57 protein-coding genes and 1 tRNA gene (1 of these 58 cut by a window edge) are annotated in these 56,107 nt (G+C 61.9%); 16 read left to right on the plus strand and 42 right to left on the minus strand.

The window, feature by feature from the left end:
* The first annotated feature begins 79 nt into the window (after nt 1-79).
* A protein-coding gene (locus DM806_RS03270; protein WP_179041815.1) for an IS630 family transposase occupies nt 80-1,037 on the plus strand; the annotation gives its coding sequence in 2 pieces (ribosomal slippage) (nt 80-402 and nt 401-1,037; 960 coding nt in all).
* Between the two features lie 12 nt (nt 1,038-1,049).
* Here the strand turns inward: DM806_RS03270 and DM806_RS03275 are convergent.
* Complete coding sequence (locus DM806_RS03275; RefSeq protein ID WP_256869080.1) at nt 1,050-1,280, minus strand: hypothetical protein; 231 nt, start codon at nt 1,278-1,280, stop codon at nt 1,050-1,052.
* A complete protein-coding gene (locus DM806_RS03280; protein WP_179041816.1) occupies nt 1,277-1,912 on the minus strand; it encodes a hypothetical protein in 636 nt (211 codons plus the stop codon). The genes DM806_RS03275 and DM806_RS03280 overlap by 4 nt, the downstream gene beginning before the upstream one ends.
* Before the next feature lie 134 nt (nt 1,913-2,046).
* On the opposite strand from DM806_RS03280, the gene DM806_RS03285 reads away from it, so the two are divergent.
* Nucleotides 2,047-2,235, plus strand: a complete 189-nt coding sequence (locus DM806_RS03285) for a hypothetical protein (RefSeq protein WP_179041814.1) — start codon at nt 2,047-2,049, stop codon at nt 2,233-2,235.
* Between the two features lie 44 nt (nt 2,236-2,279).
* On the opposite strand, the gene DM806_RS03290 is transcribed toward DM806_RS03285, so the two are convergent.
* The 11 genes from DM806_RS03290 to DM806_RS03340 form a co-directional block, all read right to left on the minus strand.
* Nucleotides 2,280-3,206, minus strand: coding sequence for a restriction endonuclease (locus tag DM806_RS03290; protein WP_179041817.1), 927 nt, complete (start codon nt 3,204-3,206; stop codon nt 2,280-2,282).
* Nucleotides 3,207-3,436: 230 nt separating this feature from the next.
* A complete protein-coding gene (locus DM806_RS03295) occupies nt 3,437-5,971 on the minus strand; it encodes a DEAD/DEAH box helicase family protein (RefSeq protein WP_179041818.1) in 2,535 nt (844 codons plus the stop codon).
* Complete coding sequence (locus tag DM806_RS03300) at nt 5,964-7,640, minus strand: Eco57I restriction-modification methylase domain-containing protein (RefSeq protein ID WP_179041819.1); 1,677 nt, start codon at nt 7,638-7,640, stop codon at nt 5,964-5,966. The genes DM806_RS03295 and DM806_RS03300 overlap by 8 nt, the downstream gene beginning before the upstream one ends.
* Nucleotides 7,637-8,290, minus strand: a complete 654-nt coding sequence (locus tag DM806_RS03305; RefSeq protein WP_179041820.1) for an N-6 DNA methylase — start codon at nt 8,288-8,290, stop codon at nt 7,637-7,639. Before DM806_RS03305 ends, DM806_RS03300 begins: the two co-directional genes overlap by 4 nt.
* A gap of 6 nt (nt 8,291-8,296) precedes the next feature.
* Nucleotides 8,297-8,626: a HigA family addiction module antitoxin gene (locus DM806_RS03310; protein WP_179041821.1), complete on the minus strand. Its 330-nt coding sequence runs from the start codon at nt 8,624-8,626 to the stop codon at nt 8,297-8,299.
* A 9-nt stretch (nt 8,627-8,635) separates the two neighbouring features.
* Nucleotides 8,636-8,926, minus strand: coding sequence for a type II toxin-antitoxin system RelE/ParE family toxin (locus DM806_RS03315; protein WP_179041822.1), 291 nt, complete (start codon nt 8,924-8,926; stop codon nt 8,636-8,638).
* A gap of 145 nt (nt 8,927-9,071) precedes the next feature.
* Complete coding sequence (locus tag DM806_RS03320) at nt 9,072-9,569, minus strand: protein-tyrosine phosphatase family protein (RefSeq protein WP_179041823.1); 498 nt, start codon at nt 9,567-9,569, stop codon at nt 9,072-9,074.
* Nucleotides 9,570-9,607: 38 nt separating this feature from the next.
* Entirely contained in the window at nt 9,608-9,913 is a 306-nt protein-coding gene (locus DM806_RS03325; protein WP_179041824.1) for a 4-fold beta flower protein, read from the minus strand.
* Nucleotides 9,914-9,934: 21 nt separating this feature from the next.
* Nucleotides 9,935-10,207: a DUF3892 domain-containing protein gene (locus DM806_RS03330; protein WP_179041825.1), complete on the minus strand. Its 273-nt coding sequence runs from the start codon at nt 10,205-10,207 to the stop codon at nt 9,935-9,937.
* Between the two features lie 32 nt (nt 10,208-10,239).
* Complete coding sequence (locus DM806_RS03335) at nt 10,240-10,428, minus strand: hypothetical protein (RefSeq protein ID WP_179041826.1); 189 nt, start codon at nt 10,426-10,428, stop codon at nt 10,240-10,242.
* A gap of 16 nt (nt 10,429-10,444) precedes the next feature.
* On the minus strand, nt 10,445-10,735 hold the full coding sequence (locus DM806_RS03340) for a hypothetical protein (RefSeq protein WP_218647341.1): 291 nt from the start codon (nt 10,733-10,735) through the stop codon (nt 10,445-10,447).
* A 129-nt stretch (nt 10,736-10,864) separates the two neighbouring features.
* Between DM806_RS03340 and DM806_RS03345 the strand changes: the two genes are divergently transcribed.
* Genes DM806_RS03345 through DM806_RS03355 form a run of 3 tightly spaced genes read left to right on the plus strand, consistent with a single transcriptional unit; the run spans nt 10,865 to nt 13,139 of the window.
* Nucleotides 10,865-11,221 carry a helix-turn-helix transcriptional regulator gene (locus tag DM806_RS03345; RefSeq protein ID WP_179041827.1) on the plus strand — a complete coding sequence of 119 codons (357 nt, stop codon included), beginning with the start codon at nt 10,865-10,867 and terminating at the stop codon, nt 11,219-11,221.
* Nucleotides 11,218-11,739 carry an ImmA/IrrE family metallo-endopeptidase gene (locus DM806_RS03350; RefSeq protein ID WP_179041828.1) on the plus strand — a complete coding sequence of 174 codons (522 nt, stop codon included), beginning with the start codon at nt 11,218-11,220 and terminating at the stop codon, nt 11,737-11,739. The genes DM806_RS03345 and DM806_RS03350 overlap by 4 nt, the downstream gene beginning before the upstream one ends.
* Nucleotides 11,740-11,756: 17 nt before the next feature.
* Complete coding sequence (locus DM806_RS03355) at nt 11,757-13,139, plus strand: exonuclease domain-containing protein (protein WP_179041829.1); 1,383 nt, start codon at nt 11,757-11,759, stop codon at nt 13,137-13,139.
* Between the two features lie 121 nt (nt 13,140-13,260).
* On the opposite strand, the gene mobF is transcribed toward DM806_RS03355, so the two are convergent.
* The 8 genes from mobF to DM806_RS03395 all read right to left on the minus strand — a co-directional run bounded on the left by mobF (nt 13,261) and on the right by DM806_RS03395 (nt 22,819).
* Nucleotides 13,261-16,023 carry a MobF family relaxase gene (gene mobF, locus DM806_RS03360; RefSeq protein WP_179041830.1) on the minus strand — a complete coding sequence of 921 codons (2,763 nt, stop codon included), beginning with the start codon at nt 16,021-16,023 and terminating at the stop codon, nt 13,261-13,263.
* Nucleotides 16,023-17,858, minus strand: a complete 1,836-nt coding sequence (locus DM806_RS03365; RefSeq protein ID WP_179041831.1) for a type IV secretion system DNA-binding domain-containing protein — start codon at nt 17,856-17,858, stop codon at nt 16,023-16,025. Before DM806_RS03365 ends, mobF begins: the two co-directional genes overlap by 1 nt.
* Nucleotides 17,855-18,226 carry a hypothetical protein gene (locus DM806_RS03370; protein ID WP_179041832.1) on the minus strand — a complete coding sequence of 124 codons (372 nt, stop codon included), beginning with the start codon at nt 18,224-18,226 and terminating at the stop codon, nt 17,855-17,857. Before DM806_RS03370 ends, DM806_RS03365 begins: the two co-directional genes overlap by 4 nt.
* 207 nt (nt 18,227-18,433) lie before the next feature.
* Entirely contained in the window at nt 18,434-18,988 is a 555-nt protein-coding gene (locus tag DM806_RS03375) for a hypothetical protein (RefSeq protein WP_218647342.1), read from the minus strand.
* Between the two features lie 112 nt (nt 18,989-19,100).
* A complete protein-coding gene (locus tag DM806_RS03380; RefSeq protein ID WP_169576081.1) occupies nt 19,101-19,274 on the minus strand; it encodes a helix-turn-helix domain-containing protein in 174 nt (57 codons plus the stop codon).
* A 187-nt stretch (nt 19,275-19,461) separates the two neighbouring features.
* The gene (locus tag DM806_RS03385; RefSeq protein ID WP_179041833.1) at nt 19,462-20,355 is read right to left on the minus strand and encodes a plasmid partitioning protein RepB C-terminal domain-containing protein; all 894 of its coding nucleotides are present in this window, start codon (nt 20,353-20,355) and stop codon (nt 19,462-19,464) included.
* Complete coding sequence (locus DM806_RS03390) at nt 20,352-21,245, minus strand: plasmid partitioning protein RepB C-terminal domain-containing protein (protein ID WP_372859237.1); 894 nt, start codon at nt 21,243-21,245, stop codon at nt 20,352-20,354. The genes DM806_RS03385 and DM806_RS03390 overlap by 4 nt, the downstream gene beginning before the upstream one ends.
* Before the next feature lie 2 nt (nt 21,246-21,247).
* Entirely contained in the window at nt 21,248-22,819 is a 1,572-nt protein-coding gene (locus DM806_RS03395) for a recombinase family protein (RefSeq protein ID WP_179041834.1), read from the minus strand.
* 76 nt (nt 22,820-22,895) lie between these two features.
* Here DM806_RS03395 and DM806_RS03400 point away from each other — a divergent pair, with 76 nt between their 5' ends.
* A complete protein-coding gene (locus DM806_RS03400; RefSeq protein WP_179041835.1) occupies nt 22,896-23,246 on the plus strand; it encodes a hypothetical protein in 351 nt (116 codons plus the stop codon).
* 252 nt (nt 23,247-23,498) lie between these two features.
* Here DM806_RS03400 and DM806_RS03405 read toward each other — a convergent pair whose 3' ends face one another.
* The 3 genes from DM806_RS03405 to DM806_RS03415 all read right to left on the minus strand — a co-directional run bounded on the left by DM806_RS03405 (nt 23,499) and on the right by DM806_RS03415 (nt 25,835).
* On the minus strand, nt 23,499-24,380 hold the full coding sequence (locus DM806_RS03405) for a hypothetical protein (protein WP_179041836.1): 882 nt from the start codon (nt 24,378-24,380) through the stop codon (nt 23,499-23,501).
* A 7-nt stretch (nt 24,381-24,387) separates the two neighbouring features.
* Nucleotides 24,388-25,596 (minus strand): tyrosine-type recombinase/integrase, encoded by a 1,209-nt coding sequence (locus tag DM806_RS03410; protein WP_179041837.1) that lies wholly within the window; start codon nt 25,594-25,596, stop codon nt 24,388-24,390.
* Between the two features lie 165 nt (nt 25,597-25,761).
* Nucleotides 25,762-25,835: transfer RNA gene (locus DM806_RS03415), tRNA-Cys, on the minus strand.
* A gap of 188 nt (nt 25,836-26,023) precedes the next feature.
* Between DM806_RS03415 and DM806_RS03420 the strand changes: the two genes are divergently transcribed.
* From DM806_RS03420 to DM806_RS03455, 8 genes are all read left to right on the plus strand, one after another.
* Entirely contained in the window at nt 26,024-26,656 is a 633-nt protein-coding gene (locus tag DM806_RS03420) for a protein-L-isoaspartate O-methyltransferase family protein (protein ID WP_179041838.1), read from the plus strand.
* A gap of 19 nt (nt 26,657-26,675) precedes the next feature.
* The gene (locus DM806_RS03425) at nt 26,676-28,169 is read left to right on the plus strand and encodes a TolC family outer membrane protein (RefSeq protein ID WP_179041839.1); all 1,494 of its coding nucleotides are present in this window, start codon (nt 26,676-26,678) and stop codon (nt 28,167-28,169) included.
* Between the two features lie 71 nt (nt 28,170-28,240).
* Complete coding sequence (locus DM806_RS03430) at nt 28,241-28,705, plus strand: DUF2497 domain-containing protein (RefSeq protein WP_179041840.1); 465 nt, start codon at nt 28,241-28,243, stop codon at nt 28,703-28,705.
* Nucleotides 28,706-28,807: 102 nt separating this feature from the next.
* Nucleotides 28,808-30,847, plus strand: coding sequence for an alpha/beta hydrolase family protein (locus DM806_RS03435; protein WP_179041841.1), 2,040 nt, complete (start codon nt 28,808-28,810; stop codon nt 30,845-30,847).
* 38 nt (nt 30,848-30,885) lie between these two features.
* Nucleotides 30,886-31,101 carry a hypothetical protein gene (locus DM806_RS03440; protein WP_179041842.1) on the plus strand — a complete coding sequence of 72 codons (216 nt, stop codon included), beginning with the start codon at nt 30,886-30,888 and terminating at the stop codon, nt 31,099-31,101.
* On the plus strand, nt 31,098-31,694 hold the full coding sequence (locus tag DM806_RS03445; RefSeq protein WP_179041843.1) for an AAA family ATPase: 597 nt from the start codon (nt 31,098-31,100) through the stop codon (nt 31,692-31,694). Before DM806_RS03440 ends, DM806_RS03445 begins: the two co-directional genes overlap by 4 nt.
* A gap of 47 nt (nt 31,695-31,741) precedes the next feature.
* A complete protein-coding gene (locus tag DM806_RS03450) occupies nt 31,742-34,441 on the plus strand; it encodes a valine--tRNA ligase (protein ID WP_179041844.1) in 2,700 nt (899 codons plus the stop codon).
* Between the two features lie 140 nt (nt 34,442-34,581).
* Nucleotides 34,582-36,033, plus strand: coding sequence for an MATE family efflux transporter (locus DM806_RS03455; protein WP_179041845.1), 1,452 nt, complete (start codon nt 34,582-34,584; stop codon nt 36,031-36,033).
* Nucleotides 36,034-36,038: 5 nt separating this feature from the next.
* Here the strand turns inward: DM806_RS03455 and DM806_RS03460 are convergent, their stop codons facing one another.
* A complete protein-coding gene (locus DM806_RS03460) occupies nt 36,039-37,685 on the minus strand; it encodes an ATP-binding protein (RefSeq protein ID WP_372859218.1) in 1,647 nt (548 codons plus the stop codon).
* 225 nt (nt 37,686-37,910) lie between these two features.
* Between DM806_RS03460 and DM806_RS03465 the strand changes: the two genes are divergently transcribed.
* Complete coding sequence (locus DM806_RS03465; protein ID WP_256869082.1) at nt 37,911-38,993, plus strand: acyltransferase family protein; 1,083 nt, start codon at nt 37,911-37,913, stop codon at nt 38,991-38,993.
* Here DM806_RS03465 and DM806_RS03470 read toward each other — a convergent pair.
* The 11 genes from DM806_RS03470 to DM806_RS03520 form a co-directional block, all read right to left on the minus strand.
* Nucleotides 38,980-39,996 (minus strand): LLM class flavin-dependent oxidoreductase, encoded by a 1,017-nt coding sequence (locus DM806_RS03470; RefSeq protein ID WP_179041848.1) that lies wholly within the window; start codon nt 39,994-39,996, stop codon nt 38,980-38,982. The two genes, DM806_RS03465 and DM806_RS03470, sit on opposite strands and share 14 nt — an antisense overlap.
* A 45-nt stretch (nt 39,997-40,041) precedes the next feature.
* Nucleotides 40,042-40,482, minus strand: a complete 441-nt coding sequence (locus DM806_RS03475; RefSeq protein WP_179041849.1) for an Hpt domain-containing protein — start codon at nt 40,480-40,482, stop codon at nt 40,042-40,044.
* 53 nt (nt 40,483-40,535) lie between these two features.
* Nucleotides 40,536-40,760 (minus strand): sulfurtransferase TusA family protein, encoded by a 225-nt coding sequence (locus DM806_RS03480; RefSeq protein ID WP_179041850.1) that lies wholly within the window; start codon nt 40,758-40,760, stop codon nt 40,536-40,538.
* Nucleotides 40,761-40,764: 4 nt separating this feature from the next.
* Complete coding sequence (der, locus tag DM806_RS03485; RefSeq protein ID WP_179041851.1) at nt 40,765-42,132, minus strand: ribosome biogenesis GTPase Der; 1,368 nt, start codon at nt 42,130-42,132, stop codon at nt 40,765-40,767.
* A gap of 141 nt (nt 42,133-42,273) precedes the next feature.
* Entirely contained in the window at nt 42,274-43,623 is a 1,350-nt protein-coding gene (locus tag DM806_RS03490) for an outer membrane protein assembly factor BamB family protein (protein WP_179041852.1), read from the minus strand.
* Nucleotides 43,624-43,631: 8 nt separating this feature from the next.
* On the minus strand, nt 43,632-44,330 hold the full coding sequence (locus DM806_RS03495) for a tetratricopeptide repeat protein (protein ID WP_179041853.1): 699 nt from the start codon (nt 44,328-44,330) through the stop codon (nt 43,632-43,634).
* A 74-nt stretch (nt 44,331-44,404) separates the two neighbouring features.
* Nucleotides 44,405-45,277 carry a 3-methyl-2-oxobutanoate hydroxymethyltransferase gene (panB, locus tag DM806_RS03500; protein WP_179041854.1) on the minus strand — a complete coding sequence of 291 codons (873 nt, stop codon included), beginning with the start codon at nt 45,275-45,277 and terminating at the stop codon, nt 44,405-44,407.
* A gap of 197 nt (nt 45,278-45,474) precedes the next feature.
* A complete protein-coding gene (locus tag DM806_RS03505; protein ID WP_179041855.1) occupies nt 45,475-47,934 on the minus strand; it encodes a TonB-dependent receptor in 2,460 nt (819 codons plus the stop codon).
* 165 nt (nt 47,935-48,099) lie between these two features.
* On the minus strand, nt 48,100-48,288 hold the full coding sequence (locus DM806_RS03510; RefSeq protein ID WP_179041856.1) for a YezD family protein: 189 nt from the start codon (nt 48,286-48,288) through the stop codon (nt 48,100-48,102).
* A 95-nt stretch (nt 48,289-48,383) separates the two neighbouring features.
* Nucleotides 48,384-49,052, minus strand: coding sequence for an RBBP9/YdeN family alpha/beta hydrolase (locus tag DM806_RS03515; protein ID WP_179041857.1), 669 nt, complete (start codon nt 49,050-49,052; stop codon nt 48,384-48,386).
* Between the two features lie 176 nt (nt 49,053-49,228).
* On the minus strand, nt 49,229-49,594 hold the full coding sequence (locus DM806_RS03520; protein WP_179041858.1) for a PRC-barrel domain-containing protein: 366 nt from the start codon (nt 49,592-49,594) through the stop codon (nt 49,229-49,231).
* Between the two features lie 87 nt (nt 49,595-49,681).
* Between DM806_RS03520 and DM806_RS03525 the strand changes: the two genes are divergently transcribed.
* Entirely contained in the window at nt 49,682-50,110 is a 429-nt protein-coding gene (locus DM806_RS03525) for an OsmC family protein (protein WP_179041859.1), read from the plus strand.
* A 74-nt stretch (nt 50,111-50,184) separates the two neighbouring features.
* On the opposite strand, the gene DM806_RS03530 is transcribed toward DM806_RS03525, so the two are convergent.
* The 6 genes from DM806_RS03530 to DM806_RS03555 form a co-directional block, all read right to left on the minus strand.
* Nucleotides 50,185-51,063, minus strand: coding sequence for a DMT family transporter (locus tag DM806_RS03530; RefSeq protein ID WP_372859238.1), 879 nt, complete (start codon nt 51,061-51,063; stop codon nt 50,185-50,187).
* A gap of 83 nt (nt 51,064-51,146) precedes the next feature.
* Nucleotides 51,147-51,944, minus strand: a complete 798-nt coding sequence (locus DM806_RS03535; protein WP_179041861.1) for a class I SAM-dependent methyltransferase — start codon at nt 51,942-51,944, stop codon at nt 51,147-51,149.
* 173 nt (nt 51,945-52,117) lie between these two features.
* Nucleotides 52,118-52,849 (minus strand): hypothetical protein, encoded by a 732-nt coding sequence (locus tag DM806_RS03540; protein ID WP_372859221.1) that lies wholly within the window; start codon nt 52,847-52,849, stop codon nt 52,118-52,120.
* Between the two features lie 61 nt (nt 52,850-52,910).
* Nucleotides 52,911-54,443, minus strand: coding sequence for a CpaF family protein (locus DM806_RS03545; RefSeq protein ID WP_179041862.1), 1,533 nt, complete (start codon nt 54,441-54,443; stop codon nt 52,911-52,913).
* Between the two features lie 94 nt (nt 54,444-54,537).
* Nucleotides 54,538-55,110, minus strand: coding sequence for a hypothetical protein (locus DM806_RS03550; RefSeq protein ID WP_179041863.1), 573 nt, complete (start codon nt 55,108-55,110; stop codon nt 54,538-54,540).
* Nucleotides 55,107-56,107 carry the 3' portion of a hypothetical protein gene (locus DM806_RS03555; RefSeq protein WP_179041864.1) on the minus strand. 979 nt of this gene lie beyond the right edge of the window, so the window shows 1,001 of its 1,980 coding nt (coding positions 980-1,980); the start codon falls outside the window, past its right edge; its stop codon occupies nt 55,107-55,109. The genes DM806_RS03550 and DM806_RS03555 overlap by 4 nt, the downstream gene beginning before the upstream one ends.

Raw genomic sequence — 56,107 nt, forward strand, 5'->3', positions numbered from 1 at the left:
TAGAGCATCGTGCCTGAAATAGGAATCTGGGGATTTTCAGAGGAGCGAGAATATGATTCACCGTTGATGGAGGTGGATCATGGGGAAAGCCTATTCAGCCGATCTTCGGGACCGGATTGCCGATCACATTGCAGCCGGGCAATCGCGTCGGTCAGCATCGCGTCATTTTGGGGTGAGCCCCAGTTGCGCTGTGAAGCTGGCGCAGCGGGTGGGGAGGACGGGATCATCGGCACCTGCCCGGCAAGGGCGTCCACCCGGTGATGGCAAGCTGGCACCGCATATGGCGGCCTTGATGACATGGGTCGATGCCGAGCCGGACATCACCATGCCCGAACTGTCGGCCAGACTTGTCGCGGCAACCGGCGTTCGGGCCCATCCTGCCTCATTGTCGCGTGCGCTGCTCAAGGCCGGCTACAGCTTCAAAAAAAACGCTGCTGGCCTCGGAGTGCGGACGCGATGATGTTGCCCAGGCGCGCAGGAACTGGCGCGTTTATCGGCAGTCCAGCTTGCGCAAGGCGCCGCATCGGCTGGTCTTCATCGACGAAACGGCAACCACGACGAAGATGACACGGCTGCGAGGACGGGCCCGCCGTGACCAGCGCCTCAAGGCGCGAGCGCCCTTTGGCCACTGGAAAACCCAGACCTTCATCGCGGCGCTGCGCTGTGATGGACTGACCGCGCCATGGGTCATCGACTGCCCCATGAACCGCACAACCTTCGAAACCTATGTCGAAACCCAACTCGCCCCGACCCTCAAGCCGGGCGATGTCGTCATCCTCGACAATCTCTCCAGCCACAAAAGTGAAAAAGCCAAGGCCATATTGAAGGCCCGGGGCGCATGGTTCCTCTTCACTCCACCATACAGCCCCGACCTCAACCCGATCGAAATGGCTTTCTCCAAACTCAAAGCCCATCTGCGCCGCACCGGCGCAAGGACCATCCATGCCCTATGGCAGGCCATCGGCAATATCTGCGACCTCTACACGCCTGACGAATGCTGGAACTTCCTCAAAGCCGCTGGATATGCGTCCGATTAAAGGCTCGATGCTCTAGTTGACGATTGCCAGCAGGCAGAACGCTTCTCCCGGCGCGACCTGTCCCCAATCCTTCTCGGCATGGGGGCCATGCAGGATCAGGGTCAGAATCCGACCTGCCCGATACTGCTGCGACAGCCTGCCTTTGGCTGTTTCCTCGAATGCCTCGAACAGGATAGTTGCGATGCGAAGAAGCTCCGCCCGGATCGGCACGGGCAGATGGTCGGCATCAGTGCGCAACATCATGACAGCGCCTCCCGCTGATGGCCCTTAATACCCTGCGGGCGCGGGTGGCCGGTTACGTCTGCCACGCGGTTCAGCAAGGCGCGCACAAGCGGACGGACCCGATCAGGTGTGAAGCCGCCGTCATCTATCGGCGGGTCGCCGATCAGATGCGGATAGCCCCATTTCCAATAGGGCGAGAGAATGACCGCGAGCCGCGCCATGTCGGGGCAATCATGGCCAAACCCGGTAGCGTTGGCGTAGGCCAGCGCCTTCGTAATGTCCTGCCGGATATGCGCCGCGTTCCAGTCGTCAGGAAAACCGATGTCCAGAAGATGCGCGCAAAGCACCAGCTTGGCGACGGCCCCCGCCTGATGTAGCGTCACGCGAACGTCTCGCGCAAAGAAACCCGCCTCGATTGGAGCGAAGGCGATTTCTGCGCTATCATAGCGGTCGCGGCTGCGTGCACGGCCTGTCTTGGTCCGAACAAGGGTGGCTGGTTCGTCCTCATAATGCCGGTGAAGCGATGCCAACACCTTTGCCCAGGGCGAGGCAATCGTCGATACGGTGACAGGCGCGACGATCAAGCCATGCAGCAATCCGCGTCTGGAAGAGACGATTTTCGAATCGCGCGGTGGGAAGTTGCATAAGTTCATCAGCCTTCCTTCCTTCAGCCATCCGGCACGCATCAGCCGCGCCGGAAAGTGTAACCGGCACCGCTTATAGCGCGAAAGGGAAGAAATATGCAATAAGCGGCACCGCTTATTATGCTTCAGGTTGAACGGGTGTCATGCGCGGCTACGACAAACATATGGGAAGACCGCCGCTCAACTTAAAATCGACCAATGTTCGTTTACCCGAAGGGTTAGGCGAACGAATTGACAAGCTAGTCGGGCGTCAGCGGCGTGCGGCTTTCATCAGAGACGTACTAGAACGCGAAGTCGAGCGGCTGGAAAGCGACAAAGGCAAGACAGGATAGAATGGCTGCCGAGTCGGCGCGGAGCTGTCAATGCGGTCGCTGTCTTACTCGTCGATGAAAAAGTCCTCGTCCAATCGCTTGACAGCGACAGTACGGCTAACGCGCACGCCGACGCCGTGCTCGACCATCAGTTCGGCCAATCGCTCTCCATCTATCAAGATCACCCGTTGTGGAAGATGGCGCGCATATTCAACCGCTGGCGAACTGAAGGTGGAGGTTGTGACGAATACCCCTTTGTTCGCACCAAGGCCGACAAGGCTGCCAACAAATCCTTGGATTTCTGGCCTTCCCACGCCGACGTGGGCCGCGTAGCGCTTCGCTTGGATGTAAATGCGATCCAATCCGAGACGGTCCTCGTCAATCACTCCGTCCACGCCGCCGTCGCCACTCTTGCCGAGTTGAAGCGCTGCCTGATCATGGCTGCCGCCGTACCCCATGGAAACTAATAGGTCGACGATAACGCGCTCGAAAAAGGCGGGGCTTTGGGCAAGGGTACGTTGCAAGAGATCAGCCTTGAGCGCGGCGTGAAGCACGCCGTAGGCTGCGTCAATCTGCTCCTCTGGCGTGATGTCGGACGCTGCGGCGGCCTTCGTTGCGGGCGCTTCGTCTGGGTTTGTACCGCTATTGCCGCTCTTGCTATAGAAGTCGAGAAATGCCGGATATGTTTTGAGTGTCTCAACGTTTATTTTGACAGGTTTATTTGAGAGGAGCGCCAATCCGGCTTCACTGGCCACGAATTTTCCACGGGTTGGGCTGTCAATCAGTCCGGCTTTGCTCAAGTAGAATTTAGCCCAGTGAATGCGGTTGTGAAAAATACGCTGCCGACCGCTAGGAAGAAGTTCTTCGCGTTCTGTGTCAGTAAGATGAAGTGCGTCCGCCAACTTGTCCGCAGCATGAGGTACGCGTGTTTCACCTTCTGCGGCGAGGCGGAGCACCGGTAGCATAAGCGTCTGGTAGTCAGGTATAGGCAAGTCGCGTTCCTCTTATTTTAGACAAGTACATCTAGCGTCTTGACCTACAACTGTACCCATGAACTGAGAGGGTTTGTCATCATATCGAATATCAAAAAGCGAACGATGGCGGACGGAGGAGCCGACTGCGACTGACGGAATCAGCTCTTCGCCCGCATAAGGTCCTATGGTTGAGATAAAACAGTAGAGCCTCTTTGGTCCTCGAAACAGGGAAAGGTCGCACCGCTGTTTCAATCTCTCGCTACGACCGTATCGTAAAGACCGTAGTGGGTTAGCCCCTCGTGGCTTTCAATTCCGGTGTAGCGAAGGGAAGCATCCTCATAGCGGCGGAACGCGAACACGGCCTCGTTCATCTTTTCGGTGTTGAACACTCTTAAGCTCACCAAGAGGTGGAAGTCCGCTACCGTCAAGCCGGTGACTGAAAGAAACAGGTCTGGCTCCAGCTTGGTTATGACATCCTGCAACTTATTTTCGCGAAAGTCCGTCAAATACATGAACGCTGGAATGCGCGTGGCGAACTTAATAAGCTTTTCTTGAACGAGTTTGCGTTTGGATTTGTATTCCTTTTCCTCGTCAGTTAGCTCTTTCTTCTCCTGCTCCGTAAGATCGCCGCCCTTGGCCTTATTCTTGAGGTCTTTTACTTTAGCACTCTTGTTTATAATGGTTTCTATAATGTTGTCGCCCAGCGCGCGCCAGCCCTCGATGCGTTCGACGGCGGCCATCGCTTCGGGATTGTCGAGAATGCGGCGCAATGTGTCGTTGTCCACATTGACCAGCATCGCGGATTCCCATTTGCGCGCCAGCAGCGTCGCCGAGGTTCCGGCCATCGCGATGTCGAGGATGCCGCCCGCGTCGATCTGGGTCATGTTGGCGCCATCATAGGCCAGCACCGGCAAGAAGGAGACAAGCTCACGCACCGCATTTTCCGGGTTCGCCTCGCCGGGCGAAAGGCCGATGCCATATTCGGACAACTGGCGCAGCGCGCGGGTTGGCGCGAAATCGAACACGAAGCAGACGGGTTTGAGAATTTCTTCCTCGTTCGGATTATCGCCGTTGGGATTCTTGATCGACCAAGGCGACTGCACCCGGAACGCGGCCTGAAAGTAAGTTTCCGGGGATTTGAGGTTACGAAGCATCAGGATCGACGACCATTGTGGCACTGTGACGCCGGTTGTCAGTTTGCCGCATGACAGCGTGATAGTCTTGCTATCGAAACCGCTGCCGACAGCCAGCCGAACGGGCGGCAAGGCATCTAGGCCGATCCCCGCCGATGTGCCCGCCGCCACGATCACCCTGTAATCGTGCCAGAACACATTGTGCTTCTCGGCTAGCAGGTTCGCCATCGCGTGACATGCGGCGACGTTGGGCAGGAACCAGAACGAATGTTGCAGATAGGGCAGCAGCCGCACATCAGAATAAGGAAATGGCGGTCGAGTGCCGGTTTTCAGGCTTTCAACGGCCTGCGGCGCATAGCCACCCCTAATAATGTCCAGCCATTTCTGCACATCGGTTTTGTGCTTGAACTCTGTCGCGTCACCTATGCCGGTGGCGGCGAAGAAGCCGTTGAGGTCAAATTCGTCAAACTCTCCGGCGCTGGCAATCGCCAGCAGTTCGTCGGGCATCTGATAGGTCAGGAGACGCATTTGGGGCAGTGCGCCGTAGGGATTGCGCTTATCGGAATTCTGCGCTGCAAACTCGGCCTTGGCTCGCTGTTCGTCGGTGTAGGTCCAGTTGAAAATCTGCTCCTCGATGAACTCGCCGGTAGCCAGCGCCTTGAAGGGGGTGCCCGACAAATAGAGATAGGCTCGTGTGGTGATCGGTAGAAACTCGACCTCGCTTACTGAAAGCACCTCCAAATCTTCGTTTACGGCATCAAGATCAGCTTCGAGTTTGGTGGCTGCCTTGACGACCGCCGGATCCTCGCCCTCGAAAAGCTCCTTCGCCGTCTCGCGCCATGCGCCGAAATGGTACTCGTCGAAAACCACTAGATCCCAGTTGATCGTGTGGAGCCATTCGTTCTGGGCTTTTATGTTACCTGCCTTGTCGCGCCCCAATAGGTCTTGAAACGAGCCGAAATAGACCACCGGCTTGTCGTCGTCGATCTGGCTGGGATCGCGCCCGGAATTGCGTGAGAGATATTGCCAGCCGTTGAAATCGACGTGTGATTCAAGATCGGTCTGCCAAGCATCCTCGACGGCGGGCTTGAAGGTCAGCACCAGCACCCGCTTGGCCCTGAGTTTCTTGGCGAGTTGGTAACTGGTGAACGTTTTGCCAAAACGCATCTTCGCGTTCCATAGGAAGCGCGGGACGGCATTAGCGTCCTGTTGCCAGCGGGAATGATAATAGGCGTAGGTTTGTTCCACCGCCTCGGCCTGCTCCTTGCGCGGCGGGAAATCCTCATGGTGCGTACCTGTGAATTGCTGGCCCGTGCGCAACTCGGCCAGCACGGTTTTTACGTCCGCAACCGTGCATTGCATCCATTCGAGTTGCGGGTTGGCAAAGCCCTTGTGTTTCAAGGCATCGCGGACGGCATGATCGGTAATGATGCCGCCATCGTCTCGTTGGGCACTTTCGTCTAACTCGATGGTGTAGTTGGTGATGGCGGCGGTTTTGAGCTGTTCAGCCACACGCTGCTTCACGTCGCGGGTCGTCTGCCCGACTTTGAGAAGGCCATTATGCGTATTGGCGGCGATGGCATAGGCATAGATGCGCGGACGCGCTTCGGGTTTCGGGGTGAGGATTTCCTCGATAGTGGGCTTATTCATCGATGGCGTTGTCCGGGGCCAGTTCGTCAACCCACGCATCTTGATGCACAGCGACTTGAGCCTCGATGAAGGCGATTTCTTCTGCTGTTAGCCCATACCTCTGATAGAGATTTTCGTCCGACCAGGGCTGATCGAGCGGCAAATCCGGTACAAAGGCGTAAACATCGCGCGTGGCGTGTTGCGTTACCTTGCGAAGGGATACCAGGAAGCGCACGAAGCGCGTTCGCAGATAGCCCGCGTAATTTCTTGCCGCCGCCTCGTTGTCGAAATGGCCCGCAACCAGATAGGTTTCCGTACAAGCGGTGCCTGGCTCGGCGATAATAGGCTTGCTGAGGAACTTGGTTTCGACGGCAGCGCTGGTTCCTTGCACGGCGGTCATCAGAACTTTCCATTCGTCAATCCACTGCGGATTGGTGGCGATTTGGGAGCGTTCAATCCAGCTAACTTTCTGTGAGCCGAACAGCTTTACCGCATCCTTGAGACCTGCCGCGCTGGGTTTGCCATGGAAAAAGGTACGAAAACCAAATGGCTTACCGCTGGATACGCGAGAATCGAGAGTCGGTTCACCCGCCGCCTTCACCTTTTCGAGAATAGGCACGGCTTCATTCCGCCGTACCAGAACATCGTAAGCGTTTAGGTGTCGAGCAACCGCTGGCCCAGTTGGCTGCCCATCCCAAATCGTCTGAAACTGGCATGGACCCTGATAGTCCCCATCCCACAGGAAATAGGAAATACCTCCCCGAATTTTTACACCCGGAAAAGCTTCATAGAGTTTGGGGTAATCTACGATGACCCGCAGGTGTTTGTCGGCCAGCATCTGTTCGCGGAACTTGTCTAAACCCTTGCCGCCAGTCATCCATCGCGATGGGGTGACAAAAATCGCATACTTCGGTTCCAGCGCCAGCGCCTGTTCCACGAACATCTGATAGATCGGCGCGGCGCTTGTACCGAAACCGCCGTCATCCAACTGATAGGGCGGATTGCCTATGATTACGTCGAACTGCATGTCGGCTCCAAACAACTCGCTGATGCGAGCCTTAACGTTGTTGGTATGGATGAACGCATAGGCATGAGTTTCAAAGCCCTCACCACGATCAAGCGCGTGTTGGCTAGCCCCGCAGAATTCGCACTTGCCGTCCTTGGCATCGCCACGTTTCTTTAACGTGTTGCCTGCCTCGTCTGTCACCTCGATCCATTTTCCGCCGCCCACCCAATTATGTTCGGTGCGCTGGAACCAGATGTTGCCGTCATCTCCCGCAAAGCCCTCTGCCACCGAATGTTCGCCATTGGCATGTTTCGAGCAATAGAGGCTCCGCCGCGCCAGTAAGCTGGTCAGCGTGGTGATGCCGATTCCAAACACCTGCCGGGTCAGAACGTGATTTACCCGCGTTTGTAGGACGGGGATTTCCGCTGCCAGTCCGGCGATCAGCCGCTTGGCGATCTCCCGGAGGAAAACGCCGGATTTGGCACAAGGATCAAGGAATGTGACCGTGCTATCGGCCCAGATGTTCGCGCCGCCGTTGCGCGCGGCCCAAGCCTCCGCCAGGGTGTCCAACATCCTGTTGGCAAACTCTGGCGGCGTGAACACCTCATCGTTAGAGAGATTGGCGATGCAGGTCAGAACATCGGGATTGCGCCCCCGTAACGTAAACCCCGCCTGTCCGTTCATACGGCTCCCCCCGTTTCGCCGGTGGCAAAGCCCGCCAAATCGCTCACCGTCATCGGCGGATGTGATGAGGTAGGCTTAAAAATTTCATGAACCTTTTGACCCGCGAAAAGCAGGCCTTCAGCAGTGAGGTCTGCCATGCCGGTTAGCACGTCCAGCCGGAAATCGCGGCGCTGGAACTTGCCCTTACCCAAATAGCCCCATTCCACCACGTTGATCGGTGCGCCCGCCGTGTCACGCATCGTCATCGCGTCCCCATGCACGAGATTAAGGGTCAAGACATAAGAAGCGGCGCGGTAAATCTCATCCGTCTCGGCCAGACCGAGATATTCGGCAAAAACCTCAAGCATATTCGCCCGGCATTCGGCGATGTTATCGGCCAGCAGTTCAATCCCGTAAGCACACATCACCGCCAGCAGGGCATAATGCCGCTTCTCGAAATCGGACTTACCGAATTTCAGCTCCACGGCGGCGAGCTTGCGTTGCAGGATCGGCACAAGGAAGTTACCGCTTCCGCAAGCGGGTTCGAGAAAACGTGCGTCAATTCGCTCCGTCTCGCCCTTTACGAGATCGAGCATTTTTTCCACGAGCCAGGGCGGAGTGAATACCTCCCCATGATCGGCGACGCGCTTTTTTGATTTGATGAGATTCATGTCTGGTCAGGCCGCAGCGTGCGGCTCGACTGGCTTGCCCTTGAACGGCGCAACCTTGATCTCCCCCTCGCGCTTGCGGGTCTGTGCGATGTCGTAGCTATTCTGCATACGCATGAGTGTGTCCATCGATACACCGAACGCCTTTTCGACGCGCAGCGCCATTTCCGGCGACAGGTGTGCGCGTTCGTTGAGCAAGGTCGATAGCGTCGCGCGCGTCACGCCCAACACGTCGGCCGCCGCAGTGACCGATAGGCCCAGCGGCTCAATGACCTCATACTTGATGAAGCCGCCGGGATGGGCCGGGTTCTTCAACCGGATGCCTGCAATCGCGGCCATAGACACCTCCTAGTGGTAATCCTCATAATCGAGGTCGATAATCTCGATCTCCTCGCGGTCGATCCGAAACGTCATCCGCCAGTTTTTGGTGACGAACAGACTCCACGTTCCCTTGCGGTCTCCGGTCAGCATGTGGGCCTTCCAGTTCGGGACGGTGCGAAGCTCGTCCGCCCGCTCCATGTCTTGAAGGAAAGAGACCATGCGCCGGACCTTGGCGGCAACGGCGGGTTGAATGCCGCTTTCATCGTCATCCTCAATGAATTGCCGCAATCCCTTGTGGACCACGTTCCTGATCTTCATGGTTTCTTCTACCCCGACAGACGTTCGGTGTCAAGTTACGCAATACGGGTGTGGGCAAAAACGGGCATGCGCACGTTGATGTAAGCCGTGTGCGCTCATTCAACTGTGTTCGGTTTGATGAAAGGAGCGAGGCTGCGTGCCTACTTCAGACTCGATTAGCGGGACGATAACGCTGCCAGTTGTTCCGCGTATAGTCGGCCATGCCTCGCGCTGGATTATAATGGGGATAGATTGACCGGAACGCATCAATTGCTGCGTCCATGTCCAAGCCGCTCAGCCGGTCGGTGAATTTAAGCAGATAGAGCAGGCCAATCGTCGGTGATCGGGATTGCCCCTGATTGCAGTGGAGCAGGATTCGATGACCGCCGATATTCTCATGAATTGCAGCCAGCGCTGCGTCGACGATGTCGGCAGGAATGTAATTGACGTCGGCAGCATCCACCAGATTCAGGATTAAGCGCCCCTCGCGTCGAGCCACCAGATATTCGGGATGATCCTTGGAGGCGGCTCGTCCAGCATAGCCCAATGCCTGCCGGTGATAGGGTTCCTTGCAGGCATGAATGAAAAACCAACCCGGTTGGCCGCGCACCTGTTGCTCATCGAATTCGCCGCCGACGAACAAATTTCCTTCAATTTCAATCATGCTCTTCGATCCATCGCTCGCGCACGCCTGCTTTCGATCTAACGGAAGGCCTCCGGCGCGGGGAAGTCCTCATATCCAGCGTACATTGCGTAGCCCGCATAGCTGGCATAGCACGCATAAGAACCCCGACGCCCGGAAACGCCAAAACCCGGCTTTCTCCATCCCGACTTCGAGCGATGCGTTATCAACCGGTTCTGGTTTCTCAGCTCGCCAAGGTAGCGGCCATCGCGGCCAAAGATCTCATTGCCATGAAAGCGACCGACATGGCACCCGTCATAGGTCCAAAGGTCGTCGCCATCGCGATAGCCAAAACAGGCGCCGCTCCAGGTCCATAGCCAGTCCATGCCACCTCCCGCCTCAGCGAACTACCCGTTCGAACATTCCGGGAGCGCCAAGAGATTGTCGTTCCACTTTCCATCCGCATAGGTGCGCAGGTACTTGCCATTCGCGCCGTTCACGACGCCGATCTCCGCGCGATTTCCGCCAACGAGCGTGAAGAACGTGTTGGTCTTGGCTTCGATGGAATTGATCACAGCCTGGCGCGTCCAGTGCCAGGTCGCGCCGCCCAGATGGGTGATGCCCTCGTGCGTATTGTTGCGCGGCTGCTTGTTGATGCAGGTAACCCTTACGTCTGCCATTCGAAAATCCCTTCGAAATGAAATGATGGAGATCAGGAATTCGGGCCATCCCGGCCATCGGGCTCTTTCGCCACGCCCTTGAAGGGCCTGCCGTCGTCCTTCACCGTCATGAAATGCCCCGTGCGCTCGTCGCGCTTCTGGTAATTGCCGTCGGGGCGCTGGAATTGGGTACGGCCAGTCACCGCCCCGCGACGAAAATTGTTGCCCGTATTCTTGGCCATAAAATCTCCTATCGGATCAGTTGAAGGTGTAGCGCTTCCACGGGATGGCGTGCTGCGGCACCCCGACGAGAAACTTCGAGATGTCGGGCCGACCGAAATAGGTGGCCTGCCCGCTGGCATCCTGGGACATCAGGACAATCGGCATCCCCGGGAAGTAGCGCCCAAAGCCTTGAATCGCTCGCGAGGCTTCGCCGCGATTGCTGGTCACGTGGCGCTTCACCACGACGACCGCAAAGGTCACGCCCTGTTCCCGGATCACTGCACCTTCCAACTGCATTTCCAATCCTTTCGCCTGCGACTCGATCAACCGCGTGCCGTGGCACCCATATCCCGAATCCTTTCGCGCATGTCAACCATGCCAACTTTGTGTTGTGCTTATCACAAACAATTGTTTGTGACGTTGACGAGCGAAGGATAGCCTGTCACACCGCTTCCCATGGAAGACATGGCAATCTACGCGCAGCTCGGGCGGGCAATGGCGGCCCGGCGCACGTCGCTCGGCCTTACTCAACAGGACATTGCCGACCGGATTGGCGTGTCCCGCGCGTCAATCGCCAACGTCGAGCGTGGCCGCCAGAAAGTGCTGTTGCACCAAGTCTACGCGATCGCGCGGGTGCTCGCCCTCAAATCGATCACGGACCTAGTGCCGGCCACGCTGCCGAAACCCGACACTCCGTCGTCGGTTTCCATGCTGAACATCGATCCGGATGGCTTTTCCGAAGTGCAATTGTCGGATTTGGAGAGATTGGTCCGCAGCGCCCTGGGCCCTGAAAAGGTCGAAGCGCCGCGATGACGACCTTCAAGCAACACGCCCGCGAAGAAGCACGCCGTATCCTGGCCGAATATGGTGACGTATCGATTCCCGTTCCCGTGGAAAAGATCATCAAGAAACGCGGGATACGGGTTCAATTTTCGCCGCTTGACCAGGAACTGTCCGGCATGGCGCTGATCAAGGACGGCGTCGGCATAGTGGGCGTCAATGCGCTGCATCATCCCAACCGGCAGAGGTTCACGATGGCGCACGAGCTTGGCCATCATGTCCTTCACCAGCATGAAATTGACGGCACCGCCCATGTCGACAAGGGCTTCGCCATCCTGCTCCGCGATACAGAAGCATCGCAGGGAACAAATCGAATGGAAATCGAAGCAAATACCTTCGCCTCGGAACTGCTGATGCCAACGAAGTTGCTCGCTCCCCTGATCGACACAAAAGGGTTCGATTTGGATGATGTTGAACAGTTGCAGACGATCGCCAAGCGCTTCAAGGTGAGCATGTCTGCGCTGCAATTCAGGTTGCTGGCCTTGAGCTGAGCGAGTGGGGGGCTCCTGTGGCATTCATCTTCTATGATACCGAGACCACCGGGACGGACACGCGCTTCGATCAGATTCTGCAATTCGCCGCGATAAAGACCGACGAAAATCTCGAAGAGATTGACCGGTTCGAGATCCGCTGCCGGTTGTTGCCGCATGTGATCATGTCGCCGGGGGCGATGCTCGTAACCGGCGTTTCTATCGAGCAGGCAACCGATCCAAGCCTGCCGACCCATTATGCGATGGTCAGGGCCATTCGCGCAAAAATGCTCGAATGGGCGCCCGCGATTTTTGTCGGCTACAACAGCCTGGCATTTGACGAGGAATTGCTGCGGCAGGCGCAGTATCAGACCCTGCACAACCCCTATCTGACGCAGCGCGAGGGGAATGCGCGCGCGGACGCGATGATGCTCGTCAAGGCGGTCGCCCAGTTCGAGCCCGAGTGCCTGGTCATTCCATCGAAGGCCAACGGTAGGCCGAACTTTAAGCTCGACCAACTCGCGCCGGCCAACGGTTTTGACCACAGCAATGCCCACGATGCGATGGCCGACGTCGAGGCCGTCATCCACATGTGCCGGATTATCGCCGACGGCGCGTCGGCCGAATGGTCGAACTTCATTCGCTTCTCGCAAAAGGCGGCGACCGAAGCCTTTCTCTTGGACGGTGATCCCGTCCTGCTCAGTGAATTCTACAGCTTTGGTGGGCAGAAACACTTTCCCATAATCTGCGTCGGCGTCGATCGCGAGCAATCCACAAAGCACCTGTGCTTCGACTTGAGCCATGATCCGGCGGCATTCGCGGCGATGCCCGATCATGCCTTGATGGCTTGCATCACCGATAGGCCCAAGCCTCTTCGCAAGGTCAAGATCAACGCGGCGCCAACGTTGCGGTCGATCGACGACGCACCGGCCTGGTCGCTTGGTGGCCTGTCGGAAGCGGAAATCGCGCATCGAGCGGCTGCCGTGCTTGCCGACGCCTCCTTCGTCGCCCGCCTCCTCGAGGCCTACGAAAGCTCGAAGATTCAGTATGACGAGCCGGAGCATGTCGAGCAGATGATCTATGGCGCTTTTGCCTCGACGCCTGACGAACGGCTCATGGACCGGTTTCATGCCGCGCCCTGGCCGGATCGACATCTCTTGCTTTCACAATTCACCGAAAGCCGCTTCGCGCTGCTTGGCGCGCGGATCATCTACGCCGAAAGCCCGGCCCTGCTGCCGCCCGAACTGCAAGAATCCGTCCGCGCCCATGTTCGCGAACGCCTTCTATTTGAAGGCGACTGCAAATGGGGGACCATCGCGAAGGCGTTGGCCGAATGCGACGAGCACGAACTGAACGCGACACCAAATCAGGCCGAAATGCTGAGCCAATACCGGTCACTGCTGCAAACGCTGGCTATATAGAAGGGGGATTGCGAGCTTCCCAGTGCGCCTCTGAGGTCCGCTTACGTTTAATTGCGCTCGTTCCGGTCAATTTCGGTGACGACACATCGGTGGCTGCGCGAGCGGCAGCGCCCATCCATCCTCAGCTTAGTCCCGCCCCCACAGCTTTTCCGGCTGCTGGCGTCGATATGGCTACTTGCGCGGTGGCGGTCTGAACCTGACCGGCACGCTCATTGATCGCGGATACCAGCTTGCCGCGATTATTGGTGAAAATCGCAACGGATTCCTTCGCTCGGGAAATCCCGACATAGAATGACTTTTGGTTGATAAGGTTGGTGGCGCGACTGTCGGCATGGATCATGACATGATCGGCGGTGCGGCCTTGGGCGGCAAAAGCGGTTTCGACATAAGAATGGGCAATATGTCGGTCGCGGGCAGCGTCGAGGTTCAGCGTTTCGGTCCTGCCATGTGTGGTCTGGATCGTGGCGGTGCGGTTAAGTTCGTCCACGGCGACCACTTCGCCCCGCCCGCCGTTGATCCGGCCTGCTTGCCGATCATTGCGGGTGAATCGAATACTGTCGCCGGTTTTCAGGTCCAGCGGTTGCGGCGTGAACGTCTGCACCTTGCCTGCCCCCCATTGCCGCAACCGCCAATCCACCTCGCGCCCATCCTCCGATTTGAGCGCAATGGCGGCTTTGGCCGGGTCGATGCTCTCCACCCTGTAGGCTGCGCCGCGCGTCACGCCCTTGTCGGCATAGTCGCGCGTGAAGCGGACCACATCGCCCTTGTCGTAGCTCAGGGGATCGCGCGCTTCGGCACGGGTCAGCCCTTTGTTGGCGAGACTCTGCACGGTGACGGCGGGGCCGGTCAGTGCCCCCGATCTGGAAAGCGCGGCGCGAATGTCGGCGGTCAGCGCGTCGCGACCTTCGCGCGACGGCTCGATAACAAGGGTGCGGGCACGGCTGGCCTTATCCAGCGCCGCATACCGCTCGGCAATGGCGACGAAGCGTTCGGCGCGGTCGGCATCCTCGACAATCTGGCCGCCGCCATTATCCAGTGCGGCGAGAGCCTTCTTCGCATCGCCCTCGATGGACGCCAGCACGGCCTCCTTGGTGGATTCATTGGCCTGCCGCACGATCTCGGCCAGCTTGGCGGTTTCCATGCCCGCGCCCTGCAACTGCGCGAACGCCGCGCCCGCCTCGACCGCTCCCAACTGCTTCACATCGCCGACAAGGATGACGCGGGCATCATGCTTGTCGGCCAGGTCGAACAGCCGGGCGGTATCGCGGGCGGATAATAAAGAAGCCTCGTCCACGATCCACGCGGCGGGCTGGCCGGGTTGGGACCGCTCCGGTGACAACAGATGCCGTGCGACGGTATCGCCGCGCGTGCCCAGTGCCTCGCCCAACACCATCGCCGCCGATGCGGTGGGAGCCAATGCCGTCAACGCCACTCCGCGCGCCTCGGCTTCATGGGCAAAGGTCGCCAAGACGGTCGTGGTCTTGGCGGTGCCCGCGTAACCCTGCAAAGCGGTAATCCGGTTGCGGCTGGTCAATAGCTGCTCGGTGGCGGCGCGCTGATCCGCGTTCCAACCGAAACCTGCCCGTTCCGCCTGTGCCGATGCGGCAGCGATGGCCTTGGCGGCAGCAAGCTCTGACGCGATGGGCACGAACACGCCGCGCCCTTCCGCCTCGATCCGCAGCATCTTGGATTCGGTTTCGACATTCTGGCGGGTGGTGAACCCCGCAAACTCCGCGCCGCGCCGATCCTGAAAGCTCCGGTCGATCAACTCGCCCTGTTTCGTCGCCGCCTCTATAGCGGTCCCGATTTGCGCATAACCGATCTTGCCCAGCCCGATCCGTCCAGCTTCCTCCTGCAAGGCGGCGGCGGAAAACACCGATTGCCGTTCGCCCAGCTTGTCGGCGGCTTGGGCAACGGCGCGAGCGGCGGCTCCGTCGCCCTGCATTTCTATATCGGCGCGACGGGAAGGGTCGGCGGCTTTGCCCTCGGCCTGTTCGATCATCGCCAGACGCGCCTCTGGTTCAAACCCGGCCTTGCTCGCCGTCTCGCGCCAGTCTGCCACAAGGGAGGCATGATCGGTCGCGACCTTGGCTTGCCGGGTGTCGAGCGTGGCGACCTGTTTCTCAACGGCGCTGGCCGTATCGCGGGACGCGCCGCGTTCCGCCAATGCCGTCTCGATCTCGGCGCTGCGGGTGCTGAACGCGGTCATCACCTCGGCGGAAACGCCTTTTATCTCGAACAGCGAGTCCTTGCCCGTTTCGATCTCATAGCCCAGTTCGCGCACCTTCAAGGCCAGTTCCTGCCGGTAGATCGCACCGATCTGCTTTTGGAGCTGGTAGATGGCGCGCGGCTCAAGGCTGCGCCAAACGCTATCCTCGTCCCGCGTCGCGTTCATGATGACATTGTGCGTATGAAGCTGCGGGTCTTGGGCGCGGCTGGTGCCGTGTTGGAAACTGGCGATCACAAGATTGTTGGTAGCCTCGCGGGTGACGGTGCCGCCGTCTCGGACGCGAGTGGCGGCCATATGTTTCTCGACATGGGCCATTGCGGTTCTGACTGCTTCGCCATGCGCGGCGATCAACCGCCGATCGCCCGCCACCTCGGCCATGATGGAAATTGACTTGGGCGCGCTCAATGTCACGTCCCAGCCGGGGCGATGCTCAAGCTGGCCGTTGCGAAAGGTGCCAAGCTGTTGCTCGCTGATCCTGCCATCCAGCAAGGCGCGGAACTGGTCGCGGTCCACCTCGCCGGACAGGCCCAACGCCTCCGCGCCCGCGCCGTGCCATTCGGAGGGCGAAAGCCCGCCTTCCGAATAATAATCGTCGGCCTCATAATAGCTGCTGGCCTGCGCCGAACTGGTCAGCGCCGATACTGACGCCACCATCACACCGGCCCTTCGCTGGCGGGTGATAGCGGGGGCGGCGGCGGCGCGGGCGCGACGGCTTCCGGCCGCTTCCAGAGCGTGGTGTCGGGATCGCCCGCAATGAATCCAGGTTGGCGGGGTTCGCCGCGCCGCGCGACATGATCGGCGGTGAGCCTGATCCGTGCCACCGGCAAGCCATCCGGGAATAGTAGGAAGCCCTCGAACTTGGGCAGGCGCAATTCGCTTTCCAGCACGGCGGGCCGCATCTTGCGCATCCGTCCCAAGGTGGTGCGGGCTTCGTCATCGCCCTCGGCCAGCGCGTCGGTCATGGTCTGGATTTCGACCTCGCACTCGCCGATGGTCTGGCTCGCCCATTGCCGGGTTTCGCTATCGATGGTTTGCAGGAACAGCTTGGTATTGCAGCATCCCAGCATGGATTCGGCGATCTGCGGCCCATAGCGATGCCGCATTTGGCCCAGCGCCTGAAAGGTCAGCACCACGGCGGCCCCGAATTTGCGTCCTTCGGGCAGGAGCCGCGCCAGATTATCGACGCGGGGCAGGTCGGCCAGCTCGTCCAGCACGAACCAGATGCGCCGGTCGGGGGAGGGGGGAAGCCCCAGCACGGCGCTGGCCGCGCATTCCAGCCAGCAGGCGAGCAAAGGTTTCGACGCCTCGAAATAATCCTCCTTGCGGGGGACGAAAATCCACGGGCGCGCCCCGGTGCGCTTATCCAGCCCGTGAATGAAGTCCCGGAAGGCGAAAGGTTCGTCGCCGCTGCCATCCGCGCGGAGGAACTGGATCAGGTTCGCGGCCTTGGCGAGCATGAACAACACGCTGCCCGTTGCCCGGTCGGCATCCTCGGCGAAGGTCCGCGCTGACGAACTGCCCGCCAGCCAGATTTTGAGGTCGTCTTTCGTCCGGTCCTGAAGCGCGTCCAACAGGTCCGGCAAGGTGCCTTTGCCTTCCCGCCACAAGGCGCGGATCATATTGGCGACAAGGATGCGGCTGGTTTCCAGCCACACGTCGCGGTCACTCTGACCCGTCTCGGTGATAAGCTGATGCGCGATGCGGTCGGCGTCGGCGGGATGGGCGATCTCGGCGAAGGGCGACCAGAAGGCGCATCGGGCGTCGAAGGGGTTGAGGATCACGTCGCCGCGTTCGGGACGGTAGTAATGCGCAATGAACTCGCCGCTGGTGTCGTAAACCAAGGCAGCTTCGCCGCGTGCCTCGATCCCGTCGAGCAACTGACGCAGCGCGGTGGTCTTGCCGCTGCCGGTCGTGCCAATCATCGACAAGTGCCGGGTTTCCAGCCTCGACGGGATCGGCACCGTGCCGATGGCGAGCGCGCGGGAATCTGCTTCGGCGCCGGTCATCTTGGCAAGCTGCTTCTCGGTCGTGACCAAGGTTCCGGCGATGACGCGATCCCGCAAGGCGCGTTCATGCCGCCGTCGGACGGCTCCGCGAAACAGAAACAGGCAGGACAGCCAAGCGACGAAGCCGAGTCCGCCGCCGCGCTTGGCATCAGCATAGGCCATCTCAACCGACTGTCGGCAATAGGGATGCGCGATCACGGCGCGGGCGGACCGACCGGGATAGGTCTGTCCGCCAATGCGGACGCTTACCTCGGCATCGGCGAACGTGCCCGAAGCTAGCCACAGCTTTGCCCTCGCCACGGACCAGGCGGAAAGGGCATCCAGCCTGTCCTGATCCAGCGTCGCATAAGGCGCGGCGACCGCGCCCAGGGCAACTGATGATAGCATGATACCGGCCTGCCGCTTGAAGCGGGACCATTGGTTGCCGCGATATTGCCGCCGCAAGGCGTCTGCGTGGATACGGCGATCATGGGGTTGTGTCATGGCCGCTTCTCCTGCGAGAGTCGGCGCTGGCGGTCATAGGCGGCGTTGATCTCGGCGGTGATGACCTCATCGCTCTTGCGCGCACCTGTCGCCGCGCTGCGGGCGTAGCAATAGGCGGCGCAGGCGGTGAACAGGGCCCGGTCCAGCATCCGCTCGACATCGACCATACGGGTGCTGACTGATGCCAGTTCGGCGACCATTTCACTATTGCCAGTGTCGCGGGTTGGCGGGCTTATCTGTGTCGCTATCCCGGCTTTGACGCTACGCTGGAGCATCGCATAGGCGCTGATGCCCTGCCGTTCGGCTAGCGTCCGAAGGGTCTTGTCGAGCGCCACGGGCAGGCGGAGGGTGTGACGGACCAGCTTCATAGCCCGCCTCCAACGCGACAGCGATCCGCTGTCTCGGAAAGTGGCGGAAATCCGCGCTTTGCAGACCGACGAGAAACGGCGCTGTCGGATCGCTGTCCCGAAAAATGGCGAAAAAGCTGGATGCACCCGTGCGTGAGGTGTGTATCTGAATTGCTGGCTCGATGCGTAGCATCGTAGCCCAACAAAATTGCCTCATGGGCGACCGGCTCAGACATGGTCCGGCCCTTTCCGGCTATAGGATGGCTGCACCGGTTCCGACTCTCCGAACTGTTCCGTCACCCATAGGGCGATTACCTCGCGGGCCGCCCGGTCAGCGTTGCGCCGGTCGATCTCCCGGTGGGGGCGGGGCTGGTCGTAAAGGCCATGCTCGACGATCCAGTCACGAATGGCCCGCTCGACAGCTTCCTGCACCCGTCTGTCGAGCCGGTCGGCTTCGACGGGATCGAGATGCGCGGTCACGCCGGGAGACTCGATCAATCCGCCAAGCGGAAGATAGCTCGTGCCCGCCTTCTGCAACGGGCCGTCGATACGCACGGTCGAAACCTCGCCCCGGTGGGCATAGAGCGACGGACGCTCGTTCAAATGCCAATGTGCGATGGAGCAACGATAGGTCTCGCCGTCCTCGCCTTCGGCAAGCAGCTTCTTGATGAGCGGCAAGGCGATGCAGGCGGTGCGATAGTCGGCGGTGAAGCGCAGAGTGACCTTGCGGCCCGTCCAGAGGGAATCGGCAAGCCGATCCAAGGTGCGATGGAAAATGAGCATGGGATATCCTTTCGTGAAATCACGATGGCGGGTGTTCATTGGGGTTGAGGGGAAGCGCAGGCGCGAAGCGGCACGCCCACCAATCAGGCTGGACTTGTCGAGCGGCAGTAAATCAGGCGACGGGTCGTGATTGCGCCAAGCGCCTGATGGACTCGGTCGTCAGCAAGGTTCGCCTGCCGATCTTGATGGCGTCCAGGCCACCAGATTTGATCAGGACGTAAACCGATGACCGCCCGACGCCGAGCGCCTTGCAGGTGTCATTGATGGAAATGGCGAGAGGTTCCATGTGCGTCTCCGTGTTTGCCGATTCGCGGCGAGAGACGGTTCAGTTTGCACACGTTCGCCTGTGCGTCGTCCAGCAATGGGAAAGCCGTGGAAAACTGCCGATGACGCGCGCTTACGAAAATGGATGTCGTCGTCCGAAAATCTTTAGGCCGTAGCCAAAAATTGGACGTCTTGCTTAGTTGAACCGGTTATGCAGCATCGCGCATCTGGACGATCCGCTGAAACTCCGACAGCAGTTCGGGGTGGTGACGGGCAAGATGGTGGACAACGCGCACATTGTCGATCAGGCGACAGAGATACCCGGTAGCCAGAACAAGGTCGAGATGATCGCTGCCGTAGCTCTGTTCGATCATACGGAACTCGCGGTCGATGTTGGTCGCCTCGCGCTCCATGTGGTCCAGCTGCTCGTCACTTAAGCCACGAACGGCTTTGCGCTTCTCGCTGACAAGCTGGTGCTGCGGCGTCGCCGCCACGAGAGATTTGGCATAGGGCCATGAATAGCGATTCATTGCGATCATGGCCTCGGCGGCCTCGATCTGGCGCATGGGGCGCAGCTTTTTGAGTTCACTGAACGTATTGATTGGCACCATACGATCTTGAAGTAGCTTCACCACCTCCTCGCAAATGCCCTCGAGCAAGCGACGCTTGTTGCGGATGCTGGATATGTTGACGTTAAGCGCACGCGCCAACCGCTCCTCTGACACACCCTTTTCGAGCGCCTTCAGGATCATCTTGTGTTCCTGAACGATCGCCATCCGGCTGATGCGCTTGTTGTAAGTGATGGCTTCGTCGTCTGTCGCGACAAGGCAGACAACATCCTTGTCGCCGCGCTCGGCGAGGATGTCGATACGGATATGCCCATCCAGTAAGCGATAACGTTCCGCCTCGCCCGCGATCCTGACCACCACCGGCGGCTCGATTATGCCGACCTCGCGGATGGAGGCTGCGATCTGTCCGTATTTGACGGATCGCTTGATGGCCGGTGTAACCGCCCGCAACAATTCGATGTCGGCGAGCGGGATACGCAGACTGGTTTGCTCAAAGGCAAGTTTGATTTTGCGGTTGCGATTCCTACCTGTCATTGGGGCGCGATCCTGACATTTTGAATCCGTTCGGCGAGACGACTGGGCATTAAGGCCAGGCTCTCATCTTCCAGCAGTGCGACGAAGGTTTCGTCATTGGAGAGCTGGCCAAGCGCCTCGACGATGAACACCAGCCGATTGCGAGTCGCCTCGGTCCTGCGGATCATCATCCGCTTGCGCTCCGTGTCCTCTTGAAAGGCTTTGACCAAGCCTTCGGGTGTCGCCGCGCTGTCCTTATTGACGAGACGATTGAGCTTAGCGGCTTTGCCCGACCGCTTGCGGACCTCCACCAAACGGCGCGCTGCGATCAGCGCGCGCCCGCGCAAAAGCTTGTCCTCATAGGCTTTATGCAAGGCGGCCTGTACGCCCTGATCGTCGGCTTCACAAATCTCGAGGGCGACGGAAATAGGCAGATAGCCCGCCTCCACGGCGGCGACGAGCCGCCGCTCGCCGCGTTCCAACAGCCTGCCGACGCTGTAGACGTAGTTGACCGACAAGCCGATGCGCTCGGCGATTTCCGAATCGGAGTATCCGCGCTCGCGCATACCGACGATATCCTGCAACAGGTCCACGGCCTGATGCTGGCGGCGGGCGCAGTTTTCTACCAGGCTGGCAACCAGACAGTCCTCGGTATCGGCGCTGACGATGAGCGCGGGCACCTCGGTCTGACCAAGTTCACGGAAAGCCTCAAGCCGCCCTTGGCCGCAGACAAGATCGTAAAGCGGGCCGTCCGCACCTTGCCGCGAGGTGACGGTGATCGGTCGTTTGAGGCCGATTTCCGCGATGTTCTCGACGATGCCTTTGAACACCTTTTTGCTGCGCAGGCGCGGGTTGACGATGGTGATCCGGTCGATTGGGATCATCTCGACGCGCTGAGCGGGGAGCGCCACGGTCAAGCCGCTTTCCGAAACGGCATGCGTTTGGCCAGATCAAAGAAACCTTCGAGGGTTTCAAAGCGGAAGGCGTCGAGGGACAGGCCGTTGTGATCGGCCAGCCGCAACACGCCCTCGGCAAGGGTCATGCGTGGCAGAACATAATAGTCGTGGGCGTGCATGTTCTCATCGTCCATTCTGATGCAGATGGTGAGATCGGGGCGCAGGCTTTCATCGAGGCGGATTTTCCAGCGGCGACTACCTCCGCGCGTAAGCTTGCAGCGTGCAATGACGACGGACACCGTGATCTCGTCGTTGACCAGCAAGATATCATTTGCGAGATTCTGGATGGCGGTGCCGCCCACGGCATTCACCCCGTCGATGACGGATTTGACGATCGACGGGTGCAGGCGGCGCAGGGCGCGGTTGATTTCGATATAGCGGTAGTCGTGCTCAGGCACGTAGCCAATCAGCGCATAAGCACGGAGCAGGCTGCCAAAGCGCGACTGATAGGCGCTGCTTGAAGGACCATCATCGGACTCGTCGATGATGAGGCCGGACAGATAGCCGTTTTGTTTGAGCATGTCGGCGAGCAGCGCGAGCATTTCCTCGTCGGTCAGGCGCTGTGAGCGTTGCTCGATGATGATCCGCGCCTGATCGAACAGCGCCTGCGGCACGAGCGCGGGAAATGCGCCATCATGCCTGATCCATTCGGATGGATCATTGCGGACGTGTCTGGTTTTCAGCTTGTAGGACGTGCGGCCCCAGACATTGTGACCGGCATATTTGTCGTTGATGAGAATCTGGTGCACGGCCCCGCGCGTCCACGGGCGTTCAAGGTCCGACATGATGCCCTGGGCGTTGAGCCATTGGGCGATTTGGCGCTCGGTGCGCCCGTCCTCGACAAATCGGCGGTAGATCTCGCGGACAGTGGCAACTTCGTGATCCGGTCCCGGCACGAGCACCACGCGATCGGTGGCGATGCTCTTATGCTCACCACGATCCAGCATCCCTTTGTGGTTGCCGTGCTCATCAATCAGCATCCGGCGTAGGCCGAAACCGGGCGCGCCGCCCTGTCGGTAGCCGAGGCTGATAAGACGACACTGGCCCTTGAACACTTTGACCGAGAGTTCGCGGCTATATTCGCCTGCCATTACCTGTTTCACGGTCGTCACGATAGACGACCCCATCGAACCATCGTTCTCGACCTGCTCCGCGCAGAAATGAACGGCGATGCCCGCGCTCTTGCACAGCCACACATAATGCGAGGCTTCATTGGGGTCTTGAAAGCGGCCCCAGCGGCTTACGTCGTAGACAAGGATCACCTCGAAATCGGCATTGCCGCTCTGGATATCGGCCAACAGCCGCTGAAATGAATCGCGCCCATCAATGCGCAGGCCGCTTTTTCCTTCATCGGCATAGGTGCGGACGATCTCAAATCCACGCCGCTGTGCATAAGCGCGGATTTCGGCAGACTGGTTATCGGTAGAGTATTTCTGATGTTCGGTGGACATGCGGACATATTCAGCGGCCCGTTTGGGAGGCTGATCTCCGCCATGGCCACCGCTTCCTGTCCGCCACTCGATGACCATTCGTTACACCTTAGTATTGATCGCTCGCTTTCTCGTTGCGCTGCTTGCGCCTCCGTAACAGCAAAGGAGGTGCAAGGTGTTTTCAAAGAAGGGCAATTCATTTCCGATCGGGCGCGATATGCTGACCGACGCCGAGTTCGCGCAGGTGATCGCTTCGGCTCTCAAGGTTGAGTTCGGATCGACGCGCAACGGTGCGAAGATGATTATGCAATGGACTGGCGTGAGCCAGCGCACGGCGAAAAACTGGTTGAGTGGAACAAATGTCCCCAGCGGGGTACATCTTATTTTGCTGGCGCGGGAATCGAACGCGGTGCTCAAGGCGATGATGCTGTTGGCCGAGCGGCCGGAAATGTCGCTCGGGGCCAGCCTGCTGTCTTTGCGTCGTCTGTTGGCGGAGACGATGGCGGCGCTCGATCAAATGTTATGACCTGCAACATCATTCCAGTGGGCGGATTCCAGAGTCAGGGCAAAGCTACGCCGGTCGCAAGCACATGCGCGCGGGCGCACCCGGCCTCCGGTACTCAGCGGGAAATGGCGCCAAATTGGCCGCTTTGTAGCATTGCGATTTGGCACGGGAAGGACCACGCAATGGTCGAATCCTACCAACCAGTTCGCTGCCAGGTGAGTCACCGTAAGTTGGAATTGCGAGTCAGGTTCGTTGGAATCAGCAAGGTGTCGGTTAACGGCCCTTGAGAGGCGCGATTTTCTCCAGCTGCGCGCAAACTTTTGCTGCATAGGGAGCCAAAAGGTCGCTGCGTGGCACGTCCCCGGTCTCGTCGGCATATTCCTCAAACCATTCCGAGAGCCATTTCTTGATCGCCCTGATCGCTGCTGCCCGGTTGCTCAGGTCCAGCGCGCTGAGCCGGGCGTCGCCGATCAGAGATATAAGAGCGTCGCTATAGGCGTATTTCGCGTTCCGGCCTGGACCACCGGCCCGCTTGGGCTTGATGTCGAGTTCCTTGATAACCTCGTCGGGGTCTTTCTCGATCTTGATCGCCCCGGAAATCCGGTTCCCGCCCGGCGCGAGGCAAAGCGCCCGGACGGCGGCAAATTCCGATAGAAGCAGGACTCGCAAATTCCCGAAGAAATAACGACGCTCCAGATAGGTCGGGGTGCCCCTCCAGTTTCGGTAATAGGCCCTTGGTGCGCTTTCGCGCCGGAGATAGGCAAAGAGCTTTTCAAGCGCTTCCCGCGTCTCGTCGCTGGCGTTCGCGTAAATTGCCTCTCGCGGCTTTCGCAGCCTGCCTGTCCCATATTGGAAGCGACGCCAGAGCCACGCCATGATCAGTGGAATGAGGCAGGCTGCGACAGCTATGCTCAAAAGGCTATCGGCAACCGCTTTGGATGCCAGCGCCGCGAAAATGGAGAGTGTCAGGCATAATGCGGGAATTGTGAGAATGACGGGAACGGACCAAGTATAGACTGATGCTTGCCGCCCTATGTGATCTTCTACCGCTTGGATGACGCTATCCAGTTCATCGCGCGCCTGATCTTCATTTTCATTCAGGATGCGCAAGGCGATTCTCCGAAGTGAGCGGTCATCGTCATTGCGATCCATCATCTATCCCTCATCGGCGGACTGGTGCGTTGCCGCTATCGCGCAACTGGTCCAGATAGTCGCTCCACCATTGCGCCATTTCAATACGTTCGCCCCAATAGGCGGACTGGTTGTAAATGCGTCGCACGCTGCCCGCGACCATATGTGCGAGCGCCCGCTCGATGGCATCGGGGTTCCATTTGCCCGATTCGTTCAGGAGCGAGGACGCGGACGTGCGGAAGCCGTGCGCGGTCATCTGGTCCTTCGAATAACCCATGCGCCGCAATGCTGCGTTGATCGTGTTATCGCTGATCGGCCTCGCGCGCGTCCGTATTGACGGAAATGCGTAGCGTCCGGAGCCGGACAGGGAACGCATCTCCGAAAGGATCGCCAAGGCTTGCTTGGACAGAGGCACCGAATGGGGCTGACGCATTTTCATCTTCTCTTCGGGGATGATCCAGACTGCTTTGTCGAATTTGATCTCCGTCCATTCCAACTGTCGGATTTCACCGGGGCGCTGGAACACATGCGGCGTGAGTTTCAGGGCATACATGACGGCGGGATCGCCCTGATAATCCTCTATTGCCCGGAGTAATGCGCCGAATGTGGCGGGATCGGTGATCGCCGGGAAGTGCTTGACCTTCGCTGTGGTCAGCGCGCCTATAAGCAGTTGAGCAGGGTCGCGCTCGGCCCGTGCCGTTGCCACCGCATAGCGAAACACGCGGCTGGCGAAGGATCGTAAGAGATTGGCCGTCTCCAGTCGGCCCCGCCGTTCATGTTTCCGAAGTTCATGCAGCAGTTCCTGCGGCGTGATCTCCGTTATGGGACGCTTGCCGAAATCGGTGCCAAGCAGCTTCACGAACCAGCGCATCTTTTCTAGCGTCGGCTCCGCCAGCCCCTCCCGCGTTTTCTTCTCGATCAGTTCCTCGGCCACGCTGCTGAAGCTGTTGCTGGCGCGGATGCTTGCCTCGATCCGCGCTTGCCGTTTGGCACTGTTCGGATCAATCGCATGGGCAAGCTGTTTGCGGGCGGCATCACGCGCCGCGCGCGCCTCGGCCAGCGTGATCTCCGGGTAGGACCCCAGTGCCAGTTTGCGCTCCACGCCATTCATTCGGTATTTGAGGCGCCACAGCTTGCTGCCTCTTGGGTTGACCAGTAGGTAAAGCCCCTGAGAATCTGTCACCTTGTAAGGCTTCGCTTTTGGCTTGGAGTTTCGGATTGCCGTATCGGTCAGCGCCATTGGGGGCCTCGATGCTGTGGGGGCCTCGCGAGGCCCCCAAGGTAGGCCCCCATCGTCTGCGGTTACAGGCAAATAGAGGCGGTCGCTGCCAACCAGCGATTGCCTGTAAACTAGCGGAAATAAGGGGTTTTTTCAATTATCAGCGAGCGTCGGCTGACAGCAATATGGAGGCCCGAGCCGGAATCGAACCGGCGTGCAAGGATTTGCAGTCCTCTGCGTAACCACTCCGCCATCGGGCCTCGGCGTGGGTGGCCGCAAATGTGCGGCTTTGGCGGCAAAGTCAAGCGGGCTGTGGCGCAAAGAGCGCAAGAATCTTGGCGACCGTCGCGGAAAGCCGCTTGGCGCGGGCTGTCTGCTGATTTAGAGGTCCGATGATCTTCTTAGTGTATTGCATTACCAATACAGTTGTGCCAAGCGAGGAACTATCGTGACCGAGCAGAATTTTTCTTCGATGCGGAACGCCATGGTCGACAGCCAGTTGCGCACCAGCGACGTGGACGACCAGCGCGTTATCGCGGTGATGGCGAAGGTGCCGCGGGAGGACTATGTCCCCGCCGACCGCCGCGCCATGACCTATATCGACCGTCCGATCCCGCTCGACAATGGCCGCGCGCTCAACCCGCCGCTGGTGACGGGTCGCCTGCTCAAGGAAGCGCAGATCGTCGCCGGTGACAAGGTGCTCCTGATCGGCGCCGCGACCGGCTATGCCGCCGCGCTGCTTTCCGAACTGGGCGCGCAGATCACGGCTGTCGAGGAAGAGGGCGGCGCAGAGTTCGCCGTTGCCGGCGCGACCGTGGTTCGCGGCGCGCTCAATGCCGGCGCTTCGGCCGGTGCGCCCTATGACGTGCTTTTCATCGACGGCGCCGTGGAGGAAGTTCCCGCCGCGCTCGTTCAGCAGCTTGCCGATGGCGCGCGCGTCGTGACCGGCATCGTCGACCGGAGCGTTACGCGTCTGTGCAGCGGCCGTGTCGTCGGCGGCGCACTGGGGCTGAACCGCCTGATCGATATGGAAATGGTCGTGCTGCCCGGTTTCAGCGCGCCCAAGGCTTTTGAATTCTGACAATGATTGGCGGGGGGAGATGACAGGCAAGCGCATACAGAAACGGCATCGTGCCGCAGCCGCCCTGCTGTTGCTGACCTCTGCCATCTCAGCCCCCTCCCAGGCCGAAACGCTTCAGGGGGCGCTGGCCAAGGCCTATGCCTCCAACCCGACCCTGACCGGCGCGCGCGCCGGTCAGCGCGCGACGGACGAGAATGTCCCGATCCAGAAGGCGGCGGGGCGCCCCGGCGTCGATGTGCAGGGCAGCTTTTCCGAAAGCATCCTCAAGCCGACGATCAGCTTCACCTCGCCGCAGCGGACGGTGAATGCACAGGCGACGCTGAACGTCCCGGTCTATTCCGGCGGTTCCGTGCGCAATGGCGTGAAGGCGGCCAAGGTGCGCGTGGAGGCCGGCCAGGCGAATCTGCGCGGCACGGAAGCGAGCGTCTTTTCGCAGGTGGTCGCCGCCTACATGGACGTCATTCGCGACAATGCCGTCCTGTCGCTCAACCAGTCGAATGTGAAGGCGCTCGAGGTCAATCTTCAGGCGACCAATGATCGCTTCGAAGTGGGCGACGTCACGCGGACCGACGTGGCCCAGTCCGAATCGCGCCTGGCCCTGGCCCGGTCGGATCTCCAGACGGCGGAAGCCAATCTGGTCGCCAGCCGCGAAAATTATATCGCGCTGGTCGGCGCTGCGCCCGATGCGCTGGAGGCGCCGCCCGCGCTGCCCGGCCTGCCGGCCACACCGGTCATGGCGGTGCAGGTCGCGCTCAACGACAATCCCGACATATTGGCCGCGAAGAAAGAGCGGATTGCCGCCGGCTATGATGTGAAAGTGGCGCGTGCCGGTCGTCTGCCCACGATTTCGGGCTTCACCCAGGCGGGTTACACCAACTATCTGCATACGTTGGGCGGCACCGCGCAGGATGCGCAAGGCAATGCCGTGGAGGGGCCTCAAATCAACAAGCAGGCCGCCGCCGGCGTCCAGCTGACCCTCCCCCTCTATCAGGGTGGCCGTCCCGCTGCGCAGGTCCGCCAGAATCAGGCCCGCGAATCGCAGGCGATAGAGCGCGAGATCGAGGTGGAGCGTGGCGTCATTTCCCAGACACGTGCCGCCTATGCCAGCTGGCAGGCGTCGCTGGAGAGCATCGAATCGAATCAGAAGGCGGTCGATGCCGCCAATCTGTCGCTGGAGGGGGTCCGCGCCGAAAATTCGGTGGGCAGCCGCACCATCCTCGATATCCTCAATGCCGAGCAGGAAGCGCTGAACGCCAAGGTCCAGCTGGTGACGGCGCAGCGCAACGCCTATGTCGCGGGGTTCAGCGTGCTGGCCGCCATGGGCCACGCCGAAGCCGGCGATCTCGGTCTCGACAGCGGCACGCTCTACGATCCCATGGTCAATTATGAGCGAGTGAAGGGCAAGTGGCTCGACTGGAGCTTCGATGCGAAGCCAACGCCCGTCGCGACGCGCACCGTTGACACGCCCGCGCAAAACGCCAATGTCGACCCGGCTTCTTCACGGCAGCCTTAACCGCTTGTTAACCCGGTCGGGTAATTCTAAAGCCTGAAGGGTGCGGAATGGATTTTGGACGGGGACTATCCATGGGTGACATGACCAAGGAACCCTCGATGGAAGAGATACTCTCCTCCATCAAGCGGATCATCGCCGAAGAGGGGGAGGAGGCCGTGCAGGCCGCGCCCCGCCGCGCCCGTGCCGAGGCAGCCAAGCCCGTCGCGATCGAGCCGGCTGTCGAAGAAGTGTTGGAACTGACCGAAGAGGTCGCGGAGGAGGACTCGATGCCCGCTCCTAAGCTTGCCGCCAAGACGTCCACTGCCGCGACGGGTGACGAATCGATCATTTCGGTCGAAAGCGAAGTCGCCGCCCGCCATTCGCTATCTGCCTTGTCCTCGATGCTGATCGCGCCGCAGGACGGCCAGGACAACACGCTCGACGGTCTCGTCCGCTCGATGCTGAAGCCCATGCTCAAGGATTGGCTCGACTCTCGCCTGCCGGTGCTGGTCGAAGAAATGGTCGCCAAGGAAATCGCCCGCATCACCGGCCGTTAAGGCCAGTCTTGCGGACACTTCCGCACAGGCCTAGACCCCTCGCATCCTGACGACGCGCCGCGCATCGTTGCGCGCGTCGCCATCCGATCCGAGGGTGATTCCATGAAGACATATCTGCTTGCCGGGCTTGGGGTGATGGCCCTGGCGACGGCGCCTGCACTGGCGCGGCCCTTCACGCCGGCCGACATGGTGGCGCTGGACCGTATTTCCGCGCCCGCCGTATCACCGGACGGCAAATGGCTTGCATACCAGCTGCGCAGCACCGACCTTGCCGGTAACAAGGGGCGGATGGACCTTTATCTGCTCGACATCGGCAAGGCCGGGCAGGCGCCGAAGCTAATCGCATCCAGGCCCGACAAGAATGAAGCCTCCCCGGTCTTCTCACCCGACGGCTCTTCGCTCTATTTCCAGTCCAACGCCAGCGGCGACGACCAGCTGTGGCGCGTGGCGCTGGCAGGTGGCGAACCGGCGCAGATCAGCAAGGCGCCCGGCGGCATTTCCGGCTTCCTGCTCAGCCCCGATGGCGCGCAGGTCGCGCTCTGGGCCGATCGACCCGTGGGCGCGAAGACGATCGACGACGTAAAGCCCGACGCTCCCAAGGAAGCCGGCACCGGCCTCGTCTACGACCAGATGTTCGTGCGCCATTGGGACACATGGTACGACGGCCAGCGCTCGCAGATCTTCGTGATGCCGATAGCGGGCGGCCCCGCCGTCTCGGTAATGGGTGGCCTTGTCGGCGACAGTCCGTCCAAGCCCTTTGGCGGCGCGGAGGAAATCGCCTGGAGCAAGGATGGGAAGACGCTCTTCTTCGCCCTGCGCGAAGCGGGGCGGCCAAAGAACCCGATCGAACCGCTGTCGACCAATCTCGATATCTTCTCGGTCCCGGCCGACGGCAGCGCCGCGCCGACCAACCTGACCGACGCGAATGACGCGACCGACACCATGCCGGCCGTCTCGCCGGACGGGAAGTGGCTCGCCTATGCCGCAATGAAGCGGCCGGGTTATGAGGCTGACCGGCTCGTCCTCATGTTGCGCAACATCGCGACCGGGGAGACGAAGGCGCTGACCGAAGACTGGGACCGCTCGGTCGCCTCGATCGCGTGGGAAGCGAACGGCAAAGGACTGCTCGTCACCGCCAACGACGTGCTCGACAATCCGGTATTCCGCGTCGATGCGGCTTCCGGCAAGGTCGTGCGCCTGACGGAAAAGGGCCATGCCGGCAGCGTCGTGCCGCTGCCCACGGGCGGCTTCGTCTATGCGCTAGACAGCATCCAGTCGCCCGCCGATTTCTGGAAGATGCCTGCAAAAGGCAAGCCCACCCGCCTGACCAACGTCAATGCCGCCAAACTGGCCGGGGTCGATGACGTGTCGGTCGAGCGCTACAGTTTCAAGGGCGCCAATGGCGACACCGTCTGGGGCCAGATCGTGAAACCGCGCGGCGTTACCGGCAAGCTGCCGGTCGCCTTCCTCGTCCATGGCGGGCCGCAGGGCAGCTTCAACGACAGCTGGTCCTATCGCTGGAATCCCAAAGCTTTTGCCGCTCATGGCTATGCCGCCGTGATCGTCGATTTCCACGGAAGCACGGGATATGGTCAGGCCTTCACCGACGCCATCAACAAGGATTGGGGGGGCAAGCCGCTCGAAGATCTGAAGCTCGGCCTTGCTGCCGCCGCGGCGCAGGACGCGCAGGTCGACGCGGGCAATGCCTGTGCGCTGGGCGCGAGCTATGGCGGCTATATGATGAACTGGATCGAGGGGCAGTGGACCGACGGGTTCAAGTGCATCGTCCAGCATGACGGCGTCTTCGATGCTCGCGCCATGGCTTACGAAACCGAGGAGCTGTGGTTCGACGAATGGGAACATGGCGGTCCCTATTATGAAAAGCCGGAAGAGTTCGAGAAATGGAACCCAGTCAACCATGTCGCGCAATGGAAGACGCCGATGCTGGTCGTAACCGGCGAGAAGGATTTCCGCATCCCCTACACGCAGGGGCTGGCCGCCTTCACCGCGCTCCAGCGCCGCGATATCCCTTCCAAGCTGCTCGTCTTCCCGGACGAGAATCACTGGGTGCTGAAGCCGCGCAACTCGCTCCAATGGTATGGCGAGGCGTTGGGGTGGCTCGACAAGTGGACGGGGAAATGAGCCTTTAAGGGTGCGGCCCGGCCTGCTATATTGACCCTATGGCAAAGATGAAAGTCGATATCGTCGATGGTCCCATCGACTTGGGCAAGCCGGGCAAGCCAAAATACCGAACCGTCCACAAGGATGGTAAGGCCGTGAAGCTGCGTGTAATCGATGCCGACAGTCCCAATTTCGGAGCCGAATTTCTGGCTTCGTTCAAGGCGAGCGTGCGCAAGGCGCGTGAAGAAAACCGGGCGATCAAGGATAGGGATTGAGCGGTAAGGGGCATGCCAGGCCGCGCTTGTGGATCGTCGCCGGGCCGAATGGCTGCGGCAAGAGTTCCGCCTATGGCCGCAGCGACGTTGCAGAATTTGGCGGGTCGGTCTGGATCATCAATCCCGATCTCCTGACCGCCCGCCTGCGCGAAAGCGAAGCGCTGGATCAGGAAGCGGCCAATCTGGCAGCCGTTCAGCGCATCGAGGCATGGCTGGACGCTTCCATCGACGTGCATCAGACGATAGGCGTCGAGACCGTCCTTTCCAGCCCCAAATATCGCCGGCTGGTGGAAAAGGCACGGGGCAGGGGCTTCGAGATACTGCTGATCTACGTCTATTTGGATTCGGTCGAGCGCCAGCTGGAGCGCATCGCCTTTCGCGTCGCCAAGGGCGGCCATGATGTGCCGCCCGACAAGGTCGAGGCGCGTCGTGCCCGGTCCTTTGCGCAACTGCGTTGGTTCTTTGATCAGGCGGATCGGGCATGGGTGTTCGACAACAGCCTGTCGGAACCGCAACTGGTCGCGCGCAAGGGCGATGGTCGCATCACCATCCGCGCGGGATTGCCACAAGAGATCATGGTCAGCCTGATCTGAAGCCTCGCCTCTCTTGCGTGTCGCGTCCCAGCCGCTAAAGCGCGATCATGACCGAGCTGCCGAAAACCTTCGACCCCGCCGATATCGAATCCCGCTGGTACGCCCATTGGGAGGAGAAGGGTCTGTTCCGCCCCGAACGCCCCGACGCGACGCCCTTCACCATCGTGAACCCGCCGCCGAACGTGACGGGCAGCCTGCATATCGGCCATGCGCTCGACAATACGCTCCAGGACATCGTCATCCGCTACGAACGTCTGCGTGGCAAGGATGCGCTCTGGGTGGTCGGCACCGACCATGCCGGCATTGCGACCCAGATGGTCGTGGAGCGCCAGATGGAGGCGCGGCAGGACAAGCGCACCAACTATACGCGCGAGCAGTTCGTCGAGAAGGTATGGGAGTGGAAGGCCGAAAGCGGCGGCGCGATTACGCGCCAGCTGCGCCGTCTGGGCTGTTCGATGGACTGGGCGAACGAACGCTTCACCATGGACGAGGGCTTTTCGAAGGCGGTGATCAAGACCTTCGTCGAACTGCACAAGCGCGGCCTGCTCTATCGCGACAAGCGGCTGGTGAACTGGGACCCGCATTTCCGATCGGCGATCTCCGACCTTGAGGTCGAGACGGTCGAGACCAAGGGCGGTTTCTGGCGCTTCCGCTATCCGCTCGCAGACGGTGTGACTTTGGCCGACGGCAGCGACCATATCGTCGTCGCCACCACGCGCCCCGAAACCATGCTGGCCGACATGGCCGTCGCGGTCCATCCCGAAGACCCGCGTTATAAGGACGTCATCGGCAAGGACATTCTCCAGCCGATCACCGGCCGCCGCTTCAAGGTGGTCGCCGACGAACATGCCGACCCGGAACTGGGGTCGGGTGCGGTCAAGATCACGCCGGGCCATGACTTTAACGACTTCGACGTGGGCAAGCGCGCGGGCTTCAAGGCCGGCGAGATGCTCAACATGTTCGACGCCGACGCCAATGTCGTCCAGACCGCCGACGGCCTGATCCCCGATCGCTTCCTTGGCCTGCACCGCTTCAAGAAGGACGGCGTCGACGGCGCGCGCGAAGCCGTGGTCGCGGAGATGAAGGCGCTGGGCTTCCTCGTGCCGCACGTCACGAAGAACAAGGAAGGCGAGGAAGTCTCGGCCGATTTCGAGCCGCGCACCATCCAGACACCGTTCGGCGACCGCTCCAATGTGGTCATCGAACCCTGGCTGACCGACCAATGGTATGTCGATGCGGAGAAGCTGGCGGTTGCGCCGATGCAGGCCGTCCGCGACGGCGCGATCGAGATCGTGCCCAAGACGTGGGAAAAGACCTTCTTCAACTGGATGGAAAATATCCAGCCCTGGTGCGTCTCGCGCCAGCTCTGGTGGGGCCATCAGATCCCGGCCTGGTTCGACGAGGATGGCAACAGCTATGTCGCCGAAACTGAGGCCGAGGCGCAGGCTCTGGCGGGCAACAAGGTTCTGACCCGCGATCCCGACGTCCTCGACACCTGGTTCTCCTCGGCGCTCTGGCCCTTTGGCACGCTGGGCTGGCCGGAGCAGAGCGACAAGCTGTCGCGCCATTATCCCAACGACCTGCTGATCAGCGGCTTCGATATCCTCTTCTTCTGGGACGCCCGCATGGCGATGCAGGGGATGGAGTTCATGGGCGACGTCCCATGGCGCAAGCTTTACCTGCACGGCCTCGTCCGCGCGGCGGATGGGCAGAAAATGTCCAAGTCTAAGGGCAATGTGGTCGATCCGCTCGGCCTGATCGACAAGTTCGGCGCGGATGCGCTGCGCTTCTTCATGGCGGCGATGGAAAGCCAGGGCCGCGATGTGAAGATGGATGAGAAGCGGGTCGAGGGCTATCGCAACTTCGCGACCAAGCTCTGGAACGCGGCGCGCTTCCTCCAGTCGAACGGCGTCACCGCCTCAACCACGCATGAAGCGCCCCACGCCGCGCTACCGGTCAACCGCTGGATCATTGCGGAGACGGTCGCGACGGTGCAGGCGATCGATACGGCGATGACCGAACTGCGCTTCGACGCGGCCGCCAACGCCATCTATCACTTCGTCTGGGACCAGTTTTGCGACTGGTATATCGAACTGACCAAGGGCGCGATGGATGACGAGACGCGCGCCGTTGCGGGCTGGGCCTTCGACCAGATATTGGTCATGCTCCACCCCTTCATGCCCTTCATCACCGAAGAGCTGTGGCACCTGACCGGCGACCGCGCGAACGAACTGATCGTCGCGCGCTGGCCGCAGGCGCTCGCCGCCGTCGATACGGACGCACAGGCCGAAATCGACTGGCTGATCCGCCTCGTCAGCGCGATCCGCACCGCGCGCACCGAACTCAACGTCCCGCCGGGCGCGAAGCTGCCGATGGTCGTGCGCGATGCTGCGGAAGGCACGCAGCGCCGTCTCGACCGTCAGGGCGTGGCGCTGGCCCGCCTTGGCCGCGTTGAAAGCCTGACCTTCGGCGAGCCGCCTGCGGGCGGCGCGGCGCAGATCGTGGTGGATGAGGCGACCTTCATCCTGCCGCTGGAAGGCGTGATCGACATCGACGCGGAAAAGACCCGCCTCGCCAAGGCGCTGGCTGCGGCGGAGAAGGAACGCGATTCGCTCGGTGGCCGTCTGTCCAACCCCAGCTTCGTCGAAAAGGCCAAGCCCGAGGCCGTCGCCAAGGCGCGCGAGGATCATGGTGAAAAGACAGCGGAAGCGGAACGGTTGAAGGCGGCACTGGAACGGCTGGGGTAAGCATCCACACATGACCCGTTCGGGCTGAGCTTGTCGGAGCCTTGTTCTTCCTTAAAAGAAGAATAGCCCTTCGACAGGCTCAGGGCGAACGGAGGTGGATATGTCCGCTTCCTAGTCTAGCCTGAGTGGGAGAGGCGGAAATGGCAGCGAGCAAACCGGGCGCAAAAGACCTGACGCAGGGGCCGATCGCTTCGACCCTGCTGCTGTTCGCGATTCCCACGCTGGCGTCCAACATCCTCCAGTCCTTGAACGGCTCGATCAACGCCATCTGGGTCGGTCGTTTCCTTGGTGCGCAGGCGCTGGCGGCGACGGCGAACGCCAACATCATCATGTTCCTGATGTTCTCGGTCGTGTTCGGCTTCGGCATGGCCTCGACCGTGGTGATCGCGCAGGCGGTCGGCGCGCGCGATCTCGACGCCGCGCGCCGCGCCTTCGGCTCTGCGGTCGGCTTCTGCTCGATCCTGGGCCTTGGCGTCGCCATCGCCGGCTGGATCGGCGCGCCCGCACTGCTGCGCCTGCTGGCGACTCCGGTCGAGGCGTTCGACATGGCGCTCATTTATCTGCGCGTCATCTTCATCGCCATGCCCGCGACCCTGCTCAGCGTCATGATGATGATGGGCCTGCGCGGGGCAGGGGACGCGCGCACGCCACTCATCTTCATGATCGTTAGCGTTGCCATCGACCTGATCCTCAATCCCGTCCTGATCCTCGGCCTGGGTCCGATCCCGGCTTTCGGCATCGCGGGGTCGGCGGCGGCGACGGCGGCTGCGGGCTTCGTCAGCCTGATCGGCCTCGTCGCCTTCACCTATGCAAAGGATCTGCCGCTCCGCCTAAGAGGGCAGGAACTGGCCTATCTGCGACCCGCCGCGGACCAGATGCGCGTGCTGGTGGGGAAGGGGCTGCCCATGGGGCTCCAGATGATCGTCATGTCGGCATCCGGCCTCGTCATGATTGGCCTGGTCAATCGCGAGGGGCTGCTGGTGACGGCGGCCTATGGCGCCGCGCAACAGATCTGGACCTATCTCCAGATGCCGGCCATGGCGATGGGCGCGGCGGTCAGCGCCATGGCGGCGCAGAATGTCGGCGCGGGCCGCTGGGACCGGATCAGCCGCATCACCGGCTATGGCATGTCCTATCTGCTGGCGATCACCGGCGCGATGATCCTTATCATCTTGCTGTTCCACGCGTCTTTGCTGGCGCTGTTCCTGGGCGGCAACCAGGCCGCGATCGACGCCGCCTGGAACATGCAGTTGCTGGCGAGCTGGAGTTTTCTGCTGTTCGGCTGCACCATGATCCTGTTCGGCGTAATGCGCGCCAATGGCGTCGTGGTGGCGCCGCTGGTCATCCTGACCTTCACCCTGTTCGGGGTGCGACTGGGCTTCTACGAACTGGCCTATCCGTCACTCGGCGCCAACGCCCTGTGGCTCAGCTTCCCTGCCGGATCGCTGGCATCCTTCCTGCTGGCAGCCGCCGTCTATGCGCAGGGGGGATGGCGCAAGGCCAAGCTGATGGTCCCCGTCCATGAAGAGGAATGCCGCGAGGCGATAAATTGCGAATCGGAACCCGCCGGCCGGATCGCCCCAGCGGGCTGAAACTATCACCGCCCCTGATTGCGCCAGCGCGTGATGGTGCGGTCGAGTATGTCGGCTTCGCTGCCGGATTGACGCCATAGCTCGGTGAAGCTGGGATCGTTGGACGCGGGCCGGCGATGGGCCTCCAGATTGTCGAGCGCGACACGGATCGGCACGGCGACGCCCTCGCCGCAGATGATCGCCTCCCGATTGCGCAGCGCCGGGATCGAATCGAGGAAACCGCGCGCGCCTTCGGGCATCGCAGCCTTAACGAAGGCCTGGTCGCGATCATTGTTGAGGCGCATGGAAATGATCGTGCCGCACTGCGACAATACGCCTTCGGCAAGGTCCGACGGACGCTGGGTGATGAGGCCCAGCGACACGCCATATTTGCGACCTTCCTTGGCGATGCGTTCCAATATCTTGCGCACCGCCTGACCCGATCCGGTCGTCGAACTCGGGATGTAGCGATGCGCTTCCTCGCAGACGAGCAGGATCGGCCGCTGCGGCTCGTCGCGCGCCCAGATGGCATAGTCGAACACCAGCCGCGACAGGACCGACACCACGACGGAGGTGATGTCGGACGGCATGGCCGACACATCGATGATGGAGATCGGCTTGCCGTCCGACGGCAGGCGAAAGATCTTCGCGAGGAAAGGCTGCATCGTGTCCGCGACCAGCATGCCGGAGAACATGAAGCTGTAGCGCGGATCGGCCTTGATCTCGTCGATCTTGGTCTTTAGCCGCATATAGGGCAGGGTGCCCGTCCCCTTGTCGAGCTTCCCCATCTCGTTCTGGAGAATGTTGGTGAGGTCGGACAGGAGATAGGGAATGGGCGAATCCACCGTCAGCCGCCCAATGCTTTCCGCCAGCCGGTTCTTCGACCGCGCGGCAAGCAGGCATTTGGCGAGAATGTCGCTATCGACCGTCCGATCGGAGCCGGACGAGGTGACGAACACCTCGCAATGCTCCTCGAAATTCATCAGCCAGTAGGGCAGCGCCAGATTGTTGACGTCATAGACCGCGCCATTGCTGGCGAAGGCAGCGCCATATTCGCCATGCGGATCGATCATGACGATATGCCCCTGCGGCGACAGGTCGCAGATACGGTGCAGGATCAGCGCGGCGCTGGTCGACTTGCCGGTGCCGGTGGACCCCAGCAGCGCAAAATGTTTGCCCAGCATGGAATCGACATAAAGCGCGGCGCGCGTGTCGCTGGTCGGATAGACGGTGCCGATCTCGACATTGGCGCGGTCGTCCGCCGCGTAGATCTGCTGCATGTCCTGGCTCGACACCGGAAAGATGTCGGTGCCGGGCGTCGGATAGCGCGTCACGCCGCGACGGAAATGGTGGATGCGGCCGGTCTGCGTCTCTTCATCGCCTTCGCCCAGAAAATCGATGTCGGCGACGATGCCCTTACTCGCCTGATCCAGCGTCATCGCGCGGACGCTGGCGACCAGCCAGCTATCGCCGACGCGCATCTTCACCTGGCTGCCGACCTGACCGGCCATGGCGATGCACGGATCGCTGTCCTGCCCCAGCACGCCCAGTCGCTGGGCATCGATCAGTATCTTTGAGCTGGAGCCGGCGATCTGAAACACCATCCCCATGGACTGGTCCAGCGAAGCAGTGGAGGCTGCGGTGAATTGGTGAGCGCTCGGCATTTGGGTCATGAGCCTGTGATCGTCCCCTGCGACCGGAACTGCGTCCGGTGAATGGACCATAACTAGCGATGAGAGGTAAAAATTGGCTTATGCCTATATGGTGGGACCGTTTCGCGCTCCCTATCATGGTTCAACGACGTGGTTTTTACCCGCAGCTCCACCACGGACCATCCCGTCAACCGGAACATGAAGCCAGGTACAGCATTACACTAGCGTCACAATCAGGATATGTTCTTGCCCCAAACGATACCGGTCGATGGAGCGCGCCGCTCCGACGCGATTTCAATAGCCCGCGTCATCTGCATCCTGGGGGTGGTCTATGTTCATGCCTGGACCGGGCAGAATGGCGAGGCGCTGGCAGCCCTGCGCGGCAGCGGGCAGGATAATCTGCGCTGGACCCTGATGGAGATTTTCGGCCGCAGCGCCGTGCCGCTGCTCGGCTTGATTTCGGGCTGGCTGGTGGCTGCATCGGGGCGTACCCGCAACCTGCCCAGTCATGTCGAACGTAAGACGCGGACCATCCTGCTACCAATGATTCTCTGGAATCTGCTGGCGATCCTGTTCGTGTCGGGCGCCGCCTGGCTGTTCGGCCTGTCCGCGCCCCAGCCGCAATCGCTCTGGTGGATCATTGACGAAGTACTCATCCTCACCCGCAATCCCGACATTGATGTGCAGATGCCGTTCCTGCGCGACCTGTTCCTCTGCATGCTTGCCGCGCCGCTTTTCGTGCGGTTGCCGGGCTGGATGCTCGCCCTGATCGGTCTGGCGGCCGGCGCCGCCCATATCGCAGGGATGGGGCCGCCCGTGCTGATGCGCGCGTCGATCCTCTTCTTCTTCATCCTTGGCATCCTCGCGCGCCGGAACGCATGGGAGGAAACGGTCGCGCGCCTGCCTTTCCTGCTCGCTCTGTTGCCCTTCGCCCTGCTGATGGGCGCGCAGCTCTATCGATCGATCACGGTGGGCGATGGAGGATGGCAGGTGACGCAGCGTGGTCTGGACCTGGCTGTCCGCATCGCTGCCGCCATCGCCTTCTGGCGCATCGCCTGGGCGCTGGCGGGCAGCGTCGCGCGCGGGCTGCTGCTGCGGATCGAGCCTTTCGCCTTTTTCCTCTTCTGCGCCCATCTCATCCTCATATGGCTGGGCGGACCGGTGCTGGGCGCGGTGTTCGGTCCGATGGGATCGCCCTTCTACCCCGTCTACCTCATCCTTCAGCCGCTGATCGTGCTGGCGGTGGTCGTCATGATCGGCCTTGCCTTGCAGCGGGTCGCGCCGGGGTTGGCGACGTTCCTCAGCGGCGGGCGGCTCAGGGCGCGCTGAAGGCGGGTTCCCGCGCATTCACCGCCTGCGCCGCCGCCATGGCGATGGCGAAGCTGCGCTTGCGCGCAGCCGGGTCGAAAATCTGCCCGGTCAGGATCAGCTCGTCCGCCTGGGTGCGACGCAGGAAGGCGGCGATGTCGCGCTCGACATCCGCCTGAGTGCCGATGCTCGACACGCTCAGCACATCGGCCAGCATCGCCTGCGCCTGCATCGGCAGACTGTCGAAATAGCCTTCGACCGGCGGCTGGAGCTTGCCGGGCTGGCCGGTGCGCAGGCGGACGAAGGCTTGCTGCATCGAACTGGCGAGCAACTGCGCCTCGTCCGCATCATCTGCCGCGAAGACATTATAGCCGGCCATCACATAGGGATATTTGAGCTGCGCCGACGGGCGGAAATCGCGCCGATAGATGGCGATGGCCTCATCCAGCGCGGCGGGCGCAAAATGCGAGGCGAAGGCATAGGGCAGGCCGAGCGCGGCGGCCAACTGCGCGCCATAAAGGCTCGACCCCAATATCCAGATCGGCACGTCCGCTCCCGCGCCTGGCGTCGCTTCGATCCCCAGCCGCTCATCACCGGCGAAAAAGGCCTGCAACTCCATCACGTCGCGCGGGAACTGGTCGGGGCCGCCGGACAGGTTGCGGCGGATCGCCTGCGCGACCCGCTGATCGGAACCCGGAGCACGGCCAAGCCCCAGGTCGATACGGCCGGGGAAAAGCGCGTCCAGCGTGCCGAACTGCTCGGCGATCAGCAGCGGCGCATGATTGGGCAGCATGATCCCGCCCGCGCCGATCCGGATGGTGGATGTTGCATGACCGATATGTGCCAGTACGACGGCCGTCGCGGCCGACGCGATCCCCGCCATGCCATGATGTTCGGCCACCCAGAGGCGGTGATAGCCCAGCGCTTCGGCATGGGCGGCAAGATCGGCGGCATTGGCCAGGGCGGTCGCGGCGCTATCGCCTTCGCGAACGGGGACCAGATCGAGCAGGGAGAAGCGTGTCATGCCCGCCATATGGGGGCATGGTCAGTTTCATTTCAATACGAAAGATTATCCGGCGCGACCGAAGGTGGCCACCGGCATGTCGGCCCGGCGGCCGAAGGTCGTCGGACGGCGTGCAGCCAGCGGGTTCGCATCGCGATCCAGCAGCGCCATCGTTTCGGTAAAGCAGGGGCGCAGGGCGACCACGGTTTCGATCAGTTCTTCCGGCCCTTCGCGCATTTCCACGCAGCGTCGTGCAGCCATCTCGATCTCTTCGGCCATGCCGCGCAGGCGATGTGCGCCGAACTGCGCCGATTCGCCCTTCAGCGTGTGCGCCGGCGTCACCAGCGCGGCGGCGTTGCGGGCGCGAAAGGCCTCTTCGATCGCATGGATCGACTTGACTCCATCTTCGCGGAAATAGCCCAGGATGCGCAGGAAGGCCGTGCCCAGTTCGCTGCGCGTGCGCGAAAACTCGGTCCAGTCCACCAGCTCTGTCTGTAGATGAAGCACCCGCCACTCCCTATTGTGCCGGGCCAAAATAGACTGTGCGTGTAAACGGCGGGTTAAAGTGTGTGACCATTTCCCCTGCGTAGGGAGAAACGCTGGTCGCCGAGCCGGGCGAAATCCCATTGATTTTGTTGGGCCAGCGCCGCCAGTTCGGCGGGCGCGATCGGATCGTCCGCTTCGATGATGATGGCATCTGCCTCGCGCATCGCCCGCGCCGCGCGCAGGACCGGCCAGGGACATTTCATGCCCCTGGCGTTTACTGCAACCGGATCGGACGCCATCGCTCTACTTCGTCGCGAACGGATTCTTCTGGCTCCGCAGCGTCAGCCGCACCGGCACCGCGCCGAAGCCCAGTTCTTTGCGGATGCCGTTCACCAGATAGCGGCGATAGCTTTCGGGCAGTTCGTCCAGTCGCGTCCCAAACAGCACGAACGTCGGCGGACGAGTCTTGTTCTGGGTGATGTAGCGCAGCTTGATCCGCTTGCCACCCGGCGCCGGTGGCGGATTGGCCTCCAGCGCGGTTTCGAACCAGCGGTTCAGGATGCCGGTGGACACGCGTTGCGACCAGGCCGTGCGCGTTTCGAAGGCGACATGGATCAGGTCGTCCAGACCTTTGCCCGTTGCGGCCGACACGGTCATGATCGGCACGCCGCGCACCTGCGCAAGGCCGTCCGACAGGGCCTGCTTGATGCCTTGATAGAGGGCCGACCCATTTTCCACCGTGTCCCACTTGTTGAGGGCGATGACGAGCGCACGGCCTTCCTCCAGCACCCTGTCGGCGATGCGCAGATCCTGCGCTTCCAGCCCGCGCGTCGAATCGAGCAGCAGCACGACGACCTCGGCGAAGTTCACGGCGTTCAGGCCGTCCGACACTGCCAGCTTTTCCAGCTTGTCCTGCACCTTGGCGCGCTTGCGCATGCCCGCCGTGTCGATCAGGCGGACGGGGCGCTCCAGCCCCTCGCGGTTGGTCCAGCTCCACTCGACGGCGATGCTGTCGCGGGTGATCCCGGCTTCAGGGCCGGTCAGGAGGCGGTTTTCACCCAGCAGCCGATTGATGAGCGTGGACTTGCCCGCATTGGGTCGGCCGACGATGGCGAGCTTGAGCGGCGCGCTCTCGTCATCCTCGTAAAATTCCTTCTCGTGCGCCTCACCGTCCTCACGCTCCAGATGGGGGAGAAGCGCCTGGAACAGATCGGCCAGCCCCTGGCCATGTTCCGCGGAAAAGGGGATGGGTTCGCCCAGGCCCAGACTGAAGGACTCCATGACGCCGTCGTCGGCGGCCTTGCCTTCCGCCTTGTTGGCGACCAGCACAACCGGCGCATCGTTGGCGCGCAGCCAGCGGGCGATTTCTTCGTCCAGCGGCGTGATGCCCGCGCGCGCGTCGATCATGAACAGCGCGACGTCGCAATTTTCCACCGCCGCTTCGGTCTGCATCCGCATCCGGCCGGGCAGGGACTGCGCGTCCTCATCCTCGTAACCGGCGGTGTCGACGATCGTGAAGTCGAGGCCCAGCAGGTGCGCCTCGCCCTCGCGCCGGTCTCGGGTGACGCCGGGCTGGTCGTCGACCAGCGCCAGCTTCTTGCCGACCAGACGATTGAACAGGGTGGACTTGCCCACATTGGGACGTCCGACGATGGCTACCGTGGGCAGCATGCCCGCTTCCTTCCGAGTTAAATAATGCGCTTGTCACAAACGCCGCGCTCCTGCGAAAGCGGGAGCCCAGGGTTCAAGGCCACTTGCCCGACCCTAGGCTCCTGCTTTCGCAGGAGCACAAGCTTTTTCTGGAATCGGCTTTTAGCGGAAAGCCGTCAATTTTCCATCATCGGCCAACACATAGAGCATGTTGTTGGCCACGATCGGCGACAGCGACATCGACTTGTTCATGTCGATGGTCGACTGGACATTGCCATTCGCGGGATCGACATAGACCATTTCGCCGCGCGTCGACACGACGATCAAGCGGCCGCCGGCCAGGATCGGCCCGGTCCAGCGGATCGCCTTGTCCTTCTTCTTTTCCTTCTGCCAGCGGCGCAGCTGGCTGACCCAGCGGATCTTGCCGGTGGCGCGCGCGACGCAGAGCAGGCGGGCGTCGCTGGTCACGGCGAACACCCATTCGCCCACGACGGCCGGGGTCGAAATGCCCGCGATGTTGATTTCCCAGAGGCGCTGGCCGCTGGTCAGTTCATAGCTTGCCATGCGGCCGCCCTGACCGATTGCGAAGACGCGGCCGCGATCGATAACCGGATCGGCATCGATGTCGGTCAAGGTCGCCACGGCGGTCGAAATGCTGGTGCGCGACAGCGCGTCGCCCCAAAGGCTGCGGCCATTTTCATAGCGATAGGCGGTGATTTCGCCCGAGCTATAGCCCGCGATGACCGTACCCTGCGCCGCGGCAGGGGCGGCAACGCCGAAAATGCCCGTGACCTGCAACGTGCCGCTGTCGGTCCACTGGGTTTCGCCGTCGCTCTGGTTGAGGGCGAAAATCTGGTTATCCTGGCCCATCACATAGACATGGCCGTTTTCCAGCGTCGGGGCGCCGCGCAACGGGCCGCCCGGATGCTTCTTCCAGATGATCGCGCCGTCGGAAACATTAAGCGCGAACACATCGCCAAGGCCTGTGCTGGCGAACACCCGGTCGCCCAGCACGCTGACGCCGCCGCCGAACAGCGCGCGGCCATTGCCCTTGCCTTCGGAGGGGAGGTTGGTCTGCCACAGCTTCGATCCGCTCGCGGTGTCGTAGGCGATGACATGCGCGCCGGCGTCGGTGACGAACAGTTTGCCGCCCGCGACCACCGGCGACGCCGCGAGACGCGCCTGTGGCGAGCTGCCCTCGATCTTGGTGGTCCACACCTGGGTCGGCGAACCGCCCAGCGACACATGGCCCATCGCCTTGGACGGGTCGCCGCCCGGCTGCGCCCATGCGTCATTGACATAGGGGGCGGGCAGGCTGACCGGCACGTCGGCCAGCGACGGTTCGACCTCCACGCCCTGCTCATTGGTCAGGATCGATACGCGATTGCCGACGACCGGCGTCTTGGGGCCGCCCTTCTTGCCGCCGACGATGCCGCAGCCGGCGAGCAGCGCGATCATCGCCACCATGGTCATGCTACGCCCGATCGGCGCCAGGCTCTTCATGCTTACCATGTACTCGCTTATCCTTCGCTCGGCTCAGCCGGTATCTCGACCGCATCGATACCCATGACGCCTGCCATCTGACGGGCGCGTGAACGGATCGACTGGGGCACATTGGCATCCTTGGCCAGCGCGGCGAACATCGGGCCGGCCAGATCGGTCTTGCCCATCTTCATATAGGCGATGGCGACCATTTCGCCGGCGCTGCCGAACCAGGGCGCGCCCTCGACCGCGAGCGGCTTGAGGCGGTCCACCACCTGCTGGGGCTTGAGGCTGTCATACTCCAGCGAGGTCTGGCGGATCAGCGCCAGGTCGCGATAGGGCTGATCGAGGCCGCTGTCCGCCGCCATGGCGCTATAGACGGCGATCGCGCCCTTGGCATCGCCCTTGCGCGCGGCAGCGCCCGCCTTGGTCAGCAGCGCCGAAGCGCGGTAGCCCGGCTGGCTGGCCTTGGTCAGCGCGTCGAGCTGCTTGGCGTCGGGCGTGCCGCCGCCGACCGCGGTCTGTAGCACGCTGTCCATCTGCTCGGACACAGCCTCGGACTGGGTTTTGCTGTAATGCTGCCAATAGAGCCAGCCACCGAACGCGGCGAGGCCGAGCACCACTACGACCAGCAGGGCGCGGCCATACCGTTCCCAGAAGGTCAGAAGCTGGTCCTGACGAACCGCTTCGTCCACTTCGCGCATGAAGGCTTCGCTGTTTTGCGGCGTAAGTGCCACGGGAATCTCCGAGAAATGGGTCAGACAATCTGCCGGAAGGCGCGATCAATAGCGGCGCTTATGCCACAGGCAAATCACTTTTTGGGTCGATAGACCTGTTCTTCGGTCGGAAAGGCCCGACTGCGCACGTCGGCGGCATAACGTTCGGCGGCATTGCCGATCGTTTCCGCCAGATTGGCGTAGCGTTTCACGAAGCGGGCCGTGCGCTCGAACATGCCCAGCATATCCTCCGCCACCAGCACCTGCCCGTCGCAGCGGGCCGATGCGCCGATGCCGATCACCGGCACGTCGACGCTGGCCGTGATGGTGTCGGCCAGTTCCTCCATCACGCCCTCGACCACCATCGAGAAGGCGCCGGCGGCCGCCACGGCGCGGGCGTCGCCCAGTATCTTGGCATGTTCCTCCTGGCTCTTGCCGCGCGCGCCATAGCCGCCCAACGCGTTGACCGCCTGCGGGGTGAGGCCGATATGCGCCATCACCGGAATGCCGCGCTGGCCGAGGAAGCGGATCGTCTCCGCCATCGCCTCGCCGCCTTCCAGCTTCACGCCCGCCGCGCCCGTTTCCGCCATGATCCGGCTGGCGCTGGCGAAGGCCTGTTGCGGCGATCCCTCATAGCTGCCGAAGGGCATGTCGACGATCACCAGGCTATGATAGCTGCCCCGCACCACGGCTGCGCCATGGGCGATCATCATGTCGAGCGTGACGGGCAGGGTGGAGGGCAGGCCATAGATCACCTGGCCCAGCGAATCGCCGACCAGCAGCATGTCGCAATGCGGATCGAGCAGTTGCGCCTGTCGCGCCGTATAGGCGGTCAGCATCACCAGCGGTTCCGCCGTCTGTCCTTCGAACTTGCGCCGCTGGATGGCGGGCACGGTCAGGCGCTTCATCGGCGCAGGCGTGGGGTTGGCGCGGCTGGTGGCGGTGTCGATCGTGAAGGTCGTGGACATGGTGGCGCTCTACCCCAGCGGCGGGCGGGGCGCAAATGCCGGAAGGCCGGGAGCGGCCCGTTGTGGGACCGATCCCCAACTGTTGCGGACGTGGGCGCGGCACGCCGCGTGCGGTTCTTGTAGTTGTGGGGCACGGAACACCGCGCCCCGTCTTTGAGGTTGTGGGCGCGGCAGGCCGCGCCCACGGGGGTGAGCCGTCAGAAGGAGAATTTGATCGTGCCGCCCCAGGTCTGCGGATCGCCGACCTGACCGGCAATCAGGCCGGTGTTGCCCGGCGCAACCTGGAGATTTTCGATATAGTTGACGTTGAAGGCGTTGCGGACCCAGCCGAAGATGTCGAACCCTTCGCCGCGGAAGCCGGCGCGGACGTTGGTCAGCGCATAGCCCTTCACTTCCGTGTAGATCGACGGCGAGGCGTTCGAATTCCAGTGCGAGCGATAATTGCCGTCGACGCCGAGATAGATCTGGCCTTCCTTCGCCAGCAGCGTGACCGGGATGTTATATTCTGCGCCGTAGGAGAAGGCCCATTTCGACACGCCGGGCAGACGGTCGCCCGAAATGTCGCACTGGCGCGGGCTGAGCGTACCGGGGACGCCCGCATTGGAGTAATCCGGCGTGGCGCCGGACGGCTGCAACGTGCCGCCCGACAGTTCGGGCGGGCAGGGGGCGTTGGTGAACTTCTTGTACTTCGCATCGGTATAGGCGCCGTTGGCGTAGGCGGTGAAGCGGTCGCTGGCGACGACCTTGAAGTCCGCTTCGATGCCCTGCGACCGGACCTTTTCCGCATTGGCAAGATAGCCGCGCACGGTGCCGAACTGGCCGCCATTCACCGTCGCCTGGAAATTCTTGATGTCAGTGCGGAAGGCGGTCAGGTTGAAGGTCGCCCGACGATCCCAGAACTGGGTCTTCAGGCCGATTTCGTAATGATTGACCGATTCCGGCTTCACCGTGCCGGCATCATAATTGACCGTATTGTCGGCATTGAGCGGCAGGCCGTTCTGGTTGATGCCCAGCGTCTTGAAGCTCTTCGCATAGGTCGCATAGGCCAGGACGTCCTGCGCGACCTTGTAGTTGACGTTGAAGTCGTAGGTGAAGTTCCAGGCGCTGTCCGACGGCGAACTGATCTGCGGCTGATAGACGCCGCACTGCGCGGCCAGATCCGATCCGGCGGTCGGGGTCGGCGTGCAGGAAATGACCTGGCCCTGACCGTTGGTGACGATGCGCTGATAGAAGCCCGACTTCTTGTCGTAATTCAGGCGCGCCCCCGGCTGGATGGTCAGCGCGTCCGTCACCTTCCAGCTGACCTGGCCGAACAGCGCAGCGCTGTCGGCTTTCAGCCATTGCGTATTGCTGGCGGTCAGCCCCTGCAGGATAGCGGGGTTGGTCGCCTGCGTGCCGGTCAGGCTCCAGCGGCTTGCGTCCGCGCCCTGCTGCTCGGTCCCCTGGGTGTCGATCCGCTGCTTGAAACCGAACAGGCCGACGACGAAGTCGATCTTCTGGCTTTCGTAATTGTAGCGGAATTCCTGGCTATACTGGTCCTGCTGCGACGGGTTCTGCGACTTGGAGACGATCGACAGACCGGTGAAGTCGCGGTCATTCTCCGGCTTCCAGTCCCAGAAGCGCCAGGCCGTGACCGATGTCAGGGTGCCGGGGCCGACGTTCCAGACCGCCTTGGCCGACGCGCCGCCGATCTTGTTGCCCGCGTTCAGGTTGCTGTCGAGATCGGTCAGGCGATCATAGGGGTTACGGCTTGGCACGGCATAGTTGCGGCCGGGATTAGCGGCGTTGATCGCGGCGACCAGCGCGTCATATTGACGGGTAAGCGCGCGCTGAGTCTTGCCCACGCGCACGAAGGTGGTGCCGCAGCACTCCGGATCCTGCTTGCTGTAATCGCCCGAGAGGGTGAGGCTGAAATCGTCGCTCGGCTTGAACAGCAACTGGCCGCGAATGCCCAGATTGTCCTGCTCGTTGATCCAGCGCTGGCTGGTCACATTGTAGAGCGTGCCCCGGCGGCTGGTCGCGGCGACCGCGATGCGGGCGGCGATCGTGTCGGTCAGCGGGCCGGAGACGGCGGCCTTCGCCTGCTTGTAGTTGAGATTGCCGACGGTCAGTTCGGCGCGGCCCTCGAAATCGAAGGTCGGCTGGTTGGTCGTGATGTTGATCGCGCCGGCCGTGGTGTTCTTGCCGTAGAGCGTGCCCTGCGGACCGCGCAGCACTTCGACCTGGTTGACGTCGAGGAAGTCGAACGTCGCCGCAGCGACACGCGAATTATAGACGTCGTCGACATAGATGCCGACGCCCTGTTCGAAACCGTCGCTGGTCAGGCCGAACGGCACGCCAAGGCCGCGGATATTGACCGATGTGTTGCGGGGGTTGGTGGTGTAGACCTGAAGCGTGGGCGCCAGTTGCTGGAGCTTCACGATGTTGAAATTGCCGGTGGCCTCGATGCTGTCGCCCTTGACGACCGAGATGGCCAGCGGCACTTCCTGCGCGGTTTCCTGGCGACGGCGCGCCGTGACCAGGATCACCTCGCCACGGATATTGCTTTGATCGACTCCGTCCGTAGCGGGCTCAGGCACGCTGTCCTGCGCATGAACGCTTGGCACGGCAATGGACGCGCCCGCCACGCTGGCGAGCAACAAGAAACGCGCAATCATGATATTCCCCTCTGATCCGGCTGTCCGGTGGTTGATAATCGCGGCTTCTTCGGTGATCCGATGAAGACCGCAGGTTGGGAATGATGACCCTGTGTCGCGGCTCACCCCCAGGCCGCATGGGCCGCGTTGCGCGCAGCCCATTATTCTATTGCCCCCTTGCCCCCGTCAGGAGGTGAGGCGCGTCTTTTCCGTCACGTCGATCTGCACCACGCGCGCGTCATGCACGGTCAGCGTGATCGATCCGAAACGCAGATCCTGCAGCACGTCGCGCACCTTCTCGATGCTGGCGATGATGTCCACGCGCTGCGCTTCGCTGCGTCCGTTGCGAAAATCTATCGGTCTTTGATCAGTCATGAGCACCTCTTGCTGCCCTATTATCTCAACTTTTAAAGTAGACAAAAAATGAAAAATAAGGGGCGGCCAAGTTTGTCTTGTTCCGCCCCGGTTGGTCAGCCCGATGCCTGCATGTCAGTCACTAAAGGGCGATGCGTCGCCCGGCCGATCGCCGACGGCCCGGACTCGCTTTTCCGTGTGCCGGCGTCGCTGCCCTCGATCAGCCGTTCGAGCAGTTCCTGCCCGAACTGCCAGTCGCCCAGTTGGGATTCGGCGTTGATGTGGCCGCAATGACCCGCGTCGATGAACTGGCTACCCCAATATTTGCCCATGCTGTGCGCGCGTTCGAAGAAGATATAGGGATCGTCCCGGCTTGCCACGAGGATGGACGGAAAGGGCAGTTGCGACCGCGGCACCGGTCCGAAATTGCCGATCGTGTCGGGGGTTTCCACCCGGTCGCAATCGGGTGGCGCCACCAGCAGCGCGCCGATCACCGGCCAGCCATAGGCCTGGCTCTGCAAGGCGCCCCACCAGGCGACGGTGATACAGCCCAGGCTGTGGGCGGCGAGGATGACCGGACCGTCGATCTCGCGGATCGCGGCATCGAGTCGCGTGACCCAGGCGTTGCGATTGGGACTGGACCAACGGCCCAGTTCCACCCGCTGGCAATCGCCGCGGCTTTGTTCCCACCGGCTCTGCCAATGGCCCGGACCGCTATTGTTGAGGCCAGGAACCGTCAGAACGACGGGTTGTCTCGTCCTGCTCGTGCTTCCGAATCGGTCCATGGTGGATTCTCCTTATCCTCTCTTTCAAGGATATGACTAACTCTATTTCTAGAGTAGACAATTGGCAAGCGACAAAATGTGTCGGAAATTAGGCAGCCGGTGGGCTTCGCTGGGCCGGATAGGACGAGGGGCGCCCGGCTCATGCCGGACGCCCCTCGTCCTATCGTCCACCAGGCTCACCAGGGGTAGATAAGCCCGTAATATTGATAGACATTCCGGCCATAGCCATCGTCATAGTCGGGCCGTTCGTCGGCCAAGTAGCGCGGCGCATTGTCCAGCAGCTGCTTGTCCAGATCGACGACATAGCCGCCCTTGTCGACGGCATAGCTCAGCATCGACCAGGGGAGGGGATAATGGTCGTTTCCCATCCCCAGAAAGCCGCCGAAGGACAGCACCGCATAGCGGACCTGCCCACTGCGCTTTTCCACCATGAAGTTGGATATCTTGCCGAGCCGTTCGCCCTGCCGATTATAGACGGCGGTGCCCTCGACCCGGTCGGATGCGATCAGGTCGCCACGATTTTCCATCGTCGGGTCAGTCATTGTCACTCTCCTGCATGAATTGCTCTATTCTATCGCAACCATGAGGGACCGCTGGGGTTCCTCCGGCTCATCACAAGGAGCATCGGCATGAAGATCAATCGCAGCGGTTCGGCAGTCTGGACTGGCGGCCTCAAGGACGGAAAGGGCGCCATCTCGACCCAGAGCGGCGCGCTCAGCGCCTATCCCTATGGCTTTGCGACCCGCTTCGAGGGGCAGCCGGGCAGCAACCCCGAAGAACTCATCGCCGCGGCCCATGCCTCCTGCTTCACCATGGCGCTCTCGCTGATCCTGGGCGAGGCCGGGCTGACGGCGGAAAAGATGGAGACGAACGCGGTCGTCACGCTGGAACAGCAGGATGGCGGCTTTGCCGTGACGGCCAGCAAGCTGACGCTCAAGGCGACGATCCCTGGCGCGGACGACGCGACCTTTCAGGAACTGGCCGGCAAGGCGAAGGCGAACTGCCCCATCTCCAAGCTGCTGAAGGCGGAAATCAGTCTTGAGGCGGAACTGCTGTAGTGATTTCGAGTGAAATGGAACATTTCACGGCTTGGAAATCACGGAAAACAAAAGGAATAAGTGCCTGCTCCGACTCAATTTGATGGAACAGGCTCTGGTCTGACGATCGGGCGCCTGGCGCGGACATGTTCGCGCCAGGCGATATAGAGGCCGCTGGCGATGATCAGGGTCGCACCGATCCAGGTCGTCGCCATCGGCCAATCCTCGCCGATCGCCACGCCCAGCAAGGTGGTCCAGATGATCGCGCTATAATCCATCGGCAACACCACCGACACCGGCCCCCAGCGCAGCGCGGCGGTCAGGCATAGCTGCGCGATGCCGCCGAACAGGCCGATCGTCAGCAACAGACCCCAGGTCGTCGCATCATGCGCCTGTGCGAAAAAGGGCATGGCGATTCCCAGCGGGACCATCGACAGGGCGGTGAACCAGAAAACGACAACGCCCGCTGCTTCGGTCCGCCCCAGTTCCCGCAATAGCAGGCTGACGCTGGCGGTGACGAGCGCGGCGGCGATCGCCACCGCTACGCCCTGCACCGGGAAATGACCGCCATCGGGACGGATCATCACCAGCACGCCGACAAAGCCGATCAGCACCGCGCTCCAGCGATGCACGCCCGTCACTTCGCGCAGAATCAGTGCCGACAGGATCGTGCCGAATATCGGCATGGTGAAGCCGATCGTCGCGGCTTCGGCTGGCGGCAGCAGGATATAGGACAGGAAATTGAGCAGCATTCCGGTCAGGCCCAGCATCATGCGGCTGGCATGGATGCGGATGCGGCGGGTGCGAATGGTCTGCAGCCCGCCTGCCATCGCGACCCATGCCAGAACCACCGGCAGCGCCAGCGCCTGCCGGTAGAAAAGCGATTCGACCACATGCACGCCATGCTCGCTCGCCAGCCTCACGGTAATGAACATCACCGACAGGCAGATGACGGCGGTAAGGCGCAGCGCGATGGCAAAGAGCGGGCGGTGGGGGCGGGCGGCAGTCACGCCCCCGCCTTAGTCCCGTTCCGTCCATGTGCAAGGCAAAGGGGCGTTTACGCCGCCGGCTTGCGGAATTTCAGCGTCATCCGGTCGCTCTCGCCGATGGCCAGATATTTGTCCTTGTCGACATCCTTCTGGCTCAGCGTCGGCGGCAGGGTCCAGACGCCCTTGGGCCAATCGGCCGTGTCCCTGGGGTTGGCATTCACTTCCGACGCGCCGACATAGTCGAAGCCGGCGGCTTCCGCGATCCGGCGGATGGTGGAGACCTTCAGATAGCCGCTGCTCTTTTCCAGCGCGGTGTCGCGGTCCTCGGGCAGGCGATGGTCGACAACGCCCAGCGTGCCGCCGGGCTTGAGCATGGCAAAGAAGGCCTTGAAGGTCGCCCCCTCGGTCCCGCCCATGACCATGTTATGGACGTTGCGGAAGGTCAGCACCGTATCGACGCTGTTCGCCGGGATGCTGGCTGTATCCTCGGGATAAGCCACAAGCTTGACCTTGCCATAGACTTCGGGCTTGGCGGCGAGGAAATTCCTGTAGCCGTCCAGATAGCGGCCGGTCGGTTGCAGCGCATAGAATGTGCCCTTGCCGCTCAGCAGCGGGGCCAGGATTTCCGTGTACCAGCCGCCGCTCGGGCTATATTCTACCACCGTCTGGCCGGGCTTGACGCCGAAGAAGGCGAGGGTTTCGGCCGGATGGCGATATTTGTCGCGGGCAGTGTTGGTGGCAGTGCGGCTGGGGGCCGCAATCGCGGCCGCGATCGGGTCGGCGGCCTGATGGTGGCCGGCATGCTGGGCGACAGCGGCGCCAAGGGGCAGCAGGGCGGCGGCGGCAAGCAGGAGGGGAAGGCGCATCGGGCAATCCTCTTGTCGTGATGATCGTGCGCGAAGATGTGCCTGCTCCCCACCTGCCTGACAAGCGATTAGAGTGTTTTTCAGGCAGGTGCGATCACCTGCCGGCTCGGAAAACGCGGTGAATAAAGGCCTGGAGCCGCTTCCGAACCGACGCAATCGGATCGGAAGCTGCCCTAGAATTCGCGGATCACTCTTATCCCGGCGTTGGGTCGGAACACCCCGCCATGCGGCCGTTCGGCCCCCAGGCCGGCCTGGACATTGACCTTGGCCGCCAGTCGCTGGTGGATCTGCGGCATGGCGAGGACATAGCCCTCCGATCCGCCGCGATAATTAAGCTCCAGGCCCAGCACCTGCCCGTCCACACTGTCGTAGAAGATCGAATGGTTGACGATGGCGGCATTGCGCCCATGTCCGCCCGAAAGGGAGACATCGCCCAGGCCTGCCATCGACACGCTGCTCCAGCGGTCATTGTAGCGGTGGGCCAGCATGTAGGCGAAGCTGCTGCGATACTGGCCGGCTTCGCGATCGTAGATGCCCAGATATTGCACGCCATGGGCGCTGCGGCCGCCGTCGAACGTGCCGAACGCGGCCTGAAGGCCCAGCTTCAGTTCGACCAGCTTCCCGTCCTCGAAGGGCAGCTCGCCCTCGATCGCAAAGCCGTCGGTCAGCGCATATTCGACTTCGGGAGCCCACTGGATCGTATCGTCGGGGCCGGACAGGGGCGTCGTGGCGAGGATGTTGGCCTCCATCTCGCCCCGCTTCGCACCCAGCGGCCGCATCATGTCGAAGACCATGGGTTCGGGAACATGGGGGTAGTCGGTTTCGGCTTTAGCGGGCGACCAGAGGCCGATAAAAAGCAACGCCACCCCGTGGCGGACGGGATGGCGTATGGTTCGTCGAAACACTGATGACTCCCTGCATCGTTGCAACTCATGCACTTACGCAGGGAGGCAGTCCTTTATTCCCTTAGAGGCAGGCCTCCAGAAACGGCTGGTCGAACCCGAACATGCGCGCCTTGTCGAGCGTGTAGGGACGCAGGCCCATGGAGCGATATTCGCCGACGATCTTCCCGCTTTCATCCTCGTCATGATATTCGAACTTGAACAGTTCCTGGGTGACGATGACGTCGCCTTCCATGCCGATCACCTCGGTCACGTTGGTGACGCGGCGCGAGCCGTCGCGCAGGCGCTTCACCTGCACGATCAGGTCGACCGAATCGGCGATCTGCTTGGAAATGGCTTCCTTAGGGATCTTGATGTCGCCCATCAGGATCATATTCTCCATACGGCCCAGGCATTCGCGTGGGCTGTTGGAGTGGAGCGTACACATGGAGCCGTCATGGCCCGTGTTCATCGCGGCGAGCAGGTCGAAACATTCCGCGCCACGAATTTCGCCCAGGATGATGCGGTCGGGACGCATACGCAGGGCGTTCTTCACAAGGTCGCCGATGGTGATCGCGCCTTGCCCTTCCAGGTTCGGCGGGCGGGTTTCCAGCGGCAGCCAGTGTGGCTGCTGAAGGCGGAGTTCGGCCGCGTCCTCGATGGTCAACACGCGCTCGCCCGGATCGATCATCTTCGACAGGGCGTTGAGCATCGTCGTCTTGCCCGAACCCGTACCGCCCGAAATGACGATGTTGAACCGGCACGCGCCCGCAATCTTCAGCGCCGTCGCCATTTTGGGCGACATAGCACCCCATCCGGCGAGCATGTCGATGGTGATCGGCTTGGCGGAAAATTTACGGATCGAAATGGCCGTGCCGCGCAGCGAGAGTGGCGGCACGATCACGTTGACGCGGGAGCCGTCGGGCAGGCGGGCGTCGGCCAGCGGCGTGGTCTGGTCGACGCGGCGGCCGACCTTGTTCACGATACGCTGGGCGATCTGGAACAGATGCTCCTCATCGCGGAACTTGATCGGCGCGATCTGAAGCTTGCCCTTCTTTTCGATATAGGTCTGGTCCGGGCCGTTGACCATGATGTCGGTCACGTCCGGGTCGGACAGCAACTCTTCCAGCGGGCCGAGGCCCAGCAGTTCGTCGACCAGCACCTTTTCCAGCGCGAATTGTTCGCGCCGGTTGAGCGTCAGCTTCAACTCCGCCAGCACTTCCATGATGATCGGGCGGAATTCCTCGGCCAGTTCATCCTTGGTCAGCGTCGCGGCGGCTTCAGGATCGACACGCTCCAGCAGGCGGGGGAGCACCTGCTCCTTGATCTTGTGGACGCTGGCCTCGAAACCCTGCGGCCCGGCGTCGGGCACATGTTCGGCATTGGCGCGTTCGGACAGGCGCGACATGGCGTCGGCATTGCGCTGCATCTGGCTGGTAGGCGCCGACAGCGGGTCGAAAGGCGCCTCGGCGGGCAGCGACGCTATATCGAGCGGGGGGAACTGGTCGCCCCCGCGGGGGGCTTCCTCGCGCGCTGCCGCGCCACCCTGCATTGGGCGGGCCACGCCAAAGCCGGGCTTGATCCCGGCAGGTCCATTCTTCCGTCCAAAGGCGCTCATATGTCTCCGCCGTAATTTTCTGGCCGGCCCTGCGAACCCGAAAGGGCCGGCCCTCTATGGTGAAGGTGAATAGGTTGGAAACTTTGATAAAAGGCTAATGGGCCTCGGCGGTCGGCGCCCGCGCCGTTACGAAGCGCGGATCGGCGCCGAACCAGCCGCCGATCATGCGCCCGCCGTCCAGCAGCCGACGGCCCTGCGGCGTGATATGGATGTGGCCCCGTTCGACCCGGATATTGCCTGACAGCCCCTGTTCCGCGATGCGCCGGTCGATCTGCCGCATCTCGCCCAGATATTCGCGCACATAGACCTGCTCCAGTGCGCGCGCGTCCAGTTCCCCATCCTGCCGCTCGATCCGAGCAAGCAGAAACATGGTGATGGACCGGTCGAACGTGACGGGAAACACGATCAGGAAGCTGATGTTGAACGCCAACGACAGGGCGACGGCGCCGATGATTGTTGGCCCGTCCAGCGCGTGGCGGCGGGCGAGAAGGATGGCGGCCACCAGCATCATTCCGGCTGCGATGGCGGCCAGCGCGACGCCCCGGTAGAAAAGGATCGCCATGCCGCCCAACAGGGGGCTGCGGATCAGGGCCAGGTAGAGCGCGAAGCCCAGCAGGACCGCGCCGGCATAGATTGCTGCAAGAAGGCTGATCTGGCGAAGGGTCATGGCTGTATGTCCTGCCTCGGCGTGCCGATACATATTGCGGAAGTGCGATAGACGCAGCGGATGGCGGGCGGCGGACCGCCGGCTCTGCTCCAGACCGGATCGCGCCGGGTGAAGAGAAAATAGTCGACCCCGGCGGCGCGCGCGCTCTTGTAAAGATCGGCTCGGCTCGATGGGCCAGTGAAAACCGGGGCAAGCACGGCCATGCGTTGGTTCACCAGCGATTTGCTGGCGCCGAACAGCATGGCTTCTTCATCCGCTACCGCCGGCCAATGACGTCCGTACAGGCCGAAATCGAGCGCGCGGTAGTCCAGGCCCGGATTATGCTGGAGGACGGCATCCGGGGGCAGATGGGCGTCGGCCCAGCTATAGGCGCCGCGCATGGCATGATCCCATTCAGGATGGGCATTCTGCTTCAGCAGGGGCGTGGGGAAAAGCGGCGGGCGGATGACGCGCAGGCCCGCAATATCCCATATGGTCGCGAGCAGCCCCAGGACGAGCAGCAGGATCATCGGCGGGGAAAGCGCACGCAGTGAGGGCAGCCTCTGCGCGACGGCGATCGTCCAGATCATCGCCGCGAGTTGGGCGAACAGGATCGAGCGCCAGCCCAGATCATTGTTGATGATGGTTGATCGAACGAAGCTGGCCATTATCAGGGAAATGATGGTCGTCAGCAGCAGGAGCCGCCGGACCGGCTGGTCGTCCCTCCAGCCCTTGCCTTGGGACAGCCAGAAATAGCCGGCGCCCAATGCAAAGACGCCGAACTCCATGCCGTAATTCAGGGGGAGAAGGACGGCGCGCATCAACTGCTGCGGCCACGCTTCCCCATAGGCGATCACGGAGAAATACCGCACTTCGAGGCCGACAGGCACTTCGCCTGCCATTCGGCCGCGCAGCAGGTCGACCAATTGTGGCAGGATGGCGAGGACGGCGATCAGCCCGGCGGCACATAGGCGGCCATCCCGCCTGGACAGGGCGGTGAGCGCCCAGATGACGAGTA

The sequence above is a fragment of the Sphingobium lactosutens genome (assembly GCF_013393185.1).
Classification (GTDB): Bacteria; Pseudomonadota; Alphaproteobacteria; order Sphingomonadales; family Sphingomonadaceae; genus Sphingobium; species Sphingobium lactosutens_A.

Excerpts from the sequence above, each read along its gene's own strand:
- DM806_RS03275 (WP_256869080.1), bottom strand. The coding sequence starts at position 1,280 with ATGATGTTGCGCACTGATGCCGACCATCTGCCCGTGCCGATCCGGGCG.
- DM806_RS03280 (WP_179041816.1), bottom strand. The coding sequence starts at position 1,912 with ATGAACTTATGCAACTTCCCACCGCGCGATTCGAAAATCGTCTCTTCC.
- DM806_RS03285 (WP_179041814.1), top strand. The coding sequence starts at position 2,047 with ATGCGCGGCTACGACAAACATATGGGAAGACCGCCGCTCAACTTAAAA.
- DM806_RS03295 (WP_179041818.1), bottom strand. The coding sequence starts at position 5,971 with ATGAATAAGCCCACTATCGAGGAAATCCTCACCCCGAAACCCGAAGCG.
- DM806_RS03300 (WP_179041819.1), bottom strand. The coding sequence starts at position 7,640 with ATGAACGGACAGGCGGGGTTTACGTTACGGGGGCGCAATCCCGATGTT.
- DM806_RS03305 (WP_179041820.1), bottom strand. The coding sequence starts at position 8,290 with ATGAATCTCATCAAATCAAAAAAGCGCGTCGCCGATCATGGGGAGGTA.
- DM806_RS03310 (WP_179041821.1), bottom strand. The coding sequence starts at position 8,626 with ATGGCCGCGATTGCAGGCATCCGGTTGAAGAACCCGGCCCATCCCGGC.
- DM806_RS03315 (WP_179041822.1), bottom strand. The coding sequence starts at position 8,926 with ATGAAGATCAGGAACGTGGTCCACAAGGGATTGCGGCAATTCATTGAG.
- DM806_RS03320 (WP_179041823.1), bottom strand. The coding sequence starts at position 9,569 with ATGATTGAAATTGAAGGAAATTTGTTCGTCGGCGGCGAATTCGATGAG.
- DM806_RS03325 (WP_179041824.1), bottom strand. The coding sequence starts at position 9,913 with ATGGACTGGCTATGGACCTGGAGCGGCGCCTGTTTTGGCTATCGCGAT.
- DM806_RS03330 (WP_179041825.1), bottom strand. The coding sequence starts at position 10,207 with ATGGCAGACGTAAGGGTTACCTGCATCAACAAGCAGCCGCGCAACAAT.
- DM806_RS03335 (WP_179041826.1), bottom strand. The coding sequence starts at position 10,428 with ATGGCCAAGAATACGGGCAACAATTTTCGTCGCGGGGCGGTGACTGGC.
- DM806_RS03345 (WP_179041827.1), top strand. The coding sequence starts at position 10,865 with ATGGAAGACATGGCAATCTACGCGCAGCTCGGGCGGGCAATGGCGGCC.
- DM806_RS03350 (WP_179041828.1), top strand. The coding sequence starts at position 11,218 with ATGACGACCTTCAAGCAACACGCCCGCGAAGAAGCACGCCGTATCCTG.
- mobF (WP_179041830.1), bottom strand. The coding sequence starts at position 16,023 with ATGGTGGCGTCAGTATCGGCGCTGACCAGTTCGGCGCAGGCCAGCAGC.
- DM806_RS03365 (WP_179041831.1), bottom strand. The coding sequence starts at position 17,858 with ATGACACAACCCCATGATCGCCGTATCCACGCAGACGCCTTGCGGCGG.
- DM806_RS03370 (WP_179041832.1), bottom strand. The coding sequence starts at position 18,226 with ATGAAGCTGGTCCGTCACACCCTCCGCCTGCCCGTGGCGCTCGACAAG.
- DM806_RS03375 (WP_218647342.1), bottom strand. The coding sequence starts at position 18,988 with ATGCTCATTTTCCATCGCACCTTGGATCGGCTTGCCGATTCCCTCTGG.
- DM806_RS03380 (WP_169576081.1), bottom strand. The coding sequence starts at position 19,274 with ATGGAACCTCTCGCCATTTCCATCAATGACACCTGCAAGGCGCTCGGC.
- DM806_RS03385 (WP_179041833.1), bottom strand. The coding sequence starts at position 20,355 with ATGACAGGTAGGAATCGCAACCGCAAAATCAAACTTGCCTTTGAGCAA.
- DM806_RS03395 (WP_179041834.1), bottom strand. The coding sequence starts at position 22,819 with ATGGTCATCGAGTGGCGGACAGGAAGCGGTGGCCATGGCGGAGATCAG.
- DM806_RS03405 (WP_179041836.1), bottom strand. The coding sequence starts at position 24,380 with ATGATGGATCGCAATGACGATGACCGCTCACTTCGGAGAATCGCCTTG.
- DM806_RS03410 (WP_179041837.1), bottom strand. The coding sequence starts at position 25,596 with ATGGCGCTGACCGATACGGCAATCCGAAACTCCAAGCCAAAAGCGAAG.
- DM806_RS03425 (WP_179041839.1), top strand. The coding sequence starts at position 26,676 with ATGACAGGCAAGCGCATACAGAAACGGCATCGTGCCGCAGCCGCCCTG.
- DM806_RS03430 (WP_179041840.1), top strand. The coding sequence starts at position 28,241 with ATGGGTGACATGACCAAGGAACCCTCGATGGAAGAGATACTCTCCTCC.
- DM806_RS03435 (WP_179041841.1), top strand. The coding sequence starts at position 28,808 with ATGAAGACATATCTGCTTGCCGGGCTTGGGGTGATGGCCCTGGCGACG.
- DM806_RS03440 (WP_179041842.1), top strand. The coding sequence starts at position 30,886 with ATGGCAAAGATGAAAGTCGATATCGTCGATGGTCCCATCGACTTGGGC.
- DM806_RS03450 (WP_179041844.1), top strand. The coding sequence starts at position 31,742 with ATGACCGAGCTGCCGAAAACCTTCGACCCCGCCGATATCGAATCCCGC.
- DM806_RS03455 (WP_179041845.1), top strand. The coding sequence starts at position 34,582 with ATGGCAGCGAGCAAACCGGGCGCAAAAGACCTGACGCAGGGGCCGATC.
- DM806_RS03460 (WP_372859218.1), bottom strand. The coding sequence starts at position 37,685 with ATGACCCAAATGCCGAGCGCTCACCAATTCACCGCAGCCTCCACTGCT.
- DM806_RS03470 (WP_179041848.1), bottom strand. The coding sequence starts at position 39,996 with ATGACACGCTTCTCCCTGCTCGATCTGGTCCCCGTTCGCGAAGGCGAT.
- DM806_RS03480 (WP_179041850.1), bottom strand. The coding sequence starts at position 40,760 with ATGGCGTCCGATCCGGTTGCAGTAAACGCCAGGGGCATGAAATGTCCC.
- der (WP_179041851.1), bottom strand. The coding sequence starts at position 42,132 with ATGCTGCCCACGGTAGCCATCGTCGGACGTCCCAATGTGGGCAAGTCC.
- DM806_RS03490 (WP_179041852.1), bottom strand. The coding sequence starts at position 43,623 with ATGGTAAGCATGAAGAGCCTGGCGCCGATCGGGCGTAGCATGACCATG.
- panB (WP_179041854.1), bottom strand. The coding sequence starts at position 45,277 with ATGTCCACGACCTTCACGATCGACACCGCCACCAGCCGCGCCAACCCC.
- DM806_RS03505 (WP_179041855.1), bottom strand. The coding sequence starts at position 47,934 with ATGATTGCGCGTTTCTTGTTGCTCGCCAGCGTGGCGGGCGCGTCCATT.
- DM806_RS03510 (WP_179041856.1), bottom strand. The coding sequence starts at position 48,288 with ATGACTGATCAAAGACCGATAGATTTTCGCAACGGACGCAGCGAAGCG.
- DM806_RS03515 (WP_179041857.1), bottom strand. The coding sequence starts at position 49,052 with ATGGACCGATTCGGAAGCACGAGCAGGACGAGACAACCCGTCGTTCTG.
- DM806_RS03520 (WP_179041858.1), bottom strand. The coding sequence starts at position 49,594 with ATGACTGACCCGACGATGGAAAATCGTGGCGACCTGATCGCATCCGAC.
- DM806_RS03525 (WP_179041859.1), top strand. The coding sequence starts at position 49,682 with ATGAAGATCAATCGCAGCGGTTCGGCAGTCTGGACTGGCGGCCTCAAG.
- DM806_RS03535 (WP_179041861.1), bottom strand. The coding sequence starts at position 51,944 with ATGCGCCTTCCCCTCCTGCTTGCCGCCGCCGCCCTGCTGCCCCTTGGC.
- DM806_RS03545 (WP_179041862.1), bottom strand. The coding sequence starts at position 54,443 with ATGAGCGCCTTTGGACGGAAGAATGGACCTGCCGGGATCAAGCCCGGC.
- DM806_RS03550 (WP_179041863.1), bottom strand. The coding sequence starts at position 55,110 with ATGACCCTTCGCCAGATCAGCCTTCTTGCAGCAATCTATGCCGGCGCG.